41 protein-coding genes and 1 pseudogene (1 of these 42 cut by a window edge) are annotated in these 57671 nt (G+C 69.8%); 20 read left to right on the forward strand and 22 right to left on the reverse strand.

Annotated elements, in window-relative coordinates; translation table 11 throughout:
• Positions 1-1895, reverse strand: partial view of a DEAD/DEAH box helicase family protein gene (locus TU31_RS02380; RefSeq protein ID WP_042148102.1) — the 5' portion only. 5269 nt of this gene lie to the left of the window's left edge; the window shows 1895 of its 7164 coding nt (coding positions 1-1895); it begins with the start codon at positions 1893-1895; its stop codon lies beyond the left edge, outside the window.
• Positions 1896-2004: 109 nt separating this feature from the next.
• On the opposite strand from TU31_RS02380, the gene TU31_RS40420 reads away from it, so the two are divergent.
• Positions 2005-2301 (forward strand): DUF397 domain-containing protein, encoded by a 297-nt coding sequence (locus TU31_RS40420; protein WP_158894230.1) that lies wholly within the window; start codon positions 2005-2007, stop codon positions 2299-2301.
• Between the two features lie 60 nt (positions 2302-2361).
• Here the strand turns inward: TU31_RS40420 and TU31_RS35770 are convergent, their stop codons facing one another.
• The 5 genes from TU31_RS35770 to TU31_RS02415 all read right to left on the reverse strand — a co-directional run bounded on the left by TU31_RS35770 (position 2362) and on the right by TU31_RS02415 (position 13673).
• Positions 2362-8019, reverse strand: coding sequence for an Eco57I restriction-modification methylase domain-containing protein (locus TU31_RS35770; RefSeq protein WP_052718805.1), 5658 nt, complete (start codon positions 8017-8019; stop codon positions 2362-2364).
• Positions 8016-8195, reverse strand: coding sequence for a hypothetical protein (locus tag TU31_RS02400; protein ID WP_042148109.1), 180 nt, complete (start codon positions 8193-8195; stop codon positions 8016-8018). Before TU31_RS02400 ends, TU31_RS35770 begins: the two co-directional genes overlap by 4 nt.
• Positions 8192-11371 (reverse strand): SNF2-related protein, encoded by a 3180-nt coding sequence (locus TU31_RS02405; protein ID WP_042148113.1) that lies wholly within the window; start codon positions 11369-11371, stop codon positions 8192-8194. Before TU31_RS02405 ends, TU31_RS02400 begins: the two co-directional genes overlap by 4 nt.
• A gap of 252 nt (positions 11372-11623) precedes the next feature.
• Complete coding sequence (locus TU31_RS02410; RefSeq protein ID WP_042148117.1) at positions 11624-13006, reverse strand: serine/threonine protein kinase; 1383 nt, start codon at positions 13004-13006, stop codon at positions 11624-11626.
• A 163-nt stretch (positions 13007-13169) separates the two neighbouring features.
• Positions 13170-13673 (reverse strand): hypothetical protein, encoded by a 504-nt coding sequence (locus TU31_RS02415; RefSeq protein ID WP_042149848.1) that lies wholly within the window; start codon positions 13671-13673, stop codon positions 13170-13172.
• 497 nt (positions 13674-14170) lie between these two features.
• On the opposite strand from TU31_RS02415, the pseudogene TU31_RS40530 reads away from it, so the two are divergent.
• Together TU31_RS40530 and TU31_RS36405 are read left to right on the forward strand one after the other, a co-directional pair.
• Positions 14171-14355, forward strand: a pseudogene (locus tag TU31_RS40530) (IS5/IS1182 family transposase); the annotation flags it as partial.
• 188 nt (positions 14356-14543) lie between these two features.
• Positions 14544-15599, forward strand: coding sequence for a tyrosine-type recombinase/integrase (locus tag TU31_RS36405; RefSeq protein ID WP_245698380.1), 1056 nt, complete (start codon positions 14544-14546; stop codon positions 15597-15599).
• A 520-nt stretch (positions 15600-16119) separates the two neighbouring features.
• On the opposite strand, the gene TU31_RS02425 is transcribed toward TU31_RS36405, so the two are convergent.
• Positions 16120-16506: a CPCC family cysteine-rich protein gene (locus TU31_RS02425; protein WP_042148120.1), complete on the reverse strand. Its 387-nt coding sequence runs from the start codon at positions 16504-16506 to the stop codon at positions 16120-16122.
• Positions 16507-17414: 908 nt separating this feature from the next.
• Between TU31_RS02425 and TU31_RS02430 the strand changes: the two genes are divergently transcribed.
• The gene (locus tag TU31_RS02430) at positions 17415-19583 is read left to right on the forward strand and encodes a hypothetical protein (RefSeq protein ID WP_042149854.1); all 2169 of its coding nucleotides are present in this window, start codon (positions 17415-17417) and stop codon (positions 19581-19583) included.
• Between the two features lie 177 nt (positions 19584-19760).
• Positions 19761-20675, forward strand: coding sequence for an SUKH-3 domain-containing protein (locus tag TU31_RS35775; protein ID WP_078885515.1), 915 nt, complete (start codon positions 19761-19763; stop codon positions 20673-20675).
• Positions 20676-20988: 313 nt separating this feature from the next.
• On the opposite strand, the gene TU31_RS02440 is transcribed toward TU31_RS35775, so the two are convergent.
• The 4 genes from TU31_RS02440 to TU31_RS02455 form a co-directional block, all read right to left on the reverse strand.
• Positions 20989-21414: a hypothetical protein gene (locus tag TU31_RS02440; RefSeq protein WP_042148123.1), complete on the reverse strand. Its 426-nt coding sequence runs from the start codon at positions 21412-21414 to the stop codon at positions 20989-20991.
• Complete coding sequence (locus tag TU31_RS02445; RefSeq protein WP_245698383.1) at positions 21411-22547, reverse strand: molybdopterin-dependent oxidoreductase; 1137 nt, start codon at positions 22545-22547, stop codon at positions 21411-21413. Before TU31_RS02445 ends, TU31_RS02440 begins: the two co-directional genes overlap by 4 nt.
• A 122-nt stretch (positions 22548-22669) precedes the next feature.
• Positions 22670-24184, reverse strand: coding sequence for a glycerol kinase GlpK (glpK, locus tag TU31_RS02450; protein WP_042148127.1), 1515 nt, complete (start codon positions 24182-24184; stop codon positions 22670-22672).
• Positions 24185-24222: 38 nt separating this feature from the next.
• On the reverse strand, positions 24223-24990 hold the full coding sequence (locus TU31_RS02455; RefSeq protein ID WP_042148131.1) for an IclR family transcriptional regulator: 768 nt from the start codon (positions 24988-24990) through the stop codon (positions 24223-24225).
• 163 nt (positions 24991-25153) lie between these two features.
• Between TU31_RS02455 and TU31_RS02460 the strand changes: the two genes are divergently transcribed.
• Positions 25154-25579, forward strand: a complete 426-nt coding sequence (locus tag TU31_RS02460; RefSeq protein ID WP_042148133.1) for an ATP-binding protein — start codon at positions 25154-25156, stop codon at positions 25577-25579.
• A 32-nt stretch (positions 25580-25611) separates the two neighbouring features.
• Here the strand turns inward: TU31_RS02460 and TU31_RS02465 are convergent, their stop codons facing one another.
• Entirely contained in the window at positions 25612-26370 is a 759-nt protein-coding gene (locus TU31_RS02465) for a carbonic anhydrase (RefSeq protein WP_181018514.1), read from the reverse strand.
• A 430-nt stretch (positions 26371-26800) separates the two neighbouring features.
• On the opposite strand from TU31_RS02465, the gene TU31_RS02470 reads away from it, so the two are divergent.
• Positions 26801-27745 carry an alpha/beta fold hydrolase gene (locus TU31_RS02470; protein WP_042148136.1) on the forward strand — a complete coding sequence of 315 codons (945 nt, stop codon included), beginning with the start codon at positions 26801-26803 and terminating at the stop codon, positions 27743-27745.
• A gap of 3 nt (positions 27746-27748) precedes the next feature.
• Here TU31_RS02470 and TU31_RS02475 read toward each other — a convergent pair whose 3' ends face one another.
• Positions 27749-28498 (reverse strand): PIG-L deacetylase family protein, encoded by a 750-nt coding sequence (locus tag TU31_RS02475; RefSeq protein WP_042148137.1) that lies wholly within the window; start codon positions 28496-28498, stop codon positions 27749-27751.
• Positions 28499-28831: 333 nt separating this feature from the next.
• On the opposite strand from TU31_RS02475, the gene TU31_RS02480 reads away from it, so the two are divergent.
• The 6 genes from TU31_RS02480 (at position 28832) to TU31_RS02505 (ending at position 35992) form a co-directional block, all read left to right on the forward strand.
• A complete protein-coding gene (locus TU31_RS02480; RefSeq protein WP_042148140.1) occupies positions 28832-29584 on the forward strand; it encodes a GntR family transcriptional regulator in 753 nt (250 codons plus the stop codon).
• 244 nt (positions 29585-29828) lie between these two features.
• Positions 29829-31532, forward strand: a complete 1704-nt coding sequence (locus TU31_RS02485) for an APC family permease (RefSeq protein ID WP_042148143.1) — start codon at positions 29829-29831, stop codon at positions 31530-31532.
• A 241-nt stretch (positions 31533-31773) separates the two neighbouring features.
• The gene (locus tag TU31_RS02490; RefSeq protein WP_018089368.1) at positions 31774-31953 is read left to right on the forward strand and encodes an SPOR domain-containing protein; all 180 of its coding nucleotides are present in this window, start codon (positions 31774-31776) and stop codon (positions 31951-31953) included.
• Between the two features lie 51 nt (positions 31954-32004).
• A complete protein-coding gene (locus TU31_RS02495; RefSeq protein ID WP_181018515.1) occupies positions 32005-32427 on the forward strand; it encodes a (deoxy)nucleoside triphosphate pyrophosphohydrolase in 423 nt (140 codons plus the stop codon).
• Positions 32428-32685: 258 nt separating this feature from the next.
• Positions 32686-33147 (forward strand): ATP-binding protein, encoded by a 462-nt coding sequence (locus tag TU31_RS02500; RefSeq protein ID WP_042148151.1) that lies wholly within the window; start codon positions 32686-32688, stop codon positions 33145-33147.
• A 172-nt stretch (positions 33148-33319) separates the two neighbouring features.
• On the forward strand, positions 33320-35992 hold the full coding sequence (locus tag TU31_RS02505; RefSeq protein ID WP_245698415.1) for a SpoIIE family protein phosphatase: 2673 nt from the start codon (positions 33320-33322) through the stop codon (positions 35990-35992).
• A gap of 63 nt (positions 35993-36055) precedes the next feature.
• Here the strand turns inward: TU31_RS02505 and TU31_RS02510 are convergent, their stop codons facing one another.
• From TU31_RS02510 to TU31_RS02525, 4 genes are all read right to left on the reverse strand, one after another.
• Positions 36056-36853 carry a succinate dehydrogenase/fumarate reductase iron-sulfur subunit gene (locus TU31_RS02510; RefSeq protein WP_042148154.1) on the reverse strand — a complete coding sequence of 266 codons (798 nt, stop codon included), beginning with the start codon at positions 36851-36853 and terminating at the stop codon, positions 36056-36058.
• The gene (locus TU31_RS02515; RefSeq protein WP_042148156.1) at positions 36850-38802 is read right to left on the reverse strand and encodes a fumarate reductase/succinate dehydrogenase flavoprotein subunit; all 1953 of its coding nucleotides are present in this window, start codon (positions 38800-38802) and stop codon (positions 36850-36852) included. The genes TU31_RS02510 and TU31_RS02515 overlap by 4 nt, the downstream gene beginning before the upstream one ends.
• A gap of 34 nt (positions 38803-38836) precedes the next feature.
• Complete coding sequence (sdhC, locus tag TU31_RS02520) at positions 38837-39664, reverse strand: succinate dehydrogenase subunit SdhC (protein ID WP_042148162.1); 828 nt, start codon at positions 39662-39664, stop codon at positions 38837-38839.
• Between the two features lie 114 nt (positions 39665-39778).
• On the reverse strand, positions 39779-40078 hold the full coding sequence (locus TU31_RS02525; RefSeq protein WP_042148165.1) for an Rv0250c family protein: 300 nt from the start codon (positions 40076-40078) through the stop codon (positions 39779-39781).
• 406 nt (positions 40079-40484) lie between these two features.
• Between TU31_RS02525 and TU31_RS02530 the strand changes: the two genes are divergently transcribed.
• From TU31_RS02530 to TU31_RS02560, 7 genes are all read left to right on the forward strand, one after another.
• Positions 40485-42869, forward strand: coding sequence for an ABC transporter substrate-binding protein (locus TU31_RS02530; protein WP_042148168.1), 2385 nt, complete (start codon positions 40485-40487; stop codon positions 42867-42869).
• Between the two features lie 184 nt (positions 42870-43053).
• Positions 43054-44958 carry a translational GTPase TypA gene (gene typA, locus TU31_RS02535; RefSeq protein WP_042148171.1) on the forward strand — a complete coding sequence of 635 codons (1905 nt, stop codon included), beginning with the start codon at positions 43054-43056 and terminating at the stop codon, positions 44956-44958.
• Between the two features lie 271 nt (positions 44959-45229).
• Positions 45230-46849 carry a peptide ABC transporter substrate-binding protein gene (locus TU31_RS02540; RefSeq protein ID WP_042148174.1) on the forward strand — a complete coding sequence of 540 codons (1620 nt, stop codon included), beginning with the start codon at positions 45230-45232 and terminating at the stop codon, positions 46847-46849.
• A 40-nt stretch (positions 46850-46889) separates the two neighbouring features.
• Positions 46890-47813, forward strand: coding sequence for an ABC transporter permease (locus TU31_RS02545; RefSeq protein WP_042148177.1), 924 nt, complete (start codon positions 46890-46892; stop codon positions 47811-47813).
• On the forward strand, positions 47806-48795 hold the full coding sequence (locus tag TU31_RS02550) for an ABC transporter permease (RefSeq protein WP_042148180.1): 990 nt from the start codon (positions 47806-47808) through the stop codon (positions 48793-48795). The genes TU31_RS02545 and TU31_RS02550 overlap by 8 nt, the downstream gene beginning before the upstream one ends.
• Before the next feature lie 11 nt (positions 48796-48806).
• Positions 48807-49826, forward strand: a complete 1020-nt coding sequence (locus TU31_RS02555) for an ABC transporter ATP-binding protein (RefSeq protein ID WP_042148183.1) — start codon at positions 48807-48809, stop codon at positions 49824-49826.
• Positions 49813-50877: an ABC transporter ATP-binding protein gene (locus TU31_RS02560; protein WP_042148186.1), complete on the forward strand. Its 1065-nt coding sequence runs from the start codon at positions 49813-49815 to the stop codon at positions 50875-50877. The genes TU31_RS02555 and TU31_RS02560 overlap by 14 nt, the downstream gene beginning before the upstream one ends.
• Before the next feature lie 93 nt (positions 50878-50970).
• On the opposite strand, the gene TU31_RS02565 is transcribed toward TU31_RS02560, so the two are convergent.
• The 5 genes from TU31_RS02565 to TU31_RS02585 all read right to left on the reverse strand — a co-directional run bounded on the left by TU31_RS02565 (position 50971) and on the right by TU31_RS02585 (position 57233).
• Positions 50971-52110, reverse strand: a complete 1140-nt coding sequence (locus TU31_RS02565; protein WP_042148189.1) for an ABC transporter ATP-binding protein — start codon at positions 52108-52110, stop codon at positions 50971-50973.
• 12 nt (positions 52111-52122) lie between these two features.
• Positions 52123-53184 carry an ABC transporter ATP-binding protein gene (locus TU31_RS02570; protein ID WP_042148192.1) on the reverse strand — a complete coding sequence of 354 codons (1062 nt, stop codon included), beginning with the start codon at positions 53182-53184 and terminating at the stop codon, positions 52123-52125.
• 10 nt (positions 53185-53194) lie between these two features.
• Positions 53195-54166, reverse strand: coding sequence for an ABC transporter permease (locus TU31_RS02575; protein ID WP_042148195.1), 972 nt, complete (start codon positions 54164-54166; stop codon positions 53195-53197).
• Between the two features lie 130 nt (positions 54167-54296).
• Positions 54297-56096 (reverse strand): ABC transporter substrate-binding protein, encoded by a 1800-nt coding sequence (locus tag TU31_RS02580; protein ID WP_042148197.1) that lies wholly within the window; start codon positions 56094-56096, stop codon positions 54297-54299.
• 102 nt (positions 56097-56198) lie between these two features.
• Entirely contained in the window at positions 56199-57233 is a 1035-nt protein-coding gene (locus TU31_RS02585; RefSeq protein WP_042148201.1) for an ABC transporter permease, read from the reverse strand.
• Positions 57234-57671 lie beyond the last annotated feature (438 nt).

Raw genomic sequence — 57671 nt, forward strand, 5'->3', positions numbered from 1 at the left:
TGCCGGGCGTACTCGTCGGCGTCCGAGTTGAGATACCACAGCTTGACGAACACCCCGTTGTCCGGGGCTTCGGCGATCCGCCCGCCGGGCAGCAGCACCTCATCCGGGTCGACGGGCCGCAGCCGCTCCCCGTTGTCCTCCAGGACGAGCACTCTCGCGTCCCGCGAGACTGCGCCGCGCCGCCGCTCGGCTCGCGCGAGGGCCCGCCGGGCCTGTTCGGCCGCCTCGGCGGGCGTCGCCGCGATCATCGCCCGTACCCGGGCCTTCCCGGCGCCGCCGCCCGCGCTCAGCCGGTAGATGTCGTCGGGGTCGGTCACTAGGACGGACGGGTTGCGCTCGGGGCACACGGCGCTCCAGCCGGACCGCCCGCAGTGGCGGCAGTACGCCGATGGCAGCCGGCCCGACCGTAGCGCCGAACGCCGCCGCTCCTCCTGCGCGGCCGACGCCACGGCGGAGGCGGCGGCCTGGTCGGCGTCCGACCAGGAGAACACCGGCCGGGGCGAGACGAACCGCAGCACCCGCGACAGCGACCGCACCCACAGGTGACTCTCGACCAGCAGCAGGGGCCGTTCCTCCCCGTCCGGGGCGTCCGGGTCGCGGGCCTCGGATACCAGCGCCACGAATCGGGTCAGAGCCTCCACGGCGGTCACCGGGTCCTTCTCCACCGCCAGACGCCAGGGCGAACTCGCCGGGAACGCGCCCAACACCTCCTCGGCGGTGAGCGGCCGGTCCACCCCGGTCGCCAGCAGGTCGTGCGTCACCGGATGCGCGAGCAGCCGGCGCCCCAGCTCCCGGGCATCGGACGTGTCGCAGCCGAGCACCGTACGGGCCAGCCGGTCCATCCCTCCGGCCGTCGCCGCCGGATCGGGCAGCGCGGCCACCTCGCCGGGCGACGGCACGGGCAGCGAGGCGTCCAGTGGCTTCAGGAAGACGCTCAGCTCCCGCCGGTCCTCCCCGATCACCGCGTCGTCGGGGAAGTACGTGCCGAACACCCGCGACGCCACGTCCAGCATGGCGCGCGCCCCACCGCCCCCGGCGGTCTGCGGATCGGCGTCCGGCCCGGCCTCGCCGAGGGTCGCCGACGTCGCCACCGGGCACACCGACCCCAGCGGCCGCCCCTCCTCGGCCGCCCCGGCGACCGCCCCCAGCCGCCGCAGCAGCATCGCCACGTCGGTGCCCTGCGCGCCGTCGTAGGTGTGGAACTCGTCGATCACCACGTACGCGAGGTCCGCGTCCGCCCACAGCGGGGCGTCGAGCTGCCGCTGGAGCAGCAGGTCCAGCATCTTGTAGTTGGTGATCAGGATGTCCGGCGGATTGCGGCGTATCTCGGCCCGGTCCACCATCACCCGACCATACGGCGAGGCCGTCCCGCGCGCGCTCGCCTCACCGATGTACAGCCCGGCGGTCACCTCGGCCAGCCGCCGGTCCTCGTCCAGCAGTTTGCCGAGCCGCCCCGCCTGGTCCCCGGCGAGCGCGTTCATCGGATACAGCAGCACCGCCTTGACGCCGGCCCGTCCCGCTGCCCGCTCCCGACGGCAGTGGTCGATCACGGGCACCAGGAACGACTCGGTCTTCCCGGAACCTGTACCGGTCGTCACCAGCGTGGGCTGCGGCACGTGCCCGTCCTTGGTGGTGAGCCGCGCGAACGCCTCAGCCTGGTGCGCGTACGGTCGGAAACCGTCCCGCCACCAGTCCAGGTGCTGCTCCCAGCCGCCGGGAGCGGACCGGAAGGGCCGCCGGATACGCAGGTACGGCCCCCGGAAGAGCCCGTCGGCGGGATCGGTGAGGAAGTCGGTGAGCGCCTCCTGCGTGGCCGGTTCGGCCAGCGCGAAAGTGGTGGTCAGATACTCGACCGCCGTGTCGCGCAGTGCCTGCGCGGCGAGCGTTGGTCTCATGGCGGTCGCAGCCCCTCCCGTACGGCCAGACACGGGACGCCCGCCGACGGTTCCCCCGGCCCCACCGCCCCGTACACGATCTCCACCACCTTACGTCCGGGCGCTGACAGTGAGGACCGAATCAGCCGGAACGGACTGGTGGGACGCCTGCGCGGGCGGCGGCCGCCGTCAGGAGGGGACCGGTGCCGTGTACTCCGCCCACACGGTCTTCCCCGGCGCGCCACCGTCCCGGGGCCGCCAGCCCGAGCGGGCGGCGAGCGCGGCCACGATCGCCAGCCCGCGCCCGGTGTCGTCCAGAACCGTCCACGTACGGGACTCGAAGCGTCCGGTGGACGCCATGGTGCCCGTCTCCCCGCAGGCGTGGGCCGGACTGGTCGCCCTGACCGTCACCGACCGGAGCGTCTGACTCGCTGTACGGCATGAGCCCTGCCCTGGGCGGCAGGGCTCATGTGCGCGTGGCCGGGCCCTACTCCTCGGCGTTGCCTGAAGGCTCCGTGTCGCCGGGCTGCCAACCGACGGCACACATCCGCCGCGTGAACTCCGCGTGTGCGGCCCGCATCTCCTTCACTCGGTTCGCCTCGTACAACGGCCCTTCGTACCCTTCGGGCACCTTGCCCTTGAAGGGGAAGTCCTTATGCGAACTGAGCTGCTTCCACGCCTCCTTGGGCTGACCGTAGCCGTGCTGCTGATGCGCCTTGGCGATCCGCCGCCCCGTGGCGTCGAACCACATGTTCTCCTCGTACTGCTGAAGCACGGGGAACCGGGCCCGGTACATGGCAACCAACTCGTCCGCGCTGATGCCTAGCCACACGGCGACAAGGGCGTCGATCTCGACCAGGGCGGCACGCCGGTCGAACTCGGAGCGGAGGGGGGTGCCACGCGTCCAGTCGGGCCCGACGCCCATCGAGAGGCTCGGTCGGCCGGACGGCCACTCGTCCTTCGCCGCCCAGTCGTCCTTCGTCCAGGACGCCTCGTACAGCTTGGTCCACAGCCGCGCGTAGGCGTTTGTCTGGGCGTTGAGGCGCAGGGTGCGGAGGAGGAGGGCTGGGGCGAGGGGGTGGTCAGGAATGGGAGCGGGCATCACCTTGGCGTCCGAGATGTCGAGGTGGCCGCGTCCCGAGGCTCTCAGGGCGTAGTCGGCGGGAAGTGACGCCAGGAACCCTGCCGTGAGAACTGTTTCCTCGGGCCGCGGCAAGGCGCAACTACGCACCGCGTGAACATGGGTGACGCCTGGGGGGATCAGGCTGGCGAAAAGACTGCGCTCCGTGTTAGAGGCGATCATCTCCCGCCAGGCCACGCGGAAGTACTCGGAGTACGGCCGCTCCGCCACCGATTCCAGAAGGCACTTTACGGCTTGAGCACACGCTTCCGAGTCCTCGGCCAGGTCGGGCTGACTGGCCAGCACCTCGTCCTCGGCCGCGTGCACAGCGGCCGGGGAGTCGAGGAGCTGAGCAAGCCGCTCATGATCAACCCAACGTTCCTGCGCCTTGATGAACCGTGACTTCGACGTGGTCCGACGGTAATTGGTACGCGGCACCTCACCTTCCGCAAGCCCCGCAGCATCCCAGGGCTCCATCTGAAGCGAAGTCCGCGCACCCTCCACCGGCCGTTTCGCGAATGGTGTCGCGATGCCGAACAACGGCCCCTGGAGGATCACGTCCTCCCATGTCTCCGCCGGACCGGAATCCCAAGTGAAGTAGCCCGCCGTACGGTCGTTCTTCTCGTGGAAGCCTGGGCTGATACGCGGCCGGAGCGCTCCGAGCCGGTGTGGCCACCTCGCCAGTGCCGAGATGGCCGACTCCTCTGACACGGTCACGGGAAACAGCAGCTTGGCCTCCTCGAAAGGAGCCTCTTCGTCGCCTGTCAGCTTCTGCCAGTCGGTGAGCGTCGCCTTGTTCACGGTCACAACACGACTCAGGTGTGGCCTCTTGTCCCAGGTGCCTTCGTGCTTGATCCCGGGAGTGCTCCCCTTACCGTCATGGCGCAGTGATTCGGAGAGCACCAGCGGGTGAACCAGCCAGCTCAGGTGCTGAAAACCGATGGCACGCTTCCTGCCGTAGACGTTCACGCTGAAATGCGTGCTGTGGTCGACCGGCTTGGCGAAGAGGTAGAGCTCGTTCGCGAAATCGGCGTGCAGGCGCAGGTGCTGGTAGGCGGCGCGCCGCAACGCGCCTTCCTTGGCTCCCGTCAGATGGGTGGACGGGTGAATGAGCCCCACGGACCCTCTCTCTCCCGTCGCCCTCCACGAAAGCAGCATGAACCCCCGATACACATCCGGCTGCGTGCCGACCAGCTCCGGATAGCTGTCCAACGAGGCCAGGAACGCGGTCGTCCCCGCTGCCCCCGCCAGCTCCCCCAGAAACGCCGACCGCGCGTCCCCCCGCTCCAGCACCGCCGCTTTCCGCTCGGCCCACGCCTCGTTGCTCGGTTTATCCGCCAGCTCAAACCACGGCTCGAACTCGGCGAGAACCTCGCCCTCCTTCCACTCCTGCTTGACCCATGGTGGGTTCCCCACCATCAGGTCGAACCCGCCCTCCGTGAACACGTGGGCGAAGTCCAGCTCCCAGTGGAAGAACCCCCGGTCCTTGGCGATCTGCGCGGCCGTCCCGTGCCACGGGAACAGGTTGCCCAGGTCGAGGAAGGACACCCAGGCCGACAGCCGGGTCATCCGCTCGTCGAGGTCCTGCTCGAAGGCGTCCAGGTCCCGCAGGCCGGTCACCTTCGGCATCTCGAACAGCGAGGTCGTCCCCTTGGCCTTGGCCTCCGCCTCCGAGTCGGCGTCGACGCGGCCGACGAGGGCCTCCGCGAACTCGATCCAGTCGTCCAGCGACCGCAGGGCCACCCGGCGGTCCTGGCCGCCCCGGGCGACCTTCTTCAGGTCCCGGCCGTCGCGGAAGTAGTCCGGCGCCGTGCCGTCCAGCAGGGCGACCTCCTCCAGCGGCCAGAACCACAGCGCGCACCAGGCGTCCATGAGTTGCCGCAGCCGCCAGTAAGGGCTGCCCTCCGCGTGCAGGGCCTGGAGCACCGCCGTGCGGTCCACGACCGGCCCGCTCGTCCCACCGGACGGTGCGTTCGTGCCCCACACGGGCACGTGCCGCGAGATCTCCCGCTCGGACAGCTCCAGGCGAAGCCGGACCAGGCCCCACAGGTACTCCACCCGCTCGGCCAGGGCCATCAGCCGCCCGGTCTGGGACCGCCCGCCCGCCCTCTCGTCGTCCTCACCGCCGGTGGGGGAGGTCCGGGCGGACACCTGGGCTCGCGCCGCCCGCGCCGATGGCACGGATGTGGTCGAGGAGGCCGTGGCACCCGATGCTCTGGAACCGCCCGAGTCGGCGTCCGAACCGCCGAAGTCCAGCCCCGGCTGCTCCCAGATCTCCAGCCCCAGGTCGAACGCCCCCTGCCCGGACCGTGCCTTCGACTTCGCGGCCCGTTCCTGCGGAGTCGCCCGCACGACCGGTGCGGCGGTAGTCGCCGTACCCGCCCGCTTCGACGTCTTCGAGCCCTCCGGCGCCCGCCGGATCCGCGACCGCCACCGCTTCAGCGCCTCGATCCGCTCCGGCTCCAGCCAGTCGGCGACGGCCCCGGCCACCACGCTCACCGGAGGCTGCTCGGCCGCGCCCTTCTTCGGTTTGCGCACTGACACGGACTCGGCGACAGAGCCCCAGCCCAGTGACGGCAGCAGGAACTGGTGCACCGCCCGCCCCGGCAGCTTCTCGGGGAACGGCAGCACACGCGGCTTCTGCTGGTCACCGGCCTTCAGCCAGCCTCCTTCGCTCAGCCCCTTCCCCGGGTACACCTTCCGGGACGCGCCGACGAGCGAGTTGCCCCGGTGCAGGTGCAGCCCGTACCAGGGAGCCCGCATGCCGGGGTACATGGTGTTCAGCCACAGCGAGATCTCCGCCAGCTCCACCGCCGTACCGTTCAGGTCGACGCCGTAGGCGTTGTGCAGGGCGATGTACGCCTTCGCCTTCTGCAGCTCGCGCGGATACTCCTCCGGATCGATCTGCTCGCCCCGCTCATGCTGGGCCAGCTTCAGGTACAGCTCGGCCAGCTGATTCACGGCCTCGTTGAGGAACGCGCCCGACCCCAGGGCCGGTTCACACACCCGCCAGCGCAGCACCTCCGCGGCCTTGACCTGGGACTTCTCCGGCTCGCGGGGGTCGACGCGGCCCTCGTCGTCGAGCCGGAAGCGCAGGGTCTGCTCCACCGTGGCCTGGGTGAGGGACTCCGGGGTGTAGTAGGAGGCGCTGGTCTGCCGCTCGCGGCCGGCCAGCCGGTAGACGTACGAACCCACCGGGTGCACCACCGACTTGGGCACGCCGGTCTCCGGGTCGATGCCCTCGGTCTTGACGAAGACGCTGTCGCCGGGCGTGTCCGGGTACAGACCGGAGCGCACCTGCGCGCGGTTGATCAGCCAGCTCCCGCCCTCGGGGTCGCCGCCCTTGGCGACCTCGTACAGGGGCTCGGTGGCGAGTAAACCCGAGTACGACATCAGGCCCTCGTACACCGCGCCGAGGTGGTTGATGCTCAGGTTCGCGTAGCTGATGAAGCCGCCGCGTCCCTTGCCCTTGCCCTCTACCAGGGTCAGATGGCGCAACACCTGGTGGAGCACCTCGTTGCGCAGGCGCAGGTCCAGCTGCTTCTCCGGAGCGGGCGAGCCGTCGGGGCGCACCCGGTCCGGGTAGGGGACGCACCGGCCGACCAGCTTTATCGACTCGGGGTCGAACAGGCGTGAGCGCAGGGCCTCGATGCGGACATTGTCGCGGCCGTCGTCCTCGGCGAGCGTCGGCGCCTCCTCCGCGAGGACGGAGGCCGAGGCGCGGTCGGTGACAGTCCCGGCCAGCGGATGCCCGTGGTACACCCGGTCGAACAGCAGGGCCAGGGACTCGTGGAAGTGGTGGCCCCGACGGGAGGCGCTGCCCAGCTTCTCCGGCACGACCAGCTCGCGCAGCCGGGCCACGCTGTAACCGGACTCGTACGCCTCGGACTTCAGTGGCAGGATGTTCAGCTCCGGCCGGGCCTCCGCGTACAGCAGGAACAGGATCCGGTACAGGTAGCGCAGCGACTCCTCGGTGAGCAGGCGCGGCAGGTCGCCCGGCTCCCGCAGCACGTCGGGCAGCCACTCGGGCAGGTCCTCGGGGTGCACGCCGTGCTCGCCGCGGGCCCGCGTCAGGACCTCGTTGGCGATGAGCTGCACGGACTTCTGCAGCCCTACGCGGAGTTCGGCAGTGACGCCCACCGAGTGGTCCCGGGAGGCGGTGACCAGGCGGGCGATGCCGTCGTCCGAGCCATCCTCGCCGGGGCGCAGCGAGTCGGCCGAGAAGACCGCCGCGATCAGGTCGATCTCGTTCGCCCGCGCGCCCTTGGCGGCCTTGCGGGGCAGCGCTGTGTCCAGGTTCACCGCCAGATACCGGCCCCGGGAGAAGGCGTGCCGGTCGGCGAGGATCACCACGCCGCCGAAGAGGAGCAGCGCGTACCGGGGCGCGTTCTCCGCGTTCAGCAGCCAGGACGCCAGCTCGCGGACGGTGGTGAGGGTCTTCGACGTGGACACCCGCACTGGCGCCGGCAGCAAGTTCGCGGTGCCGTCGCCCCGGGTGGTGTCCAGATCCTCCGCGAACCCGCCGGTCAGGACGACGATCCCGGGCTCGTGGTGGGCGACGGGGGCGGCGACGGGGCCGGTCGGGGTGCGGACGGTGAAGTGACCGGGGGAGGGACTGAACCCCAGGGCGGACAGCAGCCGACGGTGCCAGCCGTCCAGGGCCGTGCGCCACTCGTCCTCCACCGTCTCGTCCGGCTCGTCTGGGCGGGGCCCGGCGGGCTGGAAGGCCGGGGGCTCGCCGTCGGCGCCGACCGATCTCAGCACCTCGGTCGCCGCGAGCTGCGCCGCCATGGCGGGCGCGTACGGCAGCCGGTTGTACTTGTCGGCCTCCGGACCGAGCACGGCCCGTACGTCCATGTACGGGCGGCTCAGGTCGCGCAGCGCCTGCCGGGGCGTGGTCACACCCTGCCGCTCCAGCGCCGCCCACTCCTTCAGCGGACCGCTCGCGAGCTCCTTGGGCAGGATGTCGTCCAGGTAGAACGAGGGGAAGTACTCGCTCTCGTTGATCAGGGAGTCGAACGTCATGCCTGCGGCTCCTGCTCGCTGCTCGGACCGGGGGAGGACAGTGGCGGGGCCGGCACCGCCAGGACGGGGGAGAGGGGTCCGCCGGACGTGAGGCCGCCGATGCGCCGGGAGGCGGCCCGGCGTGCCAGGCCGCCCGTCCGGCGCCAAGGGGCGCGGCGGGTGACGGACCCGGTCATGAGCCGGCCTCCAGGACGGCCAGCACGCGGACCATGGGCTCGCCGGTGGTTCGCAGCCGGGCGGCGATTCGAGCCAGCCGATCCGCCGCCTCCTGCTGTTTGGGCTTGCCGCCCTCGAAGCCCGGCAGCGTCTGCTGCCGCCATTCGCCGATCCCGCGTTCGAGGTCACGCAGCGGGGAGTCCACCCGCTCCTCCGCCACCTCCCTGACCCGCTTCATCTCCCTCCGGGTCTCCTCGACGGCGAGCGGCACCAGCGGCTGGAGCGTCGCCGCCGGGTCGGACGGGGTCCAGTGGTCCGGCATGTCCGGGCCCACCCCGAGCGCGGCGAGCAGGGCCGGGGTCAGCTCACGGGTGCGGGGCGCGGAGGTGCCGAGCCGGTCGATCGCCAGCCAGGCCACGGCGGTGGGGCGGCCCTCCGCGTTGGACCACACTCCCTGCGTCAGGAACACCGGGTCCGGCGCCTTCTCCGGCCCCACCTGGAGCACCAGGGCCCGCTGACGACCGTACTCCACCAGCACCTTGTCGGTGATCCACTCCACCACCGGGTGCAACTCGCCCACATAGTGCGCGTCCGGCCACAGCGACGTCGAACCGGCGTCCTCCCGGGCACGCCGGAGGGAGTCGGCGGCGTCCTCCCGGCTGAAGGTGAGGTTGATCCGGCGGGTGATGCCCTGCTCACGGACGTATCCGGGCGGCAGGACGTCGAAGCGGTCGGCCAGGTCCCGCGGCGGCTCGAAGCTCAGGTCGGTGCCCGTGACGGTGAGTCCCGCCCGCAGCCCGCCGAGGTCCGGCAGCTCGGCGAGACCGGCCAGGACGAACTCCTGCCGGTTGCGCTCCGGGGAGGCGGAGAAGAAGCGCAGCTCCTCCACTGTGGGGATGTCCGAGGCGGGGGCCTGCGGCGAGCCCGTACCCGTACCGGTATCCGCACCGCCGTCGTCGGTCCCGTCCCCGGCCGTCGTCGGGGCGAAGTCCCCGAAGTCGTCCAGGTCGATGTCGAGGTCCAGGTCGGAAGCGGCGCCGAAGGTGTTCCCGTCCCGCGTACCGTCTACCACCGCCGCGACGTGGGCCGGAGCGCCGACGGGCGCGGGCCCGGTGCCGAACTCGCTCATCGTCAGCCGCTCGACTGGCGGCGCGGCGGCGTCCGTACCCGGTGCCCCGTCACCCTCACCCGCCTCGAACGCCTCCACGGGGACCGCCTCCAGGTCCGCCACGGCCTCCTCGGAGGTGGCCCGGCCCAGGAGTGCCTCCATGACCCTGCGCTCTTCGCGGGCCCCGTCGTTCTCCTGGGTGACGGCCTCCACCGCGCCCAGCACCTCGTGCACCTTGGCCTCGCGGGCCAAAACCTTCTCCGCGACGGTCCGGTCATCGAGCGCCCCCTCGACATCGCTGGTGAGCAGCAGGGCACGGAATTCGGGCGGCCGGGTCTGGCCGTAGCGGTCGATACGGCCGTTGCGCTGCTCGACCCGGATCAGGCTCCACGGCAGGTCCCAGTGGACCAGGTGGTGACACTGGCGGTGCAGGTTGACACCCTCGGAGGCGCCGTCACCGGTAAGCAGCACGCGGATGTCCCCGCCCGCGCGGGCGAACTCGTCGACGTAGCCCATCTGGACCGTGTCGGAGACCCCGCTGTGCATCACCTTGACGGCCGCCTCGCCGTCCTTCGGGTCCGTCCAGCCCAGCAGCGGCGGCAGCACGGTGCCGAGCCAGTTGAGGGTCTCGCGGCGCTCGGAGAACACGACGGCACGGGCCGCGCGGCCCGGCCCCACCTTGACGTGGTCCCGCAGTTCGGCGACGAGTCCGGTGAGCTTGGCGGTGGCGTTCGTACCGTCCGCCGCTGCCCGCTCGATCCGCCGGGCCAGCTCCGTGAGGCGCAGCAGGGAGGCCACTTCGCGCGCCGGGGACTCCGTCGGACCCGCGGGAGAGGGGTCCGTCACCTCCTTGTGGCCCTCGGGAAGCGCGTGCCCCAGTTTGGCCAGCTTCTCGCGGGCCGTCGCGAACAGCGCCCGGTGCGAGGAGAGGAACGACTTCAGCAGCACGTACGGGAACAGGTGCTCGTCGCCCCTGGCGCCGGGCCGGCCCCGCTCGGGGTTGGCCAGCCAGACCTCCGCCAGCTCGGCGAACACCTCCTCCTCCAGCTCGCTCGCCCTGACCTGCAGGGGGCGCGACTCACCGCGCGGGGCCCACTTGTCCTCCAGCACACGGGCGACCTCGTCGCTCACCTTGGTACGCCGCACCATCAGATGGTGCAGTTCCTCGGCCCGGGGACGGGCGGCGTCTCTCACCGCCATCGGGTCCAGGAGCCGGACCAGGCCGGTGAAGGCGCGCATCTCGCCGTTGTGCGGGGTGGCGCTGGCCAGCACCAACGCGTCGGTCTTGTGAGCTAGGACCTCGGCGAGTTCCCGGCGGTCGCTTCCCCGGTTGAGGAGGTTGTGCGACTCGTCGATGACCACGGCGTCCCACTCGACGTCCCGCAGCCACGGCCCGTAGCGCTTCTGGTTCTTAAGGGTGTCCATCGACACGATGACGCGCTTGTAGTAGGTGAACGGGTTGCGCCCCACCGGGATCTTCCGCTCGATCCGCGAGATGCCCACACTGTCCAGCCGGACCAGCGGCAGGGAGAACCGGGTCCACATCTCATGCTGGAACTGCTCCAGGACGGGGGCCGGCGTCACCACCAAGATGCGCTCACCACGACCGCGCCGGATCAGCTCACCCAGCAAGATCCCGATCTCCAGGGTCTTGCCCAGGCCCACGACGTCGCCGATCAGCAGCCGCGGCTGGAAGCGGTTGGCCAGGGCCTTCACCGCGGGCCGCAATTGGTAGTCCAGCCGGTCCAGCAGGAAGCCCTCGGTCAGCGCGAGGCCCTGCTCGCTCTGCGGAAGCGGCAGCCTGCGCCGTACGGCTTCGAGGAAGAGCCGGCTGACCCGGTATCCGTCGGACTCGTCCGCCACCAGCCTGGTGTCCTCCGGCCGCAGGATCCGCGGCATGCCGTCGAGTGCGGTGAGGAACCGCGCGGTGTGCCCACGGACCAGCTCGGACGCGCCGATCGCGTCGATCGCGAACTCGCCCGTCCGCAGCTCACCGCTGTTGCGTACCAGCCACTCCTCGTCCCGGACCTCGATCAGGGTCCCGGCCGGGGGCACACCGGAGGGAAGACCGGAGCCGGTCTCGGACATGGCAGATGTTCCTTTCGACGGAGGCCGCACAGCATGACGCTCGGGTTGTGGGTGCGGTCTCGGTGTGAGTGTTCCTTTTTACCGTTCGCTGCCCTCTGACCGTGCGGGCACCCCGGAATCGGTCACGGCGGTGCGGGACGAGATACAAGGGGAAGGTCTGGCGTCGTCACGCGCCGCACGCGGCGGATGTCGCGTGGCCGAGCCGTCGCCGACGAGAGCACCGGCTCCCGATGTTCCCGGTGGACCCCGGGCTCACAGACGTCCGCTGTGCGCGTACGCGCGCCGCAGGGACTCCGCCGCTCTGAGCGCGGCCGGAGGCGGGCCGGAGGCCACAGGCTCCGCCGGCACCGGGTCCGGCGCGGGATTCGGCGGGGCCAGACGGTAGCTGGTGACCTTGGCGGGGTCGTCGGCGAATGTCCCGGTCCCCGGTGTCTGCCGCGCCTCCTGGTCCACGACGGTCGGTACGTACTCGGCGGGAGCGGCGGGGTCGGGGGTGTCGGCGTCCTCGGCCACCGCCGGGAGCTCCTCCGCCGCGTCCTCCCCGGCCAGGAACTCGGCGAAGAGGTCGTCGGCGGACGCCCACGGAGCGTCCGGGCGGTCGCCCTCGTCAACGGCCCGCTGGGCGGCCAGCTGCACCTCGGGGACGGGCTCGTCGGCGAGCGCACCGGCGGGCAGGACCGGGACGAGTCCGGACGCGTCGACTAGGGCCTGGAGCTGTCCGGCCGCGTCCTGAGGGGTAAGGCCGTGCTGGGCGAGCAATTGCACTAGGCCCTGCTCGACGTCGTCGAGCAGCGGTCGCTGGACCGCGACGTGCACCAGCATCCTGGAGAGCAGCGGCACGAAGGGGGAGGGCACCCGCTCCCAGCTGGGCTCGACGGGAATCGGACCATGGGGGAAAGCCGTCCGCCTCGTCGCGACGAAATAGAGCACCGCACCGAGGGAGTAGATGTCGGTCGGCTCTTGGACGTGCTTGGCGTCGGTCGCCTGCTCCAGGGACATGTAGGCCGGGGTCCCGAACCCCGTCCCTGTCTTCGTCAGTGCTTCGGCGCTGTCGCGCTCGGTCAGCACCGCCAAGCCGAAGTCGAGCACCACAGGGCCGTCCGGGCCGATCGCGATGTTGCCCGGCTTGAGGTCCCGGTGCAGCAGCTTCACCTCGTGGATGGCGCGCAGGGCCTCGACGAGGGCGAGGCCGAGCGCCGCGTACGGGCCCGCTTCCAGAGGGCCGCAGGCGTACACGAGCTGGTGGAGGGTCGGGCCGTGGACATAGTCCATGGCCAACCACGGCTGGGCGGCGTCAGCGTCCGACGCGAGGAGGGACGGCACCCGCGAGCTGACGACGGTCCGCATCGTCTCTATCTCCTGCCCGAAGCGGGCACGCGCCTGCTGCTCCGAGTGCTCGCTGCCGTCCGTCAGCTTGTCCGGCTTGATCACCTTGACGGCGGCGAGTACGGGGCTGCCGTCCTGCCGTTGGTCGATGTCCGTCAGGTGATACGCCGTTTCCAGCTCCGGCGGGAGGTCCGCCAGCCGCAGCCTCCGCGCCAGATAGGTCCTGCCCATGCCTCCCTGGCCGAGCACGGCGAGCAGCTCGAACGGGCCCAGCACAGCCGGGTCCTTCTCCATGTCCAACGCCTGCATGCCGCTCCGCGTCCCCCGCCCCTCGTCCTTGGATCACATCCGGCCGGCGGCAGAGGAACGGCTCGGGAGCCCGTGCGGTTCCCGGGACGACCGTGGCCCGCCGACCACGCACACAGCGTGTCGATCAGTGTACGGAAGCGAAGTCGTGATCGGCCGGTTCTGGTCAGGTTCCGTCATGCCATTCGGTCCCCCGTGTGTAGTCGGCGATGCGTTCTGATCGCGGCCCGAGCAGCGGGCGGAGTTCACGGGTCAGGAGTTCCGCGTCCGCGGGCGGAAGGGGGAGCGAGGCCCGCCGCATGCGTACGCTCCAGGAGCGCGCGTCCGGGAAGACCTTCAGCCGCGGCACCAGGTCGGCGAGCACTACACCCTCGCGCACCGGCGCCAGCCCGTCGACACGCAGGGCACAGCCCGAGCTGAACCGGCGCTCGCCGAAGACCACCGGTTCCGGTAGCGTCTCGACGGGCGACGTGACGACGGCCAGCCCCATGACCCGGCCGCGGTCACGCGTGGGATTCCGGTAGCAGCCACGCGTCGTGTAGAGAAGTGCCTGGTCGCCCTCGGTGGGCAGCCCGCTCGCGGCCCGGCCAGCCGGGAAGGCCATCCGCTGGGTCCTCAATACCCATGCCAGTGGTTCACGGTCGCTGATGATCACCAGATGAGTCGCCATACCCTCTTCCCGCACCGTGCGGTCGACTCCGCGCCGCACCTCGTCGACCTGCACGTGCCGCCGACGGCACACCACCTAATCGTGTCACGCTCGGCCAACGAGATCTTCACTTCGCGACCCAACTCCGTGCACGAAGTGCTATCCGAGGTAGGGCACACGGGTGTGGTCGGGACCACACCGTCTCGAAGTCTGCGAGAGGTGCTCGGTATCGCGCGGGAGAACACACTTAGGCCTCGATCTTTCGTGACGGTCTGCCGACGGAGTCGACGGACCGTTTCACATTCTGTGGTTGGTGGGGGGGGGCAGGCTGGTGGCCCGTCTGTCGCGTCAAGTGGGCGTCGGCCTTCGGCCAGCCCTCCAGGACATCACCAGCCAGTAGTTCGGCGGCCCAAGCGCCGTACGGCGCTCGCTCCGGGCATGGATGGCGTAGAGGCACCCTTGGCCAAGACCCATAAGGGCTGTTTCGCTCGGGGGTTGGCTGCGTGACCAGGTACATGCATGACAGCCTCGGGCTGGAACCGCTCGTGCGGGAGGCCCGCCCACCCGCTCCCGGCGCGGGCCGCGCCGCCGGCGGCCGGCCAAGCTCCATGCCGACAAGGGCTACGACTACGACCACCTGCGCCGATGGCTCCGCAAGCGCGGAATCCGTCACCGCATCGCCCGCAAGGGCGCCGAGGCATCCACCCCGTACTTCAGGCCCGGGCCGGCCACTGCCGATACAGGCGTATGGCCTCGGTGTTCCAGCGGTGCAGGACCGACAAGCGCAGCAAGCTCTATCCGTGTGAGAAGCCGCGCTGCGGGCACCCGTGGACGGTCCGGTACCGGGAGCCGGGGGGACAGACGGGTCGTCAGCGCGAGGTGAGCTTCCCGATGAAGACCCAGGCCCGGCAGTTCGCCGCGCGGGTCGAGCACCTCAAGAACCAAGGACTCTTCCTGGACCCCAAGCGCGGCGCCGTCACCGTCCGCGCATATGCCACGGATTGGCTGGAGCGCCGGCTCGTCGGGGAGAGCACCCACCGCAACTACGACAGCTTCCTGCGTCTCCACCTCCTGCCGCAGCTGGGTCGCAAGACGCTCGCCGGCGTGGAGCGGGCGGACATCGACCGGTTCGTCGCCGCTGTCAGCACCAAGCTTTCAGCGAGCACGGTGCACGACCGCATGACGTTGGTTCGCAACCTGTTCCAGACCGCGGTGGACGAACGGCGCATCCCCCACAGCCCGGTGGACGGTGCCAAACTCCCACGGGTGGGCTCCGGCGCGGTCGACGAGGACGCTATCCCGACCCGGGAAGAGGTCGACCTCATCGCCCGGCACATCGAGCCGTACTACCGGCTGTCGGTCTACCTGCAGGCCGGCGCGGGCCTGCGGGTCAGCGAGGCCCTCGCCTTCGCCACCCAGTGCCGTCGCTCCGGGGCCCTCCGGGTACGGGAGCAGGTGAGCCGCACCGCGCACCGCGCCGACTGCCCGGAGCGCTTCGGCCCCCTCAAACACCGCACCCCCGGCGCGTACCGCGACGTCCCGCTGGCCGCCTTCCTGGGGCAGGAGATCGACGCGCACCTACGGCGCTGGGGCGCCACCCCAGTGGGCTGCCGGAATGTGCTCTTCGCCCGGCGTGGAGCGGCGGCGGGCACCATGCCGACGGTGACCACCTACGGCCCGGACTTCCGGCGGGCGGTGCGGGCGGCCGGTCTCCTCGGTCGGGACCGGGCTCCCCAGTACACCCCGCATACCCTGCGCCACTTCTTTGCCTCCACTGCGCTGGCGCACGGGGTTCCCGTCCACGAGGTCTCCCGGTGGCTCGGGCACACGTCGATCAAGACGACGGTCGACATCTACGGGCACTTGGTGCCCGTCGCGTGGGAGCGCTGCCGGCAGGCCCTGGAGCAGGCGTTGGGCCCGGTGCCGGTTGGGTTCAGTTCGAGGTAACGCGGGTGGTCCGAGTTTCTCCTCGTGACGTAGCGCTCGATCAGGTGGGGGCGACGAAGATGTTGTCGCAGGTGCTCCCAGGGCGCGGTCCAGCCGAGTTCCCAGTCCAGGGCGGTGCCGGAGATGCCGTACGTGCGGGCCGGCGTCCACCCGCCAAAATTGGGAGTAGAGGATCACCTGGGCGTGGTCGGCCAGGTCGTTGATGATCTCGGTGAACTGGGCGGAGGGCCAGCCGGGGGCGTCATCCGCAGCGGGGGCTCGCCAGGGCCATGGCCGCCCATTCCCGGACGGTCGGGTCGTCGCTGTCCAGCAGGCCGATGACGGCAGAGCCACAGCGGGGATCGCCCACCCCCTCGAAGACCTCCGATGGCGGTCAGCTGACCGAAGCCGCCGAGGAAAGGCAGCCCGTCGACCATGGCGGGTATGGCGTCGGCGCCGATCCAGATCAGCTCCGCCCGGGCGTCGTAGGACTCGCCGGCTTCTCCGTCGAGCTGCTCGACGAGTCCCTTGATGCGGGAGCTCATGACACCGGCTGGTCGCGGCGCCAGAAGGTGGGCAGCCCCCAGCAGAGGACGGAGGGGTCCGACGGCCACGGGGCCCAGTCCTCCGTTCCCCAGACCTCGAAGGAATCCCGCGCGAGGTCGATCGGGCACCAGTCCGGATCGAGCGGTTCGTCCGCTGTCGGGGGTCGGACGAACCGTCGGCCGTGCTGGTCGCAGGTGCCGAAGTCCTGGTAGTTGCGCTGGGCCTTGATGAGGGAGACCTTGTTCGCTCCGCCATTCATGGTGGGCCACCGGAACTGGATGGCGTCGTCCTCCCAGAAGCAGACGGGGCAGATGGCGTAAGAGCCAGGCATCTCGTCCAGGACGACATGCCCGCAGCAAGGACAGGGATAGCGGTGGCTCACCCACGCGGTCTCATCGACCTGCTGGCCCCGTGCGACGTATCTCCAGGCCAGTGGAGGCCCGTCAGCCCGCAGGAGGCTGGTAGGCGGCCGTCGGAGGCCAACACAACCAAACGGTGAAATGCCTGGCCAGGGGCTCGGACGGGGCTCAGCCGCAGGTCAGGATCGGGCCACAGACATTCCACTTCGACGCCTGACGTCCCATCAAGAATGCTGCTCGGCCTGCTCGACAGCCGAGCAGCCTTCTGGTTAGTACTGGTCGGGTCAGCCCTGAACAGCTCGTTCTACTGGCGGCGCCGCAGCTGTTGGATAGTCGGCACGATGCCAGGCAGAGCAGAGCGGTCCCGCCGAAGGCGGCGCCGCCCGCGAGCAGGGCGTCCACCGGCGTGCTCCCACTGAGGCGCTTGAGGAAGCCGGTGCACACCGCGACCAGTAGTGAGAACAGCAGCATGACCAGCAGCCATGGGAACCACGTGCCGCCTGTCGTGTCGGCGGGTCGGGGTGGGCTCGGAGAGGAAGTCACAGCGGAGTTTCCTTATCGAATCGGCTACTTGGCGCGTCGGAACCGCGTTGGGATTTCTAAGTTGTAGCGCAAGAGTCCGGCGTTGTGCTTCCAAGTCCGCGGACATCATCTTAGTTAGGCAATTTCTCGCGTTAGATGATCAGTACTCGGCGACAATTGGTCTCCTTCGTTCAGTTCATGGCACCGGCTTCGCATTTCCAACGTCATGCGCAAGCATCGACTCGACGGACCGGTCCGAAAAGATGGATCGGCTTGGAAAGCGAAGGCTGTCAAGGTTGCGGTCGATCTCGTCCGGCAGTGGTCCTGGCCAGCCCGGACGACATGGTGGGGAGAAGCAGTGGTTGAGAATGCTCAGGCGGGGCCGTTTCCCCGCCCTGCCTCCTTGGAAATGCAGCACGAATGGGTGGAAGCGGGGCTGAACACGCCAGGTGTGAACGCTCCGCGTGAGGCGTTGCTCAGTTTTGCCCCGTTCGTGGTTGATCCGGAGTCCATGCTGACCGAGCGAGATCAGGTCGGGATGCGGATGTGGCGGCCGGATGTCCTGCGGCTGCTCCACACCGATGCAGGGGAAATGCTGATCGCGGTGGTACGGATGCACGGCGTTGGGGGAAGTGTCTGGGAACACAACGAGCGGATCAGCTCGTTGTGGCACTCTCCCGCCAATCCGGCACCGGTTCGGGAGGACGAGAGCTCGCTATCCGCAGTACGTCCCTACGTCCAGCAGGTCGCTGGCGGCTCGACTCAGGAGTTTGCGGCCGTGGAGAGCGTGGCCGAGAACCGCGAGTCACTGGTCGCGAATCTGGAGAAGGCTGCGTCGGGGCTGCGCGAACGGGAAGGCCACCGTGCCTACGATCTCAGGCAGGACTTGATCCTTAACGGGCAATTGGAGCCGGGCCTCTACGTCGCGCAGCACATCCTCATCAAGGAAGCACCGCTACAGACTGGGGACGGACGTCCGCTGCATCCGGCCGAACACTGGCAGTGGATGGCGGTCCGAGGCAACAACCGGACGCAGCGGCGCCACGACATTTTCCGGATCTCGTCCGCCGATGTGGTCGCGGGTGTCCCGGTCAAGAAGATCGGAGGGAGCGGGGAAGACGTCGTCTTTGATCCGAACGACTGGCTCAGGCGCCTCTCCGACCTGCTGAACGAGGAGTACGCATCGCTCTCCGCCGCCACGAGCCCCGCAGATCCTGACGACGACTCCCGTGCCGTGCAGGCTGCCAGGCTCGCGGTAGTGGAGTCCCACCTGGTCGTGGGCACCTCGGTACCGCGCAGGCTCTACCGCATCGCACAGATGAGCAATCGGCGTGACCACGTTCATATGCCGCTGGAGTTCACCCCGAACGACCGAGGACGGGCGCTCGGTCGCAGCGTGCTCGGAATGTACGCAGCGGAGGGAGTGCTCGACGAAAGGGTCGCGGAGGTTCTGTCAGGAGGCGTGCCTATTGCGGGGTTGCCAGGGCTGCCGACGGGTGCGACGGTGTCGGAGCTGCGGGATATCCGTTCGATGATGCTTCTCCGGGAGCTGTTTCCGGTGGAGCGGCGCAAGCGGTTGCTGATCCGACGGGCACTCAGCGAGGCGCCGCCGTCCCAGCTGAGTGCTCCGGAGGCCAACCGGCGGGCGCGGGTCTGGTCGGCCATGACCTCGGAGAGCTTTCCAAGCCCCTGGAACCCGCGGATCGCGGAGGTTTTCCAGCTCGGCGATGTCCGGGACGGTCTCAATCCCTCGGACCGGCGGTTGCCAGAGCTGCTTGCCCAGGCGGACACTGATGACGAGGCATTCGAGGAACTCATCTCCTTCCGGGCGGCACATTGGCTCGCGGCCTTCGACATCATCGACGCGGACCGGGGATCGCTGACCGGGCAGAAGACCGACGACGACGGAACCAAGGCGGACCGCGTCCGGCGGACAGTCAAGAACAACCTGATGGCCATGCGGAAAAACCGCCGCAAGGCGGTGGGTGTCCTGCGGGAACTGGCAGCCGCGATGGACGAGGGGGACCGTCGCCCGCGGAAGGTCTCGGCGACTGGCGAACCCTTGCTGGAACCGATGAACCGGGCTTGGTTTAACCGGGAGTTCCCCAAAGAGGCGGGAACTCGCGGGCGTGGGGTGCCGAAACCACGGGCCAACTCCGCTGCGCCGCGGCCAACCGTGCAGTCCGTTCGGCTGGCGGTCGGCAACGGCGCTACGGTGCCCGGCGAGGAGCGGCCGGCACCTGCAGCGAAGAGCGGGCCTGTTCGGTCTCCGGAAATCGTACCGACCCGTCCGGCGCCGGATGAGGTTCAGCCGCAGAGCCTTGAAAGTGTCCCTGCGACTGACCCGGCACCCGATCTGGCAGTGAACCTGGAACAGCAGGTGGGGAGGCTTGTCCACGACGTCGGGAGATGTCAGGAGCTTGCCGCGTCTCTGGCCGTGCAGGCGAAGCCGGGAGGTCGCTCACTGACTCGGGACCAGGCGGACAGCATCGCACTGGGCTTGATGACGGCTGAGGTGGAGATCCGCCGGTTGCGGGCGAAGTTGGAAGGACTTGCCGAGCCGCTCGCAGGTCCCTAAGCCGCAGCACCGCACTTCACGAATGCCGTGATCCTCTCGCGGCTCATCCGTGAGCCCGGTGTTCCAGAGCATGGGCAACCGACGCTGCCCTGCCGTTCTTGCGCCGCGCTGCTTGACGAACTCGGCGTGAGGATCATGGGCCGTGACTGATGACAGGTGCGTGCTTCACACCGCAGGATGCAACCCGGTAGGGATACCGGCAACGACGGGATGCTCGCGATATTGGAGACCGTAAGCACGGTCGCGCGGTCCGGCCCTGGGCGATGGGTGCTCTTTCCGGCCGCAGAACAGAGCGTTCGCGAGTTTCACGGATTGACTTTCCGGCCCACGGTGCTCGGGCTGCAGGTGGCCGCCACGGGATGCACAGTGGATCCCCGTCTCGGCCGGTACACCCACAGCACGCTTGCCGGGTTGAGTGAGGCGCTGGGCGTCGAACTGTTTCCCTTCGGCCGCACCGACTCCGATGCTCTGCTCGCCGTCGACGAGCAGGCTCGTCTCTTCTCCGTCGATCACGGTGGCTCATGGCTCCTCGGTGCTTCACCGGCGGAGGGCATCACCGCTCTGCTCCAGGGGCAGCGGCCGGAACGTGTGGCAGAGGAGAAGCGGGAATGGCTGCTGCCCCCCATGGGAGAGGAAGACACCGTTGCCGACGCTGTGAAGACGGCCATGGTCCTGGTCTTCATCCTGGATCGCCACTCGGTACTGAGAACGGACATACTCCGGCTGCATGTGCGGGAGAAGACTGGGTTCGGTAGGGAGCCGCTTGATCTGGAATACCCGCTGCGGGATGGCGCCTTGGAGGACGTCACGCTGCGCGTGATCACGGAGCTGCGTGCCCGCTTGCAGGCGGCAGGCTTCGAGGCACTCGAACTGGACATCACGTTGGCAGCGCCACAGGCCAGGATCGACGAAGCCAGTGCCAGTGCCGAGCCGGCGACACCGCGAGTCGACTGCGCTTTGTTTGCGGCGAACGGTGACCCTCGCGTGCTGCGGGTGGAATTGGCGGCACCGGCCGGTCGACTGGCCTTCGAGCAAGGGAACGTGGCGGCAGCCCAGGAAGAGATCGACAAGTACACGGAGTCACGACGATAGCCGGAGGAAAGCCGGGTTTCCTCCCGGGTCGGCCTTTGCCACCGCCGCTGTAGCCGTTCGCTCAGCCCTCGCCCGCTGCCGGACCGTGATGCAGACCGCTCCGCGTCCCGGACCAACCCGTCCTGATGAGGCGGGGACGGTGCGGGGCCAGTTCCGAACGGTGCTGGTGGTGGGTCGCCCCGGTTGCTGGATCGACGCTGGATCGCGCGCGGAATCGGGCGATCACTGCAGGTCACAGCGCAGCCTCCGACGTTTCGCTTCAACGTCTGACGCCCGCCGCGGCATCGATGTAGCGATCCGGCGACCATGCAGGTCATTCGGGGTCGGCCCCCTTCGGGGCCGGCCTCGTTGTCGTTCCGCGGGTGAAACGCCGAGCGGCCACGACGAGTGCCGTCACCGTGGCCACGGCCACCATCGCGAGCAGCCAGTTGCCCCAGTAATTCAGCGGCAGCACCGAGGAGTTGGCCCTCGGCCCCGGGCGGAGCAGAACCGGCAGAGCCACCACGGTCAACGTGCCCGCGACCGTCAGGGCGCCACGAACCGGGCCGCGCACACCACCGCGCACCAGCGCCATCCCCACCAGCAGCACCAGCGGCGCGAGCAACCCGTCGTGCAGCACCACCGCTCCGCCCAACCAGACCAGCACGCCGGTCAATTCACGGACGTTCACCAGCAAGGACGCCCCGACGCCCATGAGCGCCAGTCCGGCCACGCCCGCCAGGGCACGCAGCGCCTTCATGCCAGGACCTCCAGTCGGCCGACCCACTTGGTCTGGAGCACTCCGGGACGGTTGGGGGCGATGAGCCGCGCCGGGTAGCCGTGGTCCGGGGCGAGTTCCGCCCCGTTCAGGCGCAGGGCGAGCAAGGTCAATGGGTCGCGGGCGTGCTCGTGCCCCATCTCTGACACCCGGTAGCCGCCGCGCAGCTGCAACGACGTCACCCGCACCCGTGCGTGTGGCGGCGAGCCCGCCCGTTCCAGCAGGTCCACGATCCGCACACCCGTCCAGTGCGCCGACTTGCTCCAGCCCTCCACACAGGCGATCGGCAGCTCCACCTCGTGCTGCGGGAGAGCGCGCAGCTCGTCCAGCGTCAGGGAGTACCGCCGCGGACCGTCCACCACCAGGCGGTACTCCTCGTCGACGATCCGGCCGACGCCGGCTGCGGCAGCCGTCCGGTTGACGGGCAAGGACTGTGGGCCCTGGTCCGGGTGGCGCGGTGCGAACAGGATGAGGTCCTTCAGCGGGGTGAAGGACTGGCCCACGGTGGTCAGCGTGACGGCCCCGGCCGCGGCGCCCACCGCGGCCAGCAGGGATCGCCGGTCGGGTCCGTCCTGCACGGGCAGGGCGAGCGTCCCGGGGGACCGCCGGCTCCAGTGTGCCCGGATCTCCGGGGCCTTGACCGCGAGGTGCAGCACCATCGCCCCGACGACCAGCCACGCCACGGCGTAGTGCACCGGCACGAACGAGAACGGCCAGGGGTACCACTGGGCCGTGTTCAGCAGTCCCGTCGTCAGCTCGAAGACGGCCCCTGCCACCAGCACGGCGATCGACAGCCGCTCCAGCGCGTGCTTGACCGACCGCAGTGGCGGGCGTTCGAACAGCCGTGGATACACGGTCCACAGCTTGGCCAACAGCAGGGGGACGGCCGCGATGCCGGAGGCGACGTGCAGGCCCTGGGTGAGCCGGTATCCCCACGACGGGCGGCTCGGGAGGTGGTTGGCCGGCCAGTCCGGCGGATGCTGCATGAAGTGGCTGACCAGTCCGGTGAGGAAGCACACGGCGAACGCCGGCCCCAGCCAGCGGCCGATCGAGGTCGCCGTGCGGGCGTCATGGAGTCCGCCCTTGAACACCGGAGGAGAGAGACGCGATTTCATGCGTCCCATCAGAGCCGCCGCAAGGGCGTCGTGGAACGCCTCGCCTCCTTACGGAACAGGGACATCGGCCCGCTGTGCCCGGGGAGCCACGCAGTGTGGCGCAGCTCTCCGGTGACGAGCCGTCAGGGCGGGTCCGGCTGCCGGATCCAGCCGAGCGCGCGCTCGACCGCCCGCTTCCAGTTCTCGTACTCCGACCGCCGCCGCTGGGGGTCCATGTCCGGCAGCCACTGAGCGGCCCGGTGCCAGTTGCGGCGCAGGACCTCCAGGTCGGGCCAGTAGCCGGCGGCGAGTCCTGCGGCGTACGCGGCGCCCAGGGAGACCGTCTCGACGGCCATGGGGCGCACCACGGGCACGTCGAGCACGTCGGCCAGGAACTGCATGAGGAGGTTGTCGGACGTCATACCGCCGTCCACCTTGAGCACCTTCAGGGCGAGCGAGGAGTCGGCGTTCATGGCGTCGACCACCTCCCGGGTCTGCCAGCCGGTGGCCTCCAGCACGGCTCGGGCCAGGTGCTCCTTGGTGATGTACGAGGTGAGGCCGACGATGACACCGCGGGCATCGCTGCGCCAGTGCGGCGCGTACAGCCCGGAGAACGCCGGGACGATGTAGCAGCCGCCGTTGTCCTCGACGGCGCGTGCGAGCGTCTCGATCTCGGGGGCGGTGCTGATCAGCCCCAGCCGGTCGCGGAACCACTGGACCAGCGCACCGGTGACCGCGATCGGACCTTCGAGTGCGTAGACCGCGGGCTGGTCCTCGATCTTGTAGGCGACCGTGGTGAGCAGTCCGTGCCGGGACCGTACGAGGTCGGTGCCGGTGTTGAGCAGCAGGAAGCTGCCGGTTCCGTAGGTGCACTTCGCCTCGCCGGGGGCGAAGCAGGTCTGTCCGAACAGCGCCGCCTGCTGGTCGCCGAGTGCCGCGGTGATACGGACACCCGGGAGGACGGAACGGGCGACGCCGTAGGTCTCGGCCGAGGAGCGGATCTCCGGGAGCATCGGGCGGGGGACCCCGAAGAACTCCAGCAGCTCCTGGTCCCAGTCGAGCGTGCTGATGTTCATGAGCATGGTGCGGCTGGCGTTGGTGACGTCGGTGAGGTGCATGCCACCGGCCGGCCCGCCGGTGAGGTTCCAGATCAGCCAGCTCTCCATCGTGCCGAACAGCACCTCGCCGTCCTCGGCGCGCTGCCGCAGCCCGTCGACGTGGTCGAACAGCCAGCGGATCCGGGGGGCGGAGAAGTACGTGGAGGGGGACAGACCGCAGCGCCGGAGGAAGAAGTCGTCACCGGGCCGGCTCCTGAGGTCCTCGACCAGCGGTGCCGTACGGGTGTCCTGCCAGACGATTGCCCTGCCCAGCGGGGTGCCCGTACGCCGGTCCCACAGCACGGTCGTCTCGCGCTGGTTGGCGATCCCGATGGCGGCGACCTCGTCGGGGCTGACATCGGCGTCGGAGAGCGCCTGCGGCACCACGCGCCGCAGCGTGTGCCAGATCTCGACGGCGTCGTGCTCGACCCACCCGGGCCGGGGGAAGTGCTGGTGGTGCTCCCGCTGGGCGACCGACACCAGCCGCCCCTGGTGGTCGAACAGGATGCATCGGGTGGAGGTGGTGCCCTGGTCGATGGACATCACATACCGCTCAACCATGATCAGCCTTCCGTCGCGGGGCCTGAGGGCGTCGGGGTCTACCAGCGGGCGGCCCCCAGATCTCTGGAGATCGCCTGGGCGGCGTGCCGGACCTGGCTGACCAGGGCCGGCTGCGGGACCCCTTTGGCGTCGCAGATCCGCTCGACCGTGCCGGAGGCGCCGATGGCGCCGACCACGAGGCCACCGTGGCCCCGGATCGGCGCGGCGATACCGGCCTCGCCCATGGTCATCTCCTGCACTTCGGCAGCCCACCCCAGCTCCCGGACCTCGGTGAGCGCCCGGGTGAGGCGCTCGGGGTCGACCAGGGTGTGCCGGGTGTACGCCTCCAGCCCGGCCTCCGCGGCCGGCTCCAGTGGCACGCTGCCGAAGGCCAGCAGCACCTTGCCGAGCGAGGAGGCGTGCAGGGGCAGCAGCGCGCCCACATCCAGGGTCTGGAGGGTGTCGTCGGGGCGGAAGACGTGGTGGACGATGAGCACCCTGCCCTCCAGGGGTGCGCCCAGCCGGACCGCCTCCCCGCTACGGGCGGCCAGTGCGTCGGCCCAGTTGATGGAGCGCGACCGCAGCTCGTTGACGTCGAGGTAGCTGGTGCCCAAGTGCAGCAGCGCGGCCCCGAGGTGGTACTTCCCGGTCGCCGCGTCCTGCTCGACGAAGTCGACGTTCTGGAGGGTGCGCAGAATGCCGTGCGTGGTGCCTTTCGCCAGCCCGAGCGACGCGGCCACCTCACCCAGCCCGAGCCGACGGGGCCCACTGGCGAGCAGACGCAGGATCGCCGCCGCCCGTTCGATCGACTGGACCGGGCCGGCCATGAGGCAATCGTAGTCCCGCGGTCGGCGTCTGCCGCGAGAGATGGCCCCTCGGCATCAGCCGTTCGGTAATGCCGACCGCCGTTCATTGACCGCCCCCACCGACCGCCATAGCGTCCTTCTCAAGCCCGGCGTCCAGCCGGCAGGGGGCCCGGGAGGTGGAGGCATGACGGCACAGCTTGACGTGGTGGTTCCGGAGGCGGACGAACATGTCTGCCCGCTGCCGCACATCCCCGAGGCCGTCTCGGTCGTACGCCGGAGGGTGCGTACGGTCCTGGCCGACTGGAACCTGACCCCGGACCTCGCCGAGGACGCGCTCCTGGTGATCTCGGAGCTGATCACCAACGCGGTCGTGCACGCCCTGCCGCCGGCGGTGCTGCGGCTGTCACGGGGTGGGGCCGGCGGGCACAGTGCCCTGCGCGTCGAGGTGACCGACGCGGGGCCTGCGGCGGCGAACCGGCGGCCGGCCGCCGCCCCCTGCCCGGACGAGCACGGCCGCGGGCTCGACATCATCACCGCCCTGGCGGCCGAGTGCGGCACCCGGGTCCACCCGGGCGGCACCACATGCTGGGCGGAGCTCCTCGCAGCCTGAACCGGCAGGCCCCGGCAGTCCCGTACGGCAGGTCAGGACGGCGCGCCCGACAGGACCTCCACCTTGCCGGTGTCGAGGGAGTAGTAGGCGCCGACCACGGCGAGGGTGCCTTTCCGCACGAGCGGGGCCAGGTCCTGGTTGGAGCGGAGATCGGCGGCGGTCAGGGTGACCTGGGCGCGGGCCATGGTGTCGACCGGGTCGCTGCCGCCTTCCCGGACCGTCTGTTCGTAGGCCGGGCGCAGGGCGCGGGCGATGGCCTCCAGGTTGCCGGGCAGCGGCTTGCCCTCTTTGAGCGAGGTGTACGAGGCCTCGATGGCGCCGCAGCGCTGGTGGCCGAGGACCACGATGAGAGGGGTTCCGCTGGTCATCGGCCCGTACTCGACGGAGCCCGTGACCACCGGGCCGACCGCCTCGCCGCCCGTGCGCATCACGTAGAGGTCGCCCAGTCCGGTGTCGAAGAGGAGCTCCGGCGGCACCCGGGAGTCGATGCAGGCGAGGACCGACCCGAACGGCTTCTGCTCCTGGGCCACGAACTCGCGCCGGTCCGGATCCCGGTCGGGGTGCTGGAGGTCGCCGCTCACCCAGCGCTGGTTGCCTTCCATCAGGCGGGTGAAGGCCGCTTCCGGGGTGGTGGGCCGGGCGGTGGGCTGCATGGTGGGCCGCGCCTGCGGCGAGCCGCCGGCTGCTGCCGGGGCGGTGCTCTTCGAGGAGCACCCCGTGAGTGCCGCCGTGGCGGCGAACAGTCCGCCGGCCAGCAGGGCCCTGCGGTCCGGCTGTCTCGCTCCGTCCATCGAAATCGTTTCCCCTCAGTCCGTTGAGACGCATGCATACGTCCTGGTCAGAGGCGATTGTTCAGCGCGGTGGGCGCGCTCGCCGGGAGGCGCAAGCGGGTGCGGCCCGCTGTGCCACCGACGGCCCACAGAACGGGCCGGGCGGCAGTGGCCCCGCCCGTCCGCCGCGCACCTCACGGCCGTCGCCAACGGGCTGCGGGCGGACGGGGTCTTCCTGGGGGGCGATATCGCCGCCGCGAGGTCGGGACGCGTGGGGAGGTGCCGGGCGACATCCTGAACGTCTCCTACGTGGCCTGGAAGGGCCGTGAGCGGACGACGGCCAAGGGGCCGGTGGCAAAAGGGGGTTGATCCATTCTGACCCGGATCGGGTGGCCGGGGCATCCTTTTTGCGGATGATCTTGAAGCTTTTTCGCAGGTCTAGCGTGAACGCATGACGAAGAGCGCGGGCGAGGATCTGGTGTGTGTGGCGGCCGACGGTGTGGAGCTGGCCGTCCGGGATCACGGTGGGGACGGCTCCCCGGTGCTGTTGCTGCACGGTGCGGGGCGGACGCTGGCCGACTGGGCGCGGGTGGCCCCGCTGCTGGCCGAGCGGCACCGGGTGTGGGCGATGGATCTGCGGGGGCACGGGCGGTCGGGGGACGGCGCGGCGCAGTGGACCTTCGAGGTGGCGGCCGACGATGTGACGGCGGTGCTGGCGGCGTGCGGGGCGCCGGACGCCGTGGTGGTGGGGCATTCGCTGGGCGGCATGATCGCCGCGCGCTGCCTGGAGCGGGACGAGGGCGTGCCGGCGGCGGTGAACCTCGACGGGCACGGGATGGGGCGGCCGGAGCAGTACGTGGGACTGGACGCCGCCACGGTGCGGGAACGGCTCGCGGAGGTACGGAAGTTCGCGGAGGAGGCCGGCGGACGGCCCTTCCCGCCCGAGGCGTTGGAAGCGGTCCTCGGCTATCAGACCGGCATGGCGGCGGAGTTGGGGATTCCGGCGGAGCTGATGGAGGCCGGCGTACGGCGGTCCCTGGGCGAGACGGCGGACGGGCAGCTCTTCCTGCGGCCGGGGCGGCGGCAGGCGCGGGAGACGCAGCAGGCGATGGTGGGCATCGATCTGTTCACGCTCTACCGGAGGGTGACCCGGCCGCTGCTGATCGCCCGCGCGCTGCGCCCCAACCCGTCGGTACCGGGCATGCCCCCGTGGTTCGACCAGATGATGGCGGCCTATGTGCGGGGGCTGGCCCGCGACCTGGCCGAACTGGCGCGGACCCGGCCGCAGGTGACCGTCGCCGGAGTGGACGGCACGCACGCGATGCTGCTGGAACGGCCCGAGGACGTCGCGGGGCTGGTGTCCGGGTTCGCGCGCGGGCTGCCGGGGAGCCCGTGAACCTCAGCGGGGGAAGAGCTGGAAGAGGGTGGCGGGGCGGCCCCGGTAGCGTTCGCCGCCGTTGCGCAGCGTCTGCTCGATGAAGCTGCGGGCGTACGCGCGGGGGTCCTGTGAGGAGCCGCCCAGGCCCTTGATGTAGGTGCTGTGGGCCGCCAGTGAGTCGACCGCGCGGTCGATGCCGGGGCCCACTTCGGCGGCGTGTGTGGGGTGCGGGGAGCCCGCCACGGCCACCCAGCGCACGCCGTTCCAGGGCGCCAGTCCCTGGGCGCCGGCGAGTTCGGGAAAGATCCAGCGGTTGCCGGCGTCGCCCGCCGCGTCCAGGACGGCGCGCCCCACCACCCGGTGGTCCGCGCTGTTCCATTGGACGCCGCCCCAGGTGTCGTGGTGGTTGAGGGTGACCAGGAGCTCCGGGCGGTGGCGGCGGATGGCCGCGGCCAGATCGCGGCGCAGCGCCGGGCCGGCCTCGATCACACCGTCGTGGTGGCGGTCGAGGAATTCGACGGTGTGGACGCCGACGAGCGCGGCACCGGCCCGCTGCTCGGTCTCGCGGACCGCGGCGCACTCGGCGGGTGCGAGCCCGTCGATACCGGCCTCGCCGCGGGTGACCAGGAGATAGCTGACCTGCCGCCCGGCGCCGGTCCATTCGGCGATGGCGGCCGCGGCGCCGTATTCGAGGTCGTCCGGGTGGGCGACGACGGCGAGCGCCCGCTGCCAGTCCCTGGGCATGGGGGAGAGGTGGGGTTCGGCGGGCATGGGATCCCTTCCTTCCCGTCCTGATGCCGCGCTCCGCGTTCCTGGTGCGGCGTCTTCGTGCCGGGCCGTGCCGTGTTCGGTATGCCGTTCCGGACGTGTTCTTCGAACGTGGTCCCGTTTCGATCGTGACATGTATGGGGCGCGTCCACCCGGGTGGAAAGAACCAGTGGGGTGGCGCGGGGTGGGGATGCGGGGCCTGGTGGAGCCTGATCTCGCCTCATACACGTGCTGAGCTGGGATTCATCACATCAGGTGAACATCTGGCCCAAGGTTGCGGTCGGCAACGCGCGGTTGCCACGCTGTTGCTGACTGTCAAGCTGTTGGGAGGGGCATGTGCCTTTCGGTGAGCAGCCCGCGTACCTCCGCGTCGCCGGCGACCTGCGCCAGAAGATCGTCGATGGGGTGCTGCCGCCGCACACCCGCCTTCCCTCCCAGGCGCGCATCCGCGAGGAGTACGGCGTCTCGGACACCGTCGCCCTGGAGGCGCGCAAGGTCCTGATGGCCGAGGGGCTGGTCGAGGGCCGCTCGGGGTCGGGGACCTATGTGCGCGAACAGCCCGTCCCGCGCCGGATCGCCCGCGTCGGCTTCCACTCGGCCGGTGGCTGTACGCCCTTCCGGCAGGAGCAGACGGACGAGCGGGTGCGGGGCACCTGGGAGTCCAGCAGCGCGCAGGAGGCGGCCGGTTCGGTGGTCGCGGCCCGGCTGCGCATTCCGCACGGGGCCAAGGTGATGCGCACGCGCTATGTCTTCCGGGCGGAGGGGGAGCCGTCGATGCTCTCGACCTCGTGGGAGCCCCTGGAGGTGACCGGGCGGACGCCGGTGATGCTGCCGGAGGAGGGGCCGCTGGCGGGCCGCGGGGTGGTCGAACGGATGGCGGCCATCGATGTGGTGGTGGACAACGTCGTCGAGGAGGTCGGTGCGCGGCCGTCGCTGGCGGAGGAGGCGATGACGCTGGGCGGGGTGCCGGGGCATGCGGTGCTGGTCGTCTCGCGGACCTATTTCGCGGGCGGCCGGCCGGTCGAGACGGCCGATGTCGTCACCCTCGCGGACCGCTATCGGGTCGCCTACCACCTGCCTGTGAAGTAGATGGTGTGTTGGTTCGGTGCCCTGTGTGTGTCGCCTAGACGCAGGGAGCTCGCCTTTGGTTCTCAGGCTGGTGCCCCATTTTGCCCTATCTATTGGTAAATGCCGCCCGCAATTCGGTGTGGGATACCCCACAGACGCTCAACTGGGCGGGATTTTTGGCCGGGTGAGGGAAGCCGACCGTGCGATTCGCTCTTACGATGGCGAAGTTTGTGCACGGCACGGGGGAAGACCAGGAGACCAGCACGTGAGCACGACGAAGACCCCGAGTGCGGAGCAGGGCGCGCACTCGAACTACCGTCGGTCCCTCGGGACCATTGCCCTGACCGCCACTGGTCTCGGGTCCATCATCGGTTCCGGCTGGCTCTTCGGAGCCGAACGGGCCGCCGCCATCGCCGGCCCCGCCGCGATCCTCGCCTGGGTCATCGGAGCGCTGGTCGCTCTGACGATCGCCCTCACCTACACCGAGCTCGGCTCGATGTTCCCCAAGGCCGGCGGCATGGTCCGCTACGGCCAGTACTCCCACGGCTCGCTCGCCGGCTACCTCGCGGCCTGGGCGAACTGGATCGCGATCGTCTCGGTCATCCCGGGTGAGGCCACCGCCTCCGTCCAGTACATGAGTTCCTGGGACTTCGGCTGGGCGCAGGCGCTGTACGACGGCAAGGAGCTGACCGGCACCGGTGTCGGGCTCGCCAGCGTGCTGCTGATCTTCTACTTCTTCCTCAACTGGTTCGCGATCTCGCTGTTCGCGAAGACCAACACCGCGATCACGGTCTTCAAGGTCGTCGTCCCGGCCATGACCGCGGGCGCGCTGATGCTGGCGCACTTCGACACCAGCAACATCGTTCACCACGGCGGCTTCACGCCCAACGGCTGGAGCTCGGTCTTCACCGCCGTCGCCGTCTCCGGCATCGTCTGGGCCTACAACGGCTTCCAGTCCCCGCTGAACCTCGCCGCCGAGGCCCGTAACCCCGGCAAGTCGCTGCCGAAGGCCGTTATCTGGTCGATCGTGATCGCGCTGGTCATCTATGTCGCCCTCCAGGTCGCGTTCCTGATGGCGGTGCCCGGCGACAAGCTGGCCGCCGGCGGCGGCTGGGCCGGTCTCGGCTTCAACTCGCCGCTCGCCGACCTCGCCATCGCCTGGGGCCTGAACTGGCTGGCGCTGCTGCTGTACGCGGACGCCTTTGTCTCGCCGTCCGGCACCGGCATGATCTACGCGGCCACCACCTCCCGCATGATCCACGGTGTGCAGGAGAACGGTCATCTGCCGGGCATCTTCGGCAAGGTGGACAAGAAGACCGGTGTGCCGCGCCCGGCGCTGCTGCTCAACCTCGTGATCGCCTTCCTGTTCCTCGCGGTCTTCCGCGGCTGGGGCTCGCTCGCCGAGATCGTCTCGGTGGCCACGGTCATCTCGTACATCACCGGCCCGGTCGCGGTGATGTCGCTGCGCCGCGTCTCGCCGGACCTCAAGCGCCCGGTGCAGCTGAAGGCGATGCCGGTGATCGCGCCGATCGCGATGATCTTCGGCTCGCTGGTCCTCTACTGGGGCCGCTGGCCGCTCACCGGCAAGGTCATCCTGATCATGGCCGTCGGACTTCCGGTCTGGGCCTGGTACGAGATCGGCAAGCCGCTGACCCAGGGCCGCAAGCCGTGGGCCGCGCTGCGCCCGCACCTGAAGGCCGGTGCCTGGATGGTGGCGTATCTGCTGGTCATGGCCGCCGTTTCGTACATGGGCGGCAAGGAGTTCGGCGGTAAGGGCTATCTGCCCGAGGGCTGGGACATCGCCCTGGTCGCCCTGATCGGACTGGCCTTCTACTACTGGGGCGTGCGCAGCTCCTGGCGTAACCCGACGCTGATCCAGGCCGAGGCCGAGATCCAGGCGGCGGAAGAGGCCGAGGCGGCCGAGGCGGCCAAGGAGACCGAAGGGGACAAGGTCTCCGTCGGGTCCTGAGCCCCGCTCCCGCGCCGTCGGCGCCGATACGTATGCCCGAGCCCCTCGGGCTCCACCGGCCACTCGCAGGCCGCTTCCGGTTCGCCGGGGCCCGCGGGTGGCCGGTTCGGTACCTCTTTGTGTAAATCCATATCCGCTGAGTGAAGGTCGGGCGTACGCTCGGGCATATGCGGATTGCGATTTCGGCATCAGCAGACCAGGAGCGCGTGACGGCGCGCTATCCGGCGGACGGAGGGGCGCAATGACTGAGGGTGGAGCCGTGCTCCCCTGGCTCGTCATCCGCCAGGACGAAGGGGGCAACCGCTATCGCGTGGGCCGGTATGCCACCCGCGCGGAGGCGGAGCGGGTGGCCGACCGGCTGGAGACGCGCGGTCGCCAGCAGCTCTACGTGGTCGAGAAGGCCGACCGGGCGGCGACCTGAGGGGCGACGGGCGAGAAGCGGGACCAGAGCGGGGCACGTAGGCTGCCGCGCATGACGACCGTGCGCGTAGTGGTGGGCGGAGCGGTGTGCGAGCGCGGGCGGCTGCTGGCCGCACGGCGCAGCGCACCGCCCGCGCTGGCCGGCCGCTGGGAGCTGCCCGGCGGCAAGGTGGAGGACGACGAGACACCCGAGCGGGCGCTGGAGCGTGAGCTGCGCGAGGAGCTGGGTGTCGAGGCCGCGGCCCTGGAACGGATTCCGGGCGAGTGGATACTGCGCCCCGGCTATGTCCTTCAGGTGTGGACGGCCCGGCTGCTGTCCGGGGAGCCACGTCCGCTCCAGGACCATGACGAGCTGCGCTGGCTGCTGCCCGGCGAGGAGAACCAGGTCGACTGGCTGGACCAGGACCGCCCGGCGGTCGCCGAGGCGATGCGCCGACTGGCGGCCCCGGCCGGGGCGACGGGCGTACGGCGGTAACGAGCCGCAGCCGGCCCCGCCCGCTCCCTGTCTGCGCCCCCGCCCCTGCCCGCGTCCGGCCCCCTTTTTGCTTGCGCCCCGCCCACCCCTGCCCGCATCCACCCTCGCCTGCACCCGGAACACCAGCCCCCCACAGCAATATGTTTCATTTGTGCCACAGTGCACCGCTCTAGGCGATATGCAGGGCCGGATACCGGGTATGTCCAGATTGACCCCCTCGGTGCAGACAAGACGACGGGGATGCCATCGTGCTGGGATGTGATCGGCGTGAGCGACAGCGCAGCGGCAGGGGTCCCTGAGCCTGGCTCCGGCAGTGCTCGCAGGCGCGGCAAGGCCGCCGGTTCCGCCACCGCTGAATGGAGCTTTCCGGCCGACCCCGGAGCGGTGCGCACCGCCCGCACGGCCGTCCGGCGGGTCATGGACGACTGGGGCCTGAACGGCGCCGCCGACATGGCCGTACTACTCGTCAGCGAGCTCGTCACCAACTCCCTGCGCCATGCCAGCGGGCCGATCGGGGTCCGCATGGTGCTGATCAGCTCCGACGGGCTGCTCGTCGAGGTATCCGATCCGCTGCCCGACCCGCCGCTGGAGCGCGACGCCGCTCCCGATGACGAGGGAGGCCGAGGATTGCAGCTGGTCGCGTGCAGTTCGCGACGTTGGGGGACCCGGCGCGGAAAGAGCGGTAAGACAGTGTGGTTCGAGCTGTCGGTGGCTGGTTAGGAGACTGATGAAAGTCCTGATCGTTGCCATTCCATCGACATTTTGTCGCTGGGCTGCGATCGAGACTGTGCTGTGATCGTGAAGACCGTGTTCCGGATAGCCGGGGTATTGGATACTCGAGCTGGTCCGGTCCGGGCACGATGAGCTGGAGGGGACGGGGCTCGTGAGCAAGATGTCATCTGGCGGGGCAGAACCCGCGCAGGCCGAAGGTCAGGGCGGTGCGGACAGCCCCGGCGACCCAGGTGGCCGTCCGCCCCTGCGCGAACTGCAAGGTCCGCCCGTATGGCAGAGCAGCCGGCCCGGATCGATCTACGACTACATCCGGGTGGCCTCCTTCTCGCTCGGCCCCGACGGACGGATCGAGCAGTGGAGCGAGCGCGCGGAGCAGATGCTCGGCATCCCCGCCCGTTACGCGCTCGGCAAGGACCCCGTAGAGGCGTTCGTCCCCCGGGAGTTGCGGGAGACCGGGCACCGCAAGGTGTCCGAGATACTCGACGGCCGGGAGTGGACCGGCCTGGTGCCCTACCGCAGGGAAACGAACGGCGCGGCCGACGGCCTCGCCGAGATCTATGTGATGCCGTCCCGCAACGAGGACGGTGAACGCGCCGCGGTCTGTCTGGTCGTCGACGTCCGGGCGCTGCGCGGCATCGAAACCGACCTCGCCGCCTCGCAGGCCGTTTTCGGTCAATCTCCCATGGGCTTCACCCTGTTCGGTACGGACCTGAAGCTGCTGCGGGTCAACGAGCGGTTCGCCTCGGTCTTCGGCGGCCCGGCGAGCAAGTACCGCGGCTGCGGTCCGCACGACTTCCTGCCCCGGTCCGAGGCCGAGCGGATGACCGCCGCGCTGCGCCGCGTCCTGGACACCGGCGAGCCGGTCGCCGAGATGCAGCTGGTCGGCCTGGCCTCCGGCGACGAGGACCGCCGCCGCTGGTCGGTGTCGCTCTACCGGCTGCACGGTGCCAGCGGCCGCCCCATCGGTGTCGCGGCGCTCGCCGCCGATGTCACCGGCCGGCGCCGGGCCGAGCGCGAGGCCGCCAACGCCCGCCGTAACCTCGCCCTGCTCAACGAGGCCGGCGCCCGGATAGGCAACTCCCTCGACCTGGAGACCACCGCCCGCACCCTGCTGGACGTCGCCGTCCCGCAGTTCTGCGATCTGGCCTCGGTGGACCTCTATCAGGGCCTGCTGTCCGGTGACGAGGCCCCGCCCGGCACCAGCGACGGCAGCGCCGAGCTGCGCCGGGTCGCCTTCGCCAGCGCCGTCTCGGACGCCCCGCTCGCCACCGCCTCCGCTGTCCTCGGCGACGCACCCGGCCCGGTCGCGGTCGGCGCCGTCCACCGCTACCCCTTCAACTCCCCCTGCGCGGGCGCCCTGCGCACCGCCCAGGCACAGATCATCCCGGCCCGGGAGAGCGACGAAGGGCCGGAGCTGGGCGCGGTGGTGCACTCCACCCTCGCCGTGCCGATGGTCGCCAGGGACACCGTCGTCGGGCTGGTGCAGTTCTCCCGTACGAAGGGCAGCGAGCCGTTCGGGGAGCGCGACACCGCGCTCGCCGTCGAGCTGGCCGCGCGGGCCGCGGTCTGTATCGACAACGCCCGCCTCTACCGCCGGGAGCACGAACGCGCGCTGATATTGCAGCGCAGTCTGCTGCCGCCCGGCGACCCGGAGGCGGCCGGCCTGGACATCGCCTGCCGCTATCTGCCCGGCACCACCGCCACCGAGGTCGGCGGCGACTGGTTCGATGTCATCGAACTCCCCGGCCACCGCACGGCCCTGGTCGTCGGCGACGTCATGGGGCGCGGACTGCGCGCCGCCGTGGCCATGGGCGAACTGCGCACCGCCGTCCGCACGCTGGCGCTGCTGGACCTGGAACCGGCCGAGGTGCTCTCGGCGCTGGACGAGATCGCCCGCGGGCTCGGCGGCGACGGCAACGGCCGGTCCCAGTCCCGGTCCGCCCGCGGCCGGTCCGGAACCGCCGACGGCACGCCCGAGACGGGGCGCTCGGCCCGTACCGCCGACCTCTCCGAGGTCTACCTCGCCACCTGCGTCTACGCCGTCTACGACCCGGTCACCCGGCGCTGCACGATCGCCAACGCCGGGCATCTGCCCCCGGTCCTGGTCGAGGACGGGGAGGACGCGCTGCTGCTCGACGTCCCCCCGGGGATGCCGCTGGGCGTCGGCGGGGAGCCGTTCGAGGAGATCGAGGTCGAGCTGCCGGACGGTGCGCTGCTGGCGCTCTACACCGACGGTCTGGTGGAGTCCCGCCACCATCCGCTGGACGAGGGGCTGCGGGCGTTCCGTACGGCCCTCTCGGGCGCCGACCGCCCGCTGGAGGACGCCTGCGACCACGTCCTGAACGCCCTGGACACCTCGCACGGCGAGGACGACATCGCGCTGCTGATGGCGCGGGTACAGGGGCTGCCCAAGGACGCGGTGGGCGACTGGAATCTGGCGCCGGAGGCGCGTTCGGTGGCCCGCGCCCGCGAACTGGCCCGCGACCAGCTCACGGACTGGGGCCTTCAGGACCTGGTCGACACCACGGAGCTGCTGGTCAGCGAGCTGGTGACCAACGCACTGCGGCACGGCCACGGCGAGATCCGGCTGCGTCTGCTGCTGGACCGCTCGCTGGTCTGCGAGGTCTGGGACGCCGATCTCGCCCAGCCGCGCCGCCGCCGCGCCCGCGACACCGACGAGGGCGGCCGCGGACTCCAGCTGGTCGGACTGCTGAGCGAGGGCTGGGGCAGCCGCCGTACCCCGCGCGGCAAGACCGTATGGTTCGAACTCGCCCTGCCCGACGGGGAGTCGACGGCGGTGGATCCGGCGGAAGCCCTGCTGAGCCTGTTCTGAGACCCGGGCGGACGCGCCGCGGGGGCCGGGCGTGACACCGGCCCCCGCGCACCCGTCACCGGATCATTCGGTACGGCGCCGGATCTTGTTCCCGAGCCACACCAGCGGGTCGTACTTACGGTCCGCGGCGCGCTCCTTCAGCGGGATCAGCGCATTGTCGGTGATCTTGATGTGCTCGGGACAGACCTCGGTACAGCATTTGGTGATGTTGCAGTAGCCCAGACCGTGCTCGTCCTGCGCGGTCGCCTTGCGGTCGATCCCCGACTCCGGCGCCGCGTCCAGTGGATGCATATCGAGCTCGGCGATCCGCATCAGGAAGCGCGGGCCGGCGAACGCCGCCTTGTTCTCCTCGTGGTCACGCACCACATGGCAGGTGTCCTGGCACAGGAAGCACTCGATGCACTTACGGAACTCCTGCGAGCGGCCGACGTCCTCCTGCTGCATGCGGTACTCACCGGGCGCCAGCTCCGGAGGCGGCACGAACGACGGGATCTCACGGGCCTTGGTGTAGTTGAAGGACACATCGGTGACCAGGTCACGGACGACCGGGAAGGCCCGCAGCGGGGTGATCGTGAGGGTCTCCGTACGCTCGAAGACCGACATCCGGGTCATACACATCAGCCGCGGCCGCCCGTTGATCTCCGCGCTGCACGAACCGCACTTGCCCGCCTTGCAGTTCCAGCGCACCGCGAGATCGGGCGCCTGGGTCGCCTGGAGCCGGTGCACGATGTCCAGCACCACCTCGCCCTCGTGCACCTCGACGGTGAAATCCACCAGCTCCCCGGCGTCCGCGTCGCCCCGCCACACCCGGAAGTGCGCCTGGTAGGTCCCGGACTGCTGCTCTGTCTGCGCCTGGCTCACCGGCTCAGCTCCTCGTCGGTCAGATACTTCGCCAGCTCGTCCTTCTCGAACAGTTCCAGCAGATCGCGGCGGATCGGCGGATTCTCCCGGCGGGACAGCCGGATCTGGCCCAGCGCCGGGTCAGCGGCCCGGGAATCGCCCTGCGGATCGGCGAGTTCGCAGACCAGGTTGATCTGGCGCCAGTGCCGGTCCATCGCCGGATGGTCGTCACGGGTGTGCCCGCCCCGGCTCTCCTCGCGCTCCAGCGCCGCCCGCGCCACACACTCGCTGACCAGCAGCATGTTCCGCAGATCGAGCGACAGATGCCAGCCCGGGTTGTACTGCCGGTGCCCCTCGACACCGGCCCGCCGGGCCCGTACCCGCAGATCGGCCAGCCGCTTGAGCGCCTCGAACATCTCGCTCTCCTTGCGGATGATGCCGACCAGGTCGTTCATCGCCTGCTGGAGCTCCTGGTGCAGGGTGTACGGGTTCTCCGCCGGGACCCGGCCGGCGTCCGCTGCATCCCCGGTGGCCTCGGTGTCCTCGGCGCTGAACGGGCGCAGCGCCTCCGCCTCCGCCGTGTCGATCTGGAGCGGATCGGGCACCGGCCGGTCGGCCAGCGACGCCGCGTACTCGGCCGCGTGCAGCCCGGCCCGGCGGCCGAAGACCAGCAGGTCGGACAGCGAGTTGCCGCCCAGCCGGTTGGAGCCGTGCATCCCGCCGGCCACCTCACCGGCCGCGAACAGCCCCGGCACCCCGGTCGCCGCCGCGGTGTCCGGATCGACGTCCACACCGCCCATCACGTAGTGACAGGTCGGGCCGACCTCCATCGGTTCGGCGGTGATGTCCACATCCGCCAGTTCCTTGAACTGGTGGTGCATCGAGGGCAGCCGGCGTTTGATCACCTCGGCCGGCATCCGGGTGGAGACATCCAGATAGACGCCGCCGTGCGGGGAGCCGCGGCCCGCCTTGACCTCGGCGTTGATGGCCCGCGCCACCTCGTCGCGGGGCAGCAGCTCGGGCGGGCGGCGGTTGTGCTCCGGGTCCTCGTACCAGCGGTCGCCCTCGTCCTCGGTCTCCGCGTACTTCTCCTTGAAGACGTCCGGGATGTAGTCGAACATGAAGCGTTTGCCGTCGCTGTTGCGCAGCACCCCGCCGTCGCCGCGGACGGATTCGGTGACGAGGATGCCCTTCACTGACGGCGGCCAGACCATGCCGGTGGGGTGGAACTGCACGAACTCCATATTGATCAGCGGCGCCCCGGCCAGCAGCGCCAGCGCATGGCCGTCGCCGGTGTACTCCCAGGAGTTCGAGGTCACCTTGAAGGACTTGCCGATACCGCCGGTGGCCAGCACCACCGCGGGCGCCTCCAGCACGAAGAAGCGGCCGGACTCCCGCTCGTAGCAGAAGGCGCCGGACACCCGGCCGTCTGTCTTGAGGACGCGGGTGACCGTGCACTCCTGGAAGACCTTCAACCGGGCGTCGTACGCGCCGAATTCCTTCTCGTCCTCCTGCTGGAGCGAGACGATCTTCTGCTGGAGGGTGCGGATCAGCTCCAGGCCCGTACGGTCGCCGACATGCGCCAGGCGCGGGTACTCGTGGCCGCCGAAGTTGCGCTGGGAGATCCGGCCGTCGGCGGTCCGGTCGAAGAGCGCGCCCCAGGTCTCCAGCTCCCACACCCGGTCGGGCGCCTCCCGGGCGTGCAGCTCGGCCATCCGCCACTGGTTGAGGAACTTGCCGCCGCGCATGGTGTCCCGGAAGTGGACCTGCCAGTTGTCATGCTCGTTGGCGTTGCCCATGCTGGCCGCGATCCCGCCCTCGGCCATCACCGTATGGGCCTTGCCGAACAGGGACTTGCAGATCACGGCCGTCCGCATACCGGCTTCGCGGGCCTCGATCGCGGCCCGCAGTCCGGCGCCGCCGGCGCCCACCACGACCACGTCCCATGCCTGCCGGTCCACATGCGCCATCAGGGGGCACACCTTTCCTTAGGAGATGTTGTCGTCAGAAGAAGCGCGGGTCCGCGAACGCCCCGCTGGCCAGCAGGAAGACATAGAAGTCCGCGGCGGCCACGCTGATCAGTGAGGACCAGGCGAGCAGCATGTGCCGCTCGTTGAGCTTGCCGACCCAGCCCCACATCCGGTAGCGGACCGGGTGCTTGGAGAAGTGCCGCAGCCGGCCGCCGATGATGTGCCGGCAGGAGTGGCAGGAGAGGGTGTACGTCCAGATCAGCACGATGTTGACGAGGAAGATGAGGGTGCCCAGGCCCATGTGGCCCCAGGCGTAGTGCTCGTCACGGAAGGTCAGCGCGGTGTCGTAGGTCAGCACACCGGCCACCAGCACCGCGAAGTAGAAGAAGTAGCGGTGGATGTTCTGGAGGATCAGCGGGAAGCGGGTCTCACCGGTGTACTTCTTGTGCGGTTCGGCGACCGCGCAGGCCGGCGGCGAGGCCCAGAAGCCGCGGTAGTAGGCCTTGCGGTAGTAGTAGCAGGTCAGCCGGAAGCCCAGCGGGAAGATCAGGATCAGCAGGGCGGGGGACAGGCCCCACCAGCTGCCGAAGATTTCCCAGTTGGGACCGCCGCGCATGGTGTGGCAGTTCTCCGCCAGACAGGGCGAGTAGAACGGCGAGACATAGGGCGCGGCGTAGTAGTCGGCGTTCGCGAAGGCCCGCCAGGTCGAGTAGACGATGAACGCGAGCAGCCCGGCGGCGGTGCACGCCGGCGCCAGCCACCAGCGGTCGGTGCGCAGATGACGGGCGGGGATGGCGGCGCGCGAGGCGGCGTGCACGCCGGTTGCGCCCGCTTGCGATGAGGGTTCGGTGCCAGTGGCCAACGTCGGTCTCCGTGAAAGGCGCTCCGGCCGGAATGCTTCCACCGGGGCGGCAACGGGGTAGGGGCTGAGTGGGGCGAAGTCACCCCCTAGGGGGCCTCCACCAGGGGATTTCCCCTAGGGCGCGTGACCGTTCCTGGAGCCGAGGCCCTCGTCCTGGGCGTCGGTCCACAGTGCGGAGTTGTAGGGGGCGTCGGAGATCGGCACCATCTCGACCTCGGGCGTGCGCCGGTGGGCGGGGGGAGCGGCCGCCACGCTCTGCTTCAGCAGGGTGAGACTCTCGCGCAGATGGTCGGTGTCCGTACGGACCCGGCGGATGTCCAGGCCGGCGCCGAGCTGCGTCTCCAGTTTTCCCACCGACCGGATCAGGTCGTCCAAGCTGCGCTCAACCGCCGTCATTGCGTCCTGTAGGGACATATAACGTGCCCTCACTTTGAAGGTGTGGTGGGCGATCTCATGCGCCCGAGAGTGTCGCGCGTCACAGTAGGCGTTGGGAAGGGGTCCAGCGCGATTACGACTCGAACCGGTGCGTTCCGGCAACCATGCGCCCCGGCGTAGGTCGAACGCCGATACGGGAGCGGGCGGCGGCGGACGGCGGCCCGCACCCCCGCGAACCCCGCCGTGACCCGCCCCGCGGGCCCTGTGTTGGGCCGGGCGGGTGGCCTTGGTGCGGTGGCCGCCGTGTCGGACTGCCGGTCCGGGCGCGGTCGCTTTCAGTAGGGGGGCCATAGATGTGATGAGCCGCAAAATCGGCCGAACGTGGTGCGCCGGTCAGCCCCAGGCGGTGCTCGGCGCGGCGCGGGCGAGCCCGGAGGTAACCGTCATGACCGACCACGATCACCTTGCAGGCCGCCGCGCGGTGTGCCGCAGACGCCGCTGTGCCGCGCTCATCGCGGCGGGGGTGCTGCTCCCGCTGCCGGCCCTGACCGGATGCAGCGAAGACGACCGGGAGGCGTCCGTCGCGGCGTCCCAGGACATCGCCCCGGCGCCCCGCGGCGAGCTGAAGAGCGGCGGCACCCTGCGCTGGGCCGTCGACGCGATGCCCGGCACCCTCAACGCCTTCCAGGCCGACGCCGACGCGACCACCGCGCGGATCGCCGGTGCGGTGCTGCCCAGCATGTTCACCATCGACGCGAGTGGCAGACCGCAGCGCAACGCCGATTTCCTCGACGCCGCGGACGTCAGCAGCCGGGACCCCAAGCAGGTCGTCACCTACAAGATCAATCCCAAGGCGCGCTGGAGCGACGGTACGGCGATCACCGCCGCCGACTTCGTCGCCCAGTGGACCGCGCTGCGCGGCAAGAGCAATGCCTACTGGACCGCCCGTAACGCCGGCTACGACCGGATCGGCAAGGTCGCACAGGGCGCGAACGCCCATGAGGTCAAGGTCACCTTCGCCCGCCGCTACGCCGACTGGCGGTCCCTGTTCACGCCGCTCTACCCCAAGAGCGTGATGGGCAGCGCCAACGCCTTCAACGACGGCGCGCGGGAGCAGCTCGAGGTCGGCGCCGGCCCGTTCCTCGTCCAGAAGCGGGACGCCAAGGAGGGGCGCGTCATCCTCGTCCGCAACCCGAGGTGGTGGGGCGACCCCGCCAAGCTCAAGCGGATCGTGTTGCAGTCCCTGCCCGGCGACAAGCGGGCCGCGGCGCTGGCCGAGGGGAGCGTCGATGTCGCCGCGGTCGACCAGATCGCCGCGAAACGGGTCGCCTCCGCCCGCCGTCCGGCCGCCTCCGGCTCGCCCGCCGACGGCCACGCGGGCCCGCAGGGCGACGGCGCCCGGGCCGGTGCCCGTACCTACGCCAGGGCCGCCGCGGCGGAGACCACCGCCCTGCGCGGCTACACCATCCGCAAGGCGCTGGAGCCCGCCTACACCCAGCTCGCCCTCAACGGCAGCAGCGGGCCGCTGGCCGACGACCGGGTGCGCCGGGCGGTGGCCCGGGCCCTGGACCGGCAGGCGCTCGCCGACACCGTCCTCAAGCCGCTCGACCTGCCGTCCAAGCCGCTCGGCAGCCATCTGCTGATGGCCGGGCAGTACGGCTACGCGGACCACAGCGCCGCGCTCGGCGACCAGGACTCCGGGGCGGCCAAGGCGCTGCTCGCGGACGCCGGCTGGAAGAGCGACGGCGCCGACCACCAGCAGGCCGGCGAGAAGCCGGGGGCACCGGCGCCCGACGGATACCCGGACGAGGACGGCGAGGGGCGGCCGGACGACCGGTACGCCGAGGACGGGTACCGGGACGACTCCGCGGAGGACGGGCCGGACGGCTCCGACGACCGCAACCCGGCCCGGGCCGGCCGCGGCCACGCCGGGGCACCCGGCCGGGGCGACCGGCCCGCCGCCGCCGAGGCCCCGCTGTCCTTCACCGGCGCGGTCGGCTCGGAGGTCCAGCAGTCCGCGCTGCTGCGGCAGAGCGCCTCGTTCTACAAGCAGGCGGCCGCCAGTGAGAAGGCCGACGCGGACGGTGACACCGAGTCCGCGGCGTACGCCAAGTACAAGCGGTACAAGAAGCGGGCGGCGGAGGCGCTCGGCGCCGCCGAGCAGGTCGAGATCGGACAGACCGGGCAGCTGCCGGGGTCCGGCGGGCATCCGGGTGCCCGGCACGCCGCCGTCGAGCGTGCCGCCGACGCGGCGGCCGCACCCCAGCCCGCCGACGGCAAGACGTCCCGGATCGCCGCCGTCAAGAAGAACGGCAAGCCGCTCACCCTGCGCTTCGTGCTCCCCGACGGCGCCGGCTCCGAGCAGCTGCGCACCGTCGGACGGCGGATCGCCTCGATGCTCGGCAAGATCGGCGTCCAGACGTCCCTCCAGCGGGTCTCCGACGCCAGCTACTTCCAGGACCACATCGCCTCCGGTGACTACGACCTGGCGCTGTACTCCTGGCCCGGCACCGCCTACCCGGCGACCGACGCCCGCCCGATCTACGCCAAGCCGCAGCCAGCGCCCGACGGCTCGCTGACCGTCGAGCAGAACTACACCCGGGTCGGCACCGACCACATCGACCAGCTCTTCGACCAGGCCGCCTCCGAGCTGGACGAGGGTGCCTCGCACACGCTGGTGGCGCAGGCCGACGCCCGGATCTGGGCGGCCGCCGGTTCGATTCCGCTCTACCAGCGGCCCGAGCTGGTGGCGACGAAGAAGTCGCTCGCCAACGTCGGCGCCTTCGGCTTCGCCACGCCCCGCTTCCAGGACATCGGCTACCGGAAGTAGGGGTGGAGTCCGGGCGAATAAATGGTAAGAATCCGCAGGTCATAGCGCATATGTACGGGCCGCGGCGGCCATTGCTGCCGCGGCCCCGTACGATGGGGTGAGGCCGTGGCTTCGTTATGCCCGGCGGGCGCGCGTACCGAATGGACGCGTCGCCACCCACGATTCCGGGAGAAGCGCCGCCAGTATGCCCACCCGCCACGACATTCGTAACGTCGCCATCGTCGCCCACGTCGACCACGGGAAGACGACCCTCGTCGACGCCATGCTCAAGCAGGCCGGTTCGTTCGCCGAACACGCCGCCGAGAAGCTCGACGACCGGATGATGGACTCCAACGACCTGGAGCGTGAGAAGGGCATCACGATCCTCGCCAAGAACACGGCGGTGAAGTATCACCCCAAGGACGGCGGGGACCCGATCACGATCAACATCATCGACACCCCCGGCCACGCCGACTTCGGTGGCGAGGTCGAGCGCGGTCTGTCGATGGTCGACGCGGTCGTCCTGCTGGTCGACGCCTCCGAGGGTCCGCTGCCGCAGACCCGCTTCGTGCTCCGCAAGGCCCTCGCGGCCCGCATGCCGGTCATCCTGTGCATCAACAAGACCGACCGCCCCGACTCCCGGATCGACGAGGTCGTCAACGAGACCTACGACCTGTTCCTGGACCTGGACGCGGATGAGGACCAGATCGAGTTCCCGATCGTCTACGCCTGCGCCCGTGACGGCGTCGCCTCGCTGACCAAGCCGGAGGACGGCACCGTCCCGGCCGACAGCACCAACCTGGAGCCGTTCTTCACCACGCTCCTGGACTCCGTCCCGGCCCCGCAGTACGACGCGGACGCCCCGCTCCAGGCGCATGTCACCAACCTGGACGCGGACAACTTCCTCGGCCGTATCGCGCTGCTCCGCGTCGAGCAGGGCGAGCTGGCCAAGGGCCAGAGCGTCGCGTGGATCAAGCGGGACGGCTCCATCGCCAACGTTCGCATCACCGAGCTGATGATGACCGAGGCGCTCACCCGCAAGCCCGCCGAGAAGGCCGGCCCGGGCGACATCTGCGCGGTCGCCGGTATCCCCGACATCATGATCGGCGAGACGCTGGCGGACCCGGAGAACCCGGTCGCGCTGCCGCTGATCACGGTCGACGAGCCGGCGATCTCCATGACCATCGGTACCAACACCTCGCCGCTGGTCGGCCGGGGCGGCACCGGCAAGGGCGCGGACGCCAAGGCCGCCGTCAAGGACCGCAAGGTCACCGCCCGCCAGGTCAAGGACCGCCTGGAGCGCGAGCTGATCGGTAACGTCTCGCTGCGCGTCCTGGAGACCGAGCGCCCCGACGCCTGGGAGGTGCAGGGCCGCGGTGAGCTGGCGCTGGCCATCCTGGTGGAGCAGATGCGCCGTGAGGGCTTCGAGATGACCATCGGCAAGCCGCAGGTGGTCACCAAGGAGGTCGACGGCAAGACCTACGAGCCCGTCGAGCGCATGACCATCGACGTGCCCGAGGAGCACATGGGCGCCGTCACGCAGCTGATGGGTGTCCGCAAGGGCCGGATGGACAACATGTCCAACCATGGCTCCGGCTGGGTGCGGATGGAGTTCGTCGTCCCGTCCCGCGGTCTGATCGGCTTCCGTACGGAGTTCCTGACCAACACCCGCGGCACCGGTATCGCGCACTCGATCCACGAGGGCCACGAGCCGTGGTTCGGCACCCTCACCACCCGTAACAACGGCTCCCTGGTCGCCGACCGCTCCGGTGCCGTCACCGCCTTCGCGATGACGAACCTCCAGGAGCGCGGTGTGCTGTTCACCGAGCCCGGCACCGAGGTGTACGAGGGCATGATCGTCGGCGAGAACTCCCGCGCCGACGACATGGACGTGAACATCACCAAGGAGAAGAAGCTCACCAACATGCGCTCCTCCTCGGCCGACTCGTTCGAGGCGATCGTGCCGCCGCGCAAGCTGTCGCTGGAGCAGTCCCTGGAGTTCTGCCGCGACGACGAGTGCGTCGAGGTGACCCCGGAGGCCGTGCGCATCCGCAAGGTCGTCCTGGACCAGAAGGAGCGCGGCCGCACCGCGTCCCGCGCCAAGCGGTAACGGCTGCCGCCGTTAGCCAGGCACGCTCTGAAGGGGCGCCCCTCCGTGTGAGGGGCGCCCCTTCACCGTTGGGCCGGCCGGGTTGTCAGCGGGGTTCATCCCAAGAGCGATCTCCGGGGGCTCCCCGGGGGCGCCCCCTCTCCCTGCCCGATCGGGCATCCGAGGGGTTTCTCCGGGTTCCGGAGCAGTGGCGCACGCCGCCGAAGTGCGGTACGTCCTGCTTTGCGATCTTATGTGGCCCTAGGCATGATCCCGGAGCTGAGGAGGCGTCATGCGGAGAGCCACGTGCGCGAAGTGGGGCGCATCCGCCGTTGCCGTCGCCCTCGTGGCCACGGCGTGCGGGGGCGGGAGCGGTGCGAGCCGTTCCGGTGTGGTCAGCGCCTCCTGGGGGGATCCGCAGAATCCGCTGGAGCCGGCGAACACCAATGAGGTCCAGGGCGGCAAGGTCCTGGAAATGCTGTTCCGCGGGCTCAAGCGCTACAACCCGAAGACGGGCGCCGCGGAGAATGTGATCGCGGACCGGATCGAGACGAAGGATTCGCAGAATTTCACGGTGACGCTGAAGGACGGCTGGACCTTCAGCAACGGGGAAAAGGTCACCGCCAAGTCCTTCGTGGACGCCTGGAATTATGGCGCGCTGCTGAGCAACAAGCAGAAGAACGCACCGTTCTTCCAGTACATCGACGGCTTCGCCCAGGTACATCCGGACAAGGGGACCCCGCAGGCCAAGACCCTGTCGGGGCTGGCGGTCAAGGACGACCGGACCTTCACCGTCAAGCTCAACCAGAAGTTCTCCAGCTGGCCGGACACGCTGGGCTATTCGGCCTTCATGCCGCTGCCGCAGTCGTTCTTCCGGGACCACGACGCCTGGATCGACAAGCCGGTGGGGAACGGGCCGTACACCGTGGACTCCTACGAAAAGGGGTCGGTGCTGCGGATGCGGAAGTGGGACAAGTATCCGGGGGATGATCCGGCGCGTAACGGCGGTATCGATCTGCGGGTCTATACGGACAACAACACGGCGTATACCGATCTCCAGGCGGGAAACCTCGATCTGGTCGACGATGTGCCCGCCGCACAGCTGAAGAATGTGCGGGCGGATCTGGGCGGCCGTTACATCAATCAGCCGGCCGGGATCATCCAGACCCTCGCCTTTCCCATGTACGACAAACGGTGGGCGCGGCCGGGCGCGGAGAAGGTGCGCCGTGGCCTGTCGATGGCGATCGACCGGAACCAGATCACCCGGGAGATCTTCCAGAAGACCCGGACGCCCGCCACGGACTGGACCTCACCGGTGCTCGGGCCGGAGGGCGGGTACAAACCCGGGCTGTGCGGCGAAGCCTGTGAGTTCAACGCGGCCAAGGCGAAACAGCTGATCAAGGAGGGCGGCGGACTCCCCGGCGGCAGAATCACCCTCGCGTACAACGCCGATACGGGCTCCCACAAGGACTGGATCGACGCCCTCTGCAACAGCATCAACAAGTCGCTGGGAGAGGACCAGTCATGTGTCGGGGCGCCCGTCGGCACGTTCGCCGACTTCCGCAACAAGCTCACCGCCAGGCGGATGAGCGGGCCCTTCCGGGCCGGCTGGCAGATGGACTATCCACTGATCCAGAACTTCCTCCAGCCGCTGTACTACACCGACGCCTCCGCCAACGACGGCAAGTTCAGCAATGCCGACTTCGACAAACTGGTGAACCAGGCGAACGCGGAAACGGACCAGAAGAAGGCCGTCGCGACATTCCAGGACGCGGAGAAGATCCTCGCCACCCAGATGCCGGCCATTCCGCTCTGGTACCAGAACGGCAGCGGCGGCTATTCGGACCGGATCAGCAATGTCGCACTGAATCCGTTCAGCGTGCCGGTCTACAACGAGATCAAGGTCAACTGACCGTGCCCACGGGCCGTGCGGCGAGGGAGGCCGGTGCTTCATGGGCCGCTATGTGATCCGCCGGCTGCTCCAGATGATCCCGGTGTTCATCGGCAGCACCTTCCTCATCTTCTTCATGGTGTACGCCCTGGGCGACCCCGTGGCCGCGATGTTCGGCGACCGGGCGCCCGACCCCGCCACCGCCGCCCGGATCCGCCGCGAGCTCTACCTCGATGAACCGCTGTGGAAGCAGTACCTGCACTACATGGGGCAGATCTTCCAGGGGAATTTCGGCACCGCCTTCAACGGCCAGTCGGTCACCGAGCTGATGGCCTCCGCCTTTCCCGTCACGCTGCGGCTGGCCCTGGTCGCCGTCGTCATCGAGATGCTGGTGGGCATCGTGCTGGGGGTGTTCAGCGGGCTGCGGCGCGGCCGGGACATCGACACCACGGTGCTGGTCCTCACCCTCGTCGTGGTGTCCATCCCGACCTTCGTCAGCGGCTATCTGCTCCAGTTCCTGTTCGGGGTGCAGTGGGCCTGGGCCGCGCCGTCCGTCGCCCCCGAGGCGCCGCTGAACGAACTCCTGCTGCCGGGGCTGGTGCTGGCGCTGGTCTCGCTCGCCTACGTGACCCGGCTGACCCGGACCTCGATCGCGGAGAACGCCCGCGCCGACTACGTCCGCACCGCCCTCGCCAAGGGCCTGCCCCGGCACCGCGTCATCACCCGCCATCTGCTGCGCAATTCGCTGATCCCGGTCGTCACCTTCATCGGCACGGACATCGGCGCCCTCATGGGCGGCGCGATCGTCACCGAGCGCATCTTCAACATCCACGGCGTCGGATACCAGCTCTACCAGGGCATCCTGCGGCAGAACTCGCCGACCGTCGTGGGCTTCGTGACGATCCTGGTGCTGGTCTTCCTGCTCGCGAACCTCCTCGTCGACCTGCTGTACGCCGTCCTCGACCCGAGGATCCGCTATGCCTGAGTCCTACGTCCCCAAGGAAGCCATCGGCCATGGCGACGGCGGGTCCGCCGCACTGGCCATCGGCGAGGCGGAGTCGCTGGAACGGCGGCCCGGTGCGGCCCCGCCCGGCGCCGGACCACCCGGGGCCCCCGTCGGCAAACCGCGCAGTCTGTGGAGCGACGCCTGGCACGACCTGTACCGCAACCCGGTCTTCGTGCTCTCCGCGCTGGTCATCGTCTTCCTGGTGATCATCGCGATCTGGCCGCAGCTGATCGCCACCGGCAACCCCTACCGCGCCGACCTCGCCAAGGCACAGCAGGGCTCCCAGCCCGGCCACCCCTTCGGCTTCGACACCCAGGGCCGGGACGTCTACACCCGGGTCGTCTACGGCGCCCGCGCCTCCATCACCGTCGGCGTCTGCGCCACCACCGGTGCGGCGCTGCTCGGCAGCCTGCTGGGCGGACTGGCCGGGTTCTTCGGCGGCTGGGGCGACACCCTGCTCTCCCGGCTCGCCGACATCTTCTTCGGCATCCCGGTGATCCTCGGCGGTCTGGTCTTCCTCTCCATGGTCACCAGCACCACGGTCTGGCCGGTGGTCGGCTTCATCGTGCTGCTGGGCTGGCCGCAGATCTCCCGTATCGCCCGCGGCTCCGTCGTCACCGCCAAACAGAACGACTACGTCCAGGCCGCGCGGGCGCTGGGCGCCGGCAACCGACGGCTGCTGCTGCGGCATATCGCGCCGAACGCCGTCGCGCCGGTCATCGTCGTCGCCACCATCGCCCTCGGCACCTTCATCGCGCTGGAGGCGACGCTCTCGTACCTCGGCGCGGGCCTGAAACCGCCCACCGTCTCCTGGGGCATCGATATCTCCACGGCCTCCCCCTACATCCGCAGCGCGCCGCACATGCTGCTGTGGCCCGCGGGCGCGCTGAGCATCACGGTGCTGGCGTTCATCCTGCTCGGCGACGCGGTACGCGACGCCCTCGACCCCAAGTTGCGCTGAGGAGCCGGAAGATGACGAACGAGGACGCGCGGTCCACCGGCGCCGCCACGGCCCTGCTCGACGTGCGCGACCTGCGGGTCGAGTTCCGTACCCGGGACGGCGTGGCCAAGGCCGTCAACGGCGTCAGCTACCGCGTGGCGCCCGGACAGACGCTGGCGGTGCTCGGCGAGTCAGGCTCCGGAAAGTCCGTCACCGCCCAGGCCGTGATGGGCATCCTCGACTCACCGCCGGGACGCGTCACCGGCGGCGAAGTCATCTTCCAGGGGCGCGATCTGCTCACCCTGCGCAGGGACGAACGGCGCAAGGTCCGCGGCGCGAAGATGGCGATGATCTTCCAGGACGCGCTGTCCGCGCTGAACCCGGTCCTCAGTGTCGGCGCCCAGCTCGGGGAGATGTTCCAGGTCCACGAGGGGATGTCCCGTAAGGACGCCCGCGGCAAAGCGGTGGAGCTGATGGAGCGGGTCGGCATCCCGGCGGCCAGGGAGCGGGTGGGCGACTATCCGCACCAGTTCTCCGGCGGAATGCGCCAGCGCATCATGATCGCCATGGCACTGGCCCTCGGCCCGGACCTGATCATCGCGGACGAGCCGACCACGGCACTGGACGTCACCGTCCAGGCGCAGGTGATGGATCTGCTGGCCGAGCTCCAGCGCGAGCTGACCATGGGGCTGATCCTGATCACCCATGACCTGGGCGTGGTCGCCGATGTCGCCGACACGATCGCGGTGATGTACGCCGGCCGGATCGTCGAGACCGCCCCCGTCCACCAGCTCTACCGGGCACCCGCCCACCCGTACACCCGCGGACTGCTGGACTCCGTCCCGCGGCTGGACCGCAAGGGGCGGCGGCTCTACGCGATCAAGGGCCTGCCGCCCAGCCTGACGGCCATCCCGCCCGGCTGCCCCTTCCACCCGCGCTGCCCGCTGGCCCAGGACATCTGCCGCACCGATCCGCCACCGCTGTACGAGGCCGGACCCGGCCGGGCCAGCGCCTGCCACTTCTGGAAGGAGACGCTCGATGGCGCACGATGACGGCGGCAGCCCGGCGGCCGGCCCGGGGACCCCGATCCTGGAGGTCCGCGACCTGGTCAAACACTTCCCGCTCACCCGGGGGGTGCTCTTCCGGAAGCAGATCGGCGCGGTCAAGGCCGTCGACGGGGTCTCCTTCGACCTCCACCAGGGCGAGACTCTCGGCATCGTCGGCGAATCGGGCTGCGGCAAGTCCACCATCGCCAGGCTGCTGGTCGGCCTCGAACGCCCGACGTCCGGTCAGATCCGCTACCGGGGCGAGGACCTCAGCACCCTCTCGGCCCGCGCGCTGCGGGCCGTACGCCGCAACATCCAGATGGTGTTCCAGGACCCCTACACCTCCCTGAACCCCCGGATGACCGTCGGCGACATCATCGGCGAGCCCTACGAGATCCACCCCGAGGCGGCCCCTAAGCGGGACCGCCGCAGAAAGGTCCAGGAACTCCTGGAAGTGGTCGGGCTCAACCCCGAGTTCATCAACCGCTATCCGCACCAGTTCTCCGGCGGCCAGCGCCAGCGCATCGGGATCGCCCGCGGCCTGGCGCTGCGCCCGGAGATCATCGTCGCCGATGAGCCGGTCTCCGCGCTGGATGTCTCGATTCAGGCGCAAGTGGTCAATCTGCTGGAGCAGTTGCAGCGGGAGTTCGCGCTGTCGTACGTCTTCATCGCCCACGATCTGTCCGTCGTGCGGCATATCTCCGACCGGGTCGCGGTGATGTACCTGGGGCGGCTGGCCGAGACCGGCACCCAGGAGCAGATCTACGACCACCCCACGCACCCGTACACCCAGGCCCTGCTGTCCGCCGTACCCGTCCCCGACCCGGACGCCCGCACCCACCGGGACCGCATCCTGCTGGCCGGCGATGTCCCCTCACCCGCGAACCCGCCCTCCGGCTGCCCCTTCCGCACCCGCTGCTGGAAGGCCCGGCAGCTGTGCGCCGACGTCGTACCCCCGCTGGACGTGCCCGACGGGTTCCGCGGGACGGCGAGCCCGGCCGGGCACGCCTCGGCCTGTCACTTCGCCGAGGAGCGGCACGTGGTGCCGAGCGAGTAGCCGTACGGGCCGGACGGCCGTGCGCGGCCGCAGGCGCAGACGCCGAGAGCCCGCCTCCCGTAGGGGAAGCGGGCTCCGGCTCCGGACGGAGGGCTACTCGGCCGTGTCGGTGTCCGCGGCCGCCGTGGACTCCTCGATCGCGGCCAGCGCCGGGTCGAGGATGATGTCCTCGCCGCGGGCCGCGGTCGTCGGCTCCTCGGGGAAGTGGCACGCGGTGAGGTGCCCGGCCTCGTTCCCGCCGATCTGCACGAGCGGCGGCTCCTCGGTGGCGCACTTGTCCTGCGCCTTCCAGCACCGCGTACGGAACCGGCAGCCGGAGGGCGGGTTGACCGGGGAGGGGACGTCACCGGCGAGGCGGATGCGCTCGCGGTCCTCCTCCTCGTCCTCCGTCAGCTTGGCCTCGGGCACCGCCGAGAGCAGCGCGTGGGTGTAGGGGTGGCGCGGGCGGTGGTAGATCTCGTCGCGGGTCCCCACCTCGACGATCTTGCCGAGGTACATCACCGCGACCCGCTCACTGAAGTGCCGCACGATCGCCAGGTCGTGGGCGATGAACAGGAACGCGATGCCCAGTTCCCGCTGGAGCTTCTGGAGCAGGTTGACGACCTGCGCCTGGATCGAGACATCGAGCGCGGAGACCGGCTCGTCCGCGACGATCAGCTTCGGCTCCAGGGCGAGCGCCCGGGCCACCCCGATGCGCTGGCGCTGACCGCCGGAGAACTCGTGCGGGAAGCGGTTGTAGTGCTCCGGGTTGAGACCGACGGTCTCCAGGAGTTCCTGGACCCGCTTCTCCCGGCCGCCGGTCGGATTGATCCCGTTGATCTCCATCGGGCCGCCGATGATGGTGCCGACGGTCTGCCGCGGGTTCAGCGAGGCATACGGGTCCTGGAAGATCATCTGGATCTCGGAGCGGATCGGCGCCAGCTCCTTGCGGCCCGCGTGGGTGATGTCCTGGCCCGCGTAGGTGATCTTGCCGGAGGTCGGCTCCATGAGCCGGGTGAGCAGCCGTCCGGTGGTGGACTTGCCGCAGCCCGACTCACCGACCAGACCGAAGCTCTCACCGGCGTGCACGGTCAGGTCGACGCCGTCGACCGCCTGGACCGCGCCGACCTTCCGCTTGAACGGGAAGCCGCCGTGGATCGGGAAGTGCTTGGTGAGGCCCTCGGCGGTGAGCAGCGGCTCGCCCGGGGTGGGCGCGGCGTCACGGGGCGCCGGGAGGGTGACGTTCTCTGCCATGGTGATAGCTCCCTAGCCCAGCCGGGGCTTGATCTGCTCGGTGAAGAGGGTCTGCTTCTGCTCGGCGCTCAGATGGCACGCGGCGGCGCGCCCCAGCTCCAGCAGCGGCCGCTCGTCGGCGCAACGGGCGCCGCCGACCTCGCCGGTGAAGCCGCAGCGCGGGTGGAACCCGCAGCCGGAGGGCGGGGTGAGCAGGCTCGGCGGCGTCCCGGGGATCGGGTGCAGCTCCTCGTGGACGTCCGAGCTCAGCCGGGGCATCGAGCTCAGCAGGCCCCAGGTGTACGGGTGCTGCGGCCGGCCGAGGATCTCCTTGACGGAGCCCCGCTCCACGGCGCGGCCCGCGTACATCACCAGCAGGTCGTCCGCGATGTTGGCGACCACGCCGAGGTCGTGGGTGATCAGGATGATCGCGGAGCCGAACTCCTGCTGGAGGTCCTTGAGAAGGTCCAGGATCTGCGCCTGGACGGTGACGTCCAGGGCGGTGGTCGGCTCGTCGGCGATCAGCAGCTCGGGGTTGCAGACCAGCGACATGGCGATCATCGCGCGCTGGCGCATACCGCCGGAGAACTGGTGCGGATAGTCGTCCACCCGCAGATTGGGCTGCGGGATACCGACCTTGGTCAGCATCTCGATGGCGCGCTGCCGGCCCTCGCGCTTGCTGGCGCCGGTGTGCTTGATGAACGGCTCCGCGATCTGCCGGCCGACCGTGTAGTACGGCGACAGGGCGGTCAGCGCGTCCTGGAAGATCATGGCCATCTTGTTGCCGCGGAGCTTCTCCAGGGTCTTCTCCCTGGCCCCGGTCAACTCCTGGCCGTCCAGCGTGATGTCACCGGTGATCTCGGTGCTCTTGGGGTTGTGCAGCCCCAGCACGGCGAGGTTGGTGACGGACTTGCCGGATCCCGATTCGCCGACGATGCCGAGCGTCTGCCCGCGTTCGAGGTCGAAGGAGAGGCCGTCGACCGCCTTGACGATGCCGTCCTCGGTGGAGAACCGGACATGCAGGTCGCGGACGGAGAGGAAGGGGTCCGATCCGGCCGGGACCGGCGCGTCCTCGGTCTTGGTGAGTGTGGTCACTTGGGCTCTCCTAGGACAGGCGCACGCGCGGGTCGATGAGGGCGTACGTCGCATCCACGATGATGTTGAACACCAGGATCAGCGCGGCGCTGAAGATCAGCACGCCGAGGATCATGGGCAGATCGAGGGTGATGACGGAGTTGATGGCCAGCCGGCCGAGGCCCGCCAGCGAGAAGGTGTACTCGGTGATCATGGCGCCGCCGAACAGTGAGCTCAGGTCGATGCCGAGGATCGTGACGATCGGGATCAGCGAGCCGCGCCAGGCGTAGCGGAGGAAGACGTAACGCGCCGGCATGCCCTTGGCCTTGGCCGTGCGGACGTGCTCCTCCTGGAGCTGCTCGATCATCGTCGAGCGCGCCATACGGGTGTACTGGGCGGTGAAGATCGTCGACATCACCAGCCACGGCAGCAGCAGGCCCATGAACCAGCCGGCCGGGTCGCTGGTGAGCTCCACGTACTTGGGCGAGGCCATGATGCCGCTGTAGACGAAGATGCCGAGGACGATTGGGCCCAGGATGTAGATCTGCACCGAGCTGAGCACCATGGAAGCGCCGGTGACCGTCTTGTCCAGCACCGAGCCCTTCTTCCAGGCGGCGAGCAGACCGGCACCGAGGCCGATCACCAGGAACGCGACCGCGCCGCCGACGGCCAGCGACGCCGTGGTGGGCAGCCGGTCCATCATCGTCGTCCAGACGTCCTGCTTGGTGGCGAAGGAGTAGCCGAAGCAGGGGGCGCTGCAGTGCCCGATGGAGTAGTCGCGGCCCGCGAAGATGCCGACGAGGAAGTCCCAGTACTGCGTCGGCAGGGGCTTGTCGAGACCGAGGTTCTGATGGATCAGGGCCACGTTGTCGGCGGTGCAGTTCTTGCCGCACGCCATCATGGCCGGGTCACCCGTGGAGAAGAACACGAAGAACGTGAAGGCGCTCAGCAGGAGAAGGATGACGACCGCGCCGAAGATCCGGCGGAATAGAAAGGGAAGCATGGCAGTTCGCTGCTCTCAGGACGGCGGCTGTGGGGAGTGACGGAGTGGCGGGGAAGGCCCCGGAGAGCGCGCGCTCCGCCGTGCCGCGCGCTCTCCGGACCGCCTTCCGGTGCTTGCTTCTGTGTGCGTCTTACTTCTTGAGGAACAGCGTGTTCACGTCCAGGTAGTTGGTGTCGCTGTTGTAGCGGGCACCACCCACGTTGGAGCCGTGCAGCTGGAGCACCTTGGTGTAGTAGACCGGGGCGGCCGGGTTGACCTTCTCCACGATGTAGCGGTGCAGCTTCTGCCACTCCGCGGTCTGCTGCTTGATGTCCGTGATCTTCTCGATGCGGTCGATCTCTTCGCTGACGTGCTTGTCACGGATGTGCGAGTAGTTGGCCGCGCCGTCCTGGATCTGACGGGGGTCGTACGACGGCGGGATGACGGTGGAGGCGTCCGCCCAGTCCTGGCCCCAGCCGGTCATGTAGATGTCGAAGCCGTTGTCGACCTTGCCCATCTGCTGGTACCAGGAGGCCGAGTCGACCTCCTTCTTCTGGACGTCGAAGCCGGCCTTGTTCAGGGCGTCCTCGATGACCGCGGATTCCTTCTGGCGGATCTCGGTGTTGGAGTAGGCGTAGACGAGCTTCATGCCCGTCTTGCCGGCCTCCTTGAGGAGCTTCTTCGCCTTCTCCGGCTCACCGTTGGGGTGCGTGAGCTTGCCGTACGGGTCGTAGCCCTTCACGTAACCCGCCACGGTCGGGGCGAGCAGACCGCCGGCGACCTCACCGCCGTAGCTGCCGCCGTTGAGGCGGACGATCTGGGAGTTCGGCATGGCGTAGGTGATCGCATCGCGGATCTTCTTGTCCTTGAGGCGGTCCATGTTCATGTTCATCTGCCAGACGTAGGGCTGGTAGCCCTGCACCAGGCGCTTGCTGGCGCTGGCGTTGTCCAGCACCTGCTTGGTCTGCGTCGGCTCCACCGAGTTGGTGAAGCTGATCGCGTTCTTGGACTCACCCTGGTCGGACATCAGCCGCTTGGTGGAGTCCGAGAACTGGTGGTTGAAGGTGATGTCGAAGCCGTCGACGTACTGGTGCCGCATCGGGTCCGTCTTCGGGTCCCAGTTGGTGTTGCGCACCAGCTTCGCGGACTTGCCCTCCTTGAAGGAGGCGAACTTGTACGGGCCGGCGCAGACCGGCTTGACGTCGTAGTTCTCCTTGGTGTCCTTCGCGCCCTCGGGGACCACGCTGTAGCCCGCCATGGCGAGCGCGTAGGGCACCTGCGACTGCGGCTTCTTGAAGTGGAAGATGACGGTCTTGTCGTCCGGGGTGTCCAGCACCGTCTTGGGCAGGTGGTCACCCTTGTACGGACCGTCCGGCAGCGCCTTGCGGTACGTGGTGCCCGCGCCCGACAGCCAGGTCTGCATGTAAGTGGGGCCGTCGGTGATGAACTTGGCGTACATCCGCTCGAAGGTGTGGCGGATGTCCTTCGAGGTGATCGGCTTGCCGTCCTCGAACTTTATGCCGTCCTTGAGCGTGTACTTCCACGTCTTGCCGCCGTCGGACATCTGGCCCGCGTCGGTGGCGAGGTCACCGACGACCGTCTTCTTGCCCGCGTCGTCCTGCTTGTACGTGGTCAGACCACGGAAGATCAGCTTGGACAGGTCACCCAGGTCGCTGACGTACATCTGCGCCGGGTCCAGGTGGTTGAAGCTGTCACGCTGGAAGACGCGCATGGTGCCGCCCTTGCGGGCGCCCTTGACCTCGGCGGCCGGGCCGGTGGAGTCGGCGGCCGTGCCGAGCGCCACGGTCTTGGACTGCGCGGCGGCGTCCTTGTCCGTCTGGGACTTGTCCTTGCCGCTGCCGCCGCCGCTGCTGCACCCGGTGAGCGCGAGCGAACCGGCCGCCAGGGCCACGATCACGGCGCGTGCTCTGCGCGTAGATAGTGCGTTCATGAGGTTCCAGCACCTGCCTGTCGGTTGTTGTCCAGATGTGCTGCCTGACGCAACCGGTACGAGCCCGGCCCGGGGGTGACAGCGCCCCCCTCAAATGGACGATCAGCGCCCGGACTTGGGGTCGAAGGCGTCCCGGACCGAGTCCCCGAGCAGGTTGAAGCACAGCACGAAGATCACCATTGCGGCGCCGGGGAAGAGAAGGAAGGTCGGGTCGTTCTCGTAGACCATGCCGGCCGTGTGGAACAGCCGCCCCCAGTCCGGGGTCGGTTCCATGATGCCGACGCCCAGGAAGGACAGGCCGGCCTCCGCCGTGACGAACAGCGGGAGCATGTAGGTGGCCTGCACCAGGATCGGCGTGACCACGTTGGGCAGCAGTTCCTTGCGGATGATGCGCCAGGGAGAGGCGCCGGTGATCTTCGCGGCCTCGACGAACTCCCGTTCCCGCAGGGACAGGACCTGGCCGCGCAGCAGCCGGGCCAGACCCATCCACCCCAGCGCCCACTGCACCAGGATGAGCGCCACCACACGCACATACGTGGGGGTCTCGTCGCCCGGCGGGATGAAGAACGCCACGACCACGGGCATGAAGGCCACGAAGGTCAGCTGGCTGGGGAAGGCGAGCAGGAAGTCGATGACCCGGCCGAGCCAGTAGTCGGTCCTGCCGCCCACATAGCCTGCCGTGACGCCCAGGAGGGTGCCGGTGATGACCACCAGGATGGTCACCGCCACCGAGATGCCCAGGGACGTCCGCATGCCGTAGATCAGGGAAGTGAACAGATCGCGGCCGAGGGCCGGTTCGATGCCGAACCAGAAGTCCCCGGAGATACCGCCGTTGGCACCCATCGGATAGCCGAACTCGTCGAAGAGGCTCGGGTCCTCGTTGCCGTAGAAGGTGTAGGGGTTCTTGCCGTACAGCGAGGCGATCACCGGAGCCAGCGCGGCCACGACGAAGAAGGCCAGCACAATGACCGCGCAAATGACGCCCGTGCGGTCGCGCTTGAAGCGTCGCCACATCAGTTGGCCGGGGGAACGGCCAACGAGCTCACCGTCCTTGCCGTCCTTCGTCTTCTTCAGACCCTTGGCATCAAGTCCGGGTGGATCGGACTTGGTTGCCGCGGTCTGGGATGGACTAGTCATCGCGAAGTGCCCCCGCGCCGAGTTCTCTTGGAGAGTGAAGCGGCACCGATTCGCACCGCTGGATGAGCGGACTTTCGCAAGTGATTTATGGCGGAGTCAAGGGGATCGGGTGTGCTCGTGAACAGGTCGTCTACTTCTTGAGCGAAGATTGCGCAGATCGACGCCCGGGCGTGCTTGACAGGGGTCCGCGATATACGGCATGGGAGACATATCGCCATCAACTTCTTTAACATGAAGGCAACTTCACTGTCGCAACACCGATATACGGACGCGCCATGATGAACAACGTACGGCCGTGCGGGTGCCGTAGACCGGTCGGGACGCCAGACGGCGCCCCGGCCGGTTGCTGTTTTGTCCGAGTTTCACTCGCCGCCCGGGCGGCTCTGTTGTCGCCGGGCCGGGAGTCGAGTAGACCTGCGGGGACACCTCCTGAGCGGG

The sequence above is a fragment of the Streptomyces lydicamycinicus genome (genome assembly GCF_000829715.2).
Lineage (GTDB): Bacteria > Actinomycetota > Actinomycetes > Streptomycetales > Streptomycetaceae > Streptomyces > Streptomyces lydicamycinicus.

Bases quoted from the DNA above. Each gene is read 5' to 3' on its own strand.
- TU31_RS02525 (WP_042148165.1), bottom strand. From the start codon at position 40,078: ATGTCCCTACAGGACGCAATGACGGCGGTTGAGCGCAGCTTGGACGAC.
- TU31_RS02560 (WP_042148186.1), top strand. From the start codon at position 49,813: ATGGCGCACGATGACGGCGGCAGCCCGGCGGCCGGCCCGGGGACCCCG.
- glpK (WP_042148127.1), bottom strand. From the start codon at position 24,184: ATGGTTGAGCGGTATGTGATGTCCATCGACCAGGGCACCACCTCCACC.
- TU31_RS02575 (WP_042148195.1), bottom strand. From the start codon at position 54,166: ATGCTTCCCTTTCTATTCCGCCGGATCTTCGGCGCGGTCGTCATCCTT.
- TU31_RS02495 (WP_181018515.1), top strand. From the start codon at position 32,005: ATGACGACCGTGCGCGTAGTGGTGGGCGGAGCGGTGTGCGAGCGCGGG.
- TU31_RS02440 (WP_042148123.1), bottom strand. From the start codon at position 21,414: ATGAAGGCGCTGCGTGCCCTGGCGGGCGTGGCCGGACTGGCGCTCATG.
- TU31_RS02460 (WP_042148133.1), top strand. From the start codon at position 25,154: ATGACGGCACAGCTTGACGTGGTGGTTCCGGAGGCGGACGAACATGTC.
- TU31_RS02445 (WP_245698383.1), bottom strand. From the start codon at position 22,547: ATGAAATCGCGTCTCTCTCCTCCGGTGTTCAAGGGCGGACTCCATGAC.
- TU31_RS02550 (WP_042148180.1), top strand. From the start codon at position 47,806: ATGCCTGAGTCCTACGTCCCCAAGGAAGCCATCGGCCATGGCGACGGC.
- TU31_RS02415 (WP_042149848.1), bottom strand. From the start codon at position 13,673: ATGGCGACTCATCTGGTGATCATCAGCGACCGTGAACCACTGGCATGG.
- TU31_RS02475 (WP_042148137.1), bottom strand. From the start codon at position 28,498: ATGCCCGCCGAACCCCACCTCTCCCCCATGCCCAGGGACTGGCAGCGG.
- TU31_RS02505 (WP_245698415.1), top strand. From the start codon at position 33,320: ATGTCATCTGGCGGGGCAGAACCCGCGCAGGCCGAAGGTCAGGGCGGT.
- TU31_RS02490 (WP_018089368.1), top strand. From the start codon at position 31,774: ATGACTGAGGGTGGAGCCGTGCTCCCCTGGCTCGTCATCCGCCAGGAC.
- TU31_RS35775 (WP_078885515.1), top strand. From the start codon at position 19,761: ATGCAACCCGGTAGGGATACCGGCAACGACGGGATGCTCGCGATATTG.
- TU31_RS02400 (WP_042148109.1), bottom strand. From the start codon at position 8,195: ATGACCGGGTCCGTCACCCGCCGCGCCCCTTGGCGCCGGACGGGCGGC.
- typA (WP_042148171.1), top strand. From the start codon at position 43,054: ATGCCCACCCGCCACGACATTCGTAACGTCGCCATCGTCGCCCACGTC.
- TU31_RS02515 (WP_042148156.1), bottom strand. From the start codon at position 38,802: ATGGCGCATGTGGACCGGCAGGCATGGGACGTGGTCGTGGTGGGCGCC.
- TU31_RS02430 (WP_042149854.1), top strand. From the start codon at position 17,415: ATGCAGCACGAATGGGTGGAAGCGGGGCTGAACACGCCAGGTGTGAAC.
- TU31_RS02540 (WP_042148174.1), top strand. From the start codon at position 45,230: ATGCGGAGAGCCACGTGCGCGAAGTGGGGCGCATCCGCCGTTGCCGTC.
- TU31_RS02555 (WP_042148183.1), top strand. From the start codon at position 48,807: ATGACGAACGAGGACGCGCGGTCCACCGGCGCCGCCACGGCCCTGCTC.
- TU31_RS02470 (WP_042148136.1), top strand. From the start codon at position 26,801: ATGACGAAGAGCGCGGGCGAGGATCTGGTGTGTGTGGCGGCCGACGGT.
- TU31_RS02405 (WP_042148113.1), bottom strand. From the start codon at position 11,371: ATGTCCGAGACCGGCTCCGGTCTTCCCTCCGGTGTGCCCCCGGCCGGG.
- TU31_RS02530 (WP_042148168.1), top strand. From the start codon at position 40,485: ATGACCGACCACGATCACCTTGCAGGCCGCCGCGCGGTGTGCCGCAGA.
- TU31_RS02565 (WP_042148189.1), bottom strand. From the start codon at position 52,110: ATGGCAGAGAACGTCACCCTCCCGGCGCCCCGTGACGCCGCGCCCACC.
- TU31_RS35770 (WP_052718805.1), bottom strand. From the start codon at position 8,019: ATGACGTTCGACTCCCTGATCAACGAGAGCGAGTACTTCCCCTCGTTC.
- TU31_RS02465 (WP_181018514.1), bottom strand. From the start codon at position 26,370: ATGGACGGAGCGAGACAGCCGGACCGCAGGGCCCTGCTGGCCGGCGGA.
- TU31_RS02455 (WP_042148131.1), bottom strand. From the start codon at position 24,990: ATGGCCGGCCCGGTCCAGTCGATCGAACGGGCGGCGGCGATCCTGCGT.
- TU31_RS36405 (WP_245698380.1), top strand. From the start codon at position 14,544: ATGAAGACCCAGGCCCGGCAGTTCGCCGCGCGGGTCGAGCACCTCAAG.
- TU31_RS02410 (WP_042148117.1), bottom strand. From the start codon at position 13,006: ATGCAGGCGTTGGACATGGAGAAGGACCCGGCTGTGCTGGGCCCGTTC.
- TU31_RS02580 (WP_042148197.1), bottom strand. From the start codon at position 56,096: ATGAACGCACTATCTACGCGCAGAGCACGCGCCGTGATCGTGGCCCTG.
- TU31_RS02545 (WP_042148177.1), top strand. From the start codon at position 46,890: ATGGGCCGCTATGTGATCCGCCGGCTGCTCCAGATGATCCCGGTGTTC.
- TU31_RS02585 (WP_042148201.1), bottom strand. From the start codon at position 57,233: ATGACTAGTCCATCCCAGACCGCGGCAACCAAGTCCGATCCACCCGGA.